Annotated in this window: 49 protein-coding genes (2 of these 49 only partly in view); 8 read left to right on the forward strand and 41 right to left on the reverse strand. The window is 60.9% G+C overall.

What is annotated here, in order from left to right; translation table 11 throughout:
- The 9 genes from ACR9Y2_RS00040 to ACR9Y2_RS00080 all read right to left on the reverse strand — a co-directional run.
- A protein-coding gene (locus ACR9Y2_RS00040) for a protein-glutamate methylesterase/protein-glutamine glutaminase (RefSeq protein WP_435038969.1) crosses the window boundary here: on the reverse strand, positions 1-1,029 show its 5' portion. The gene continues 138 nt to the left of window position 1, outside the view; 1,029 of the gene's 1,167 nt are visible here — the first part of the coding sequence; its start codon is at positions 1,027-1,029; its stop codon lies beyond the left edge, outside the window.
- A gap of 7 nt (positions 1,030-1,036) precedes the next feature.
- Complete coding sequence (locus ACR9Y2_RS00045) at positions 1,037-1,411, reverse strand: response regulator (protein WP_435038970.1); 375 nt, start codon at positions 1,409-1,411, stop codon at positions 1,037-1,039.
- 81 nt (positions 1,412-1,492) lie between these two features.
- Entirely contained in the window at positions 1,493-4,954 is a 3,462-nt protein-coding gene (locus ACR9Y2_RS00050) for an MCP four helix bundle domain-containing protein (RefSeq protein ID WP_435038971.1), read from the reverse strand.
- Positions 4,955-5,306: 352 nt separating this feature from the next.
- Positions 5,307-5,921 carry a CheR family methyltransferase gene (locus ACR9Y2_RS00055; RefSeq protein WP_435038972.1) on the reverse strand — a complete coding sequence of 205 codons (615 nt, stop codon included), beginning with the start codon at positions 5,919-5,921 and terminating at the stop codon, positions 5,307-5,309.
- Positions 5,922-6,117: 196 nt separating this feature from the next.
- Complete coding sequence (locus ACR9Y2_RS00060; RefSeq protein WP_435038973.1) at positions 6,118-8,148, reverse strand: methyl-accepting chemotaxis protein; 2,031 nt, start codon at positions 8,146-8,148, stop codon at positions 6,118-6,120.
- A gap of 126 nt (positions 8,149-8,274) precedes the next feature.
- Complete coding sequence (locus tag ACR9Y2_RS00065) at positions 8,275-8,790, reverse strand: chemotaxis protein CheW (protein WP_435038974.1); 516 nt, start codon at positions 8,788-8,790, stop codon at positions 8,275-8,277.
- A 4-nt stretch (positions 8,791-8,794) separates the two neighbouring features.
- Entirely contained in the window at positions 8,795-11,440 is a 2,646-nt protein-coding gene (locus ACR9Y2_RS00070) for a hybrid sensor histidine kinase/response regulator (protein WP_435038975.1), read from the reverse strand.
- Between the two features lie 13 nt (positions 11,441-11,453).
- Positions 11,454-11,900: a hypothetical protein gene (locus ACR9Y2_RS00075; protein ID WP_435038976.1), complete on the reverse strand. Its 447-nt coding sequence runs from the start codon at positions 11,898-11,900 to the stop codon at positions 11,454-11,456.
- 44 nt (positions 11,901-11,944) lie between these two features.
- On the reverse strand, positions 11,945-12,310 hold the full coding sequence (locus tag ACR9Y2_RS00080) for a response regulator (protein WP_435038977.1): 366 nt from the start codon (positions 12,308-12,310) through the stop codon (positions 11,945-11,947).
- Positions 12,311-12,722: 412 nt separating this feature from the next.
- On the opposite strand from ACR9Y2_RS00080, the gene motA reads away from it, so the two are divergent.
- The 7 genes from motA to ACR9Y2_RS00115 all read left to right on the forward strand — a co-directional run bounded on the left by motA (position 12,723) and on the right by ACR9Y2_RS00115 (position 18,926).
- Positions 12,723-13,595 (forward strand): flagellar motor stator protein MotA, encoded by an 873-nt coding sequence (gene motA, locus ACR9Y2_RS00085; RefSeq protein ID WP_435038978.1) that lies wholly within the window; start codon positions 12,723-12,725, stop codon positions 13,593-13,595.
- A complete protein-coding gene (locus tag ACR9Y2_RS00090; RefSeq protein ID WP_435038979.1) occupies positions 13,592-14,425 on the forward strand; it encodes a flagellar motor protein MotB in 834 nt (277 codons plus the stop codon). Before motA ends, ACR9Y2_RS00090 begins: the two co-directional genes overlap by 4 nt.
- Positions 14,426-14,474: 49 nt before the next feature.
- Positions 14,475-15,335, forward strand: a complete 861-nt coding sequence (locus ACR9Y2_RS00095; protein WP_435038980.1) for an SGNH/GDSL hydrolase family protein — start codon at positions 14,475-14,477, stop codon at positions 15,333-15,335.
- Between the two features lie 161 nt (positions 15,336-15,496).
- A complete protein-coding gene (locus ACR9Y2_RS00100) occupies positions 15,497-16,258 on the forward strand; it encodes a tyrosine-protein phosphatase (protein ID WP_435038981.1) in 762 nt (253 codons plus the stop codon).
- 172 nt (positions 16,259-16,430) lie between these two features.
- The gene (locus ACR9Y2_RS00105) at positions 16,431-16,907 is read left to right on the forward strand and encodes a hypothetical protein (protein ID WP_435038982.1); all 477 of its coding nucleotides are present in this window, start codon (positions 16,431-16,433) and stop codon (positions 16,905-16,907) included.
- Positions 16,908-17,110: 203 nt separating this feature from the next.
- A complete protein-coding gene (locus tag ACR9Y2_RS00110) occupies positions 17,111-17,932 on the forward strand; it encodes a PEP-CTERM sorting domain-containing protein (RefSeq protein ID WP_435038983.1) in 822 nt (273 codons plus the stop codon).
- A 244-nt stretch (positions 17,933-18,176) separates the two neighbouring features.
- On the forward strand, positions 18,177-18,926 hold the full coding sequence (locus tag ACR9Y2_RS00115; RefSeq protein ID WP_435038984.1) for a YdcF family protein: 750 nt from the start codon (positions 18,177-18,179) through the stop codon (positions 18,924-18,926).
- Here ACR9Y2_RS00115 and ACR9Y2_RS00120 read toward each other — a convergent pair.
- The 28 genes from ACR9Y2_RS00120 to ACR9Y2_RS00255 form a co-directional block, all read right to left on the reverse strand.
- Entirely contained in the window at positions 18,905-19,861 is a 957-nt protein-coding gene (locus ACR9Y2_RS00120; RefSeq protein ID WP_435038985.1) for a GDP-L-fucose synthase family protein, read from the reverse strand. The two genes, ACR9Y2_RS00115 and ACR9Y2_RS00120, sit on opposite strands and share 22 nt — an antisense overlap.
- A gap of 11 nt (positions 19,862-19,872) precedes the next feature.
- On the reverse strand, positions 19,873-20,910 hold the full coding sequence (gmd, locus tag ACR9Y2_RS00125) for a GDP-mannose 4,6-dehydratase (protein WP_435038986.1): 1,038 nt from the start codon (positions 20,908-20,910) through the stop codon (positions 19,873-19,875).
- Between the two features lie 44 nt (positions 20,911-20,954).
- Entirely contained in the window at positions 20,955-22,313 is a 1,359-nt protein-coding gene (locus ACR9Y2_RS00130) for an O-antigen ligase family protein (protein ID WP_435038987.1), read from the reverse strand.
- 101 nt (positions 22,314-22,414) lie between these two features.
- Positions 22,415-23,890 (reverse strand): MraY family glycosyltransferase, encoded by a 1,476-nt coding sequence (locus tag ACR9Y2_RS00135; protein WP_435038988.1) that lies wholly within the window; start codon positions 23,888-23,890, stop codon positions 22,415-22,417.
- A gap of 254 nt (positions 23,891-24,144) precedes the next feature.
- Positions 24,145-25,392: a glycosyltransferase family 4 protein gene (locus tag ACR9Y2_RS00140; protein ID WP_435038989.1), complete on the reverse strand. Its 1,248-nt coding sequence runs from the start codon at positions 25,390-25,392 to the stop codon at positions 24,145-24,147.
- A gap of 92 nt (positions 25,393-25,484) precedes the next feature.
- Positions 25,485-26,105, reverse strand: coding sequence for a hypothetical protein (locus tag ACR9Y2_RS00145; protein ID WP_435038990.1), 621 nt, complete (start codon positions 26,103-26,105; stop codon positions 25,485-25,487).
- A 104-nt stretch (positions 26,106-26,209) separates the two neighbouring features.
- Positions 26,210-27,091 carry a glycosyltransferase family 2 protein gene (locus ACR9Y2_RS00150; RefSeq protein ID WP_435038991.1) on the reverse strand — a complete coding sequence of 294 codons (882 nt, stop codon included), beginning with the start codon at positions 27,089-27,091 and terminating at the stop codon, positions 26,210-26,212.
- Position 27,092: 1 nt separating this feature from the next.
- On the reverse strand, positions 27,093-27,515 hold the full coding sequence (locus ACR9Y2_RS00155) for a putative colanic acid biosynthesis acetyltransferase (protein ID WP_435038992.1): 423 nt from the start codon (positions 27,513-27,515) through the stop codon (positions 27,093-27,095).
- A 172-nt stretch (positions 27,516-27,687) separates the two neighbouring features.
- Entirely contained in the window at positions 27,688-28,830 is a 1,143-nt protein-coding gene (locus ACR9Y2_RS00160) for a glycosyltransferase (protein ID WP_435038993.1), read from the reverse strand.
- The gene (locus ACR9Y2_RS00165; RefSeq protein WP_435038994.1) at positions 28,827-30,047 is read right to left on the reverse strand and encodes a glycosyltransferase; all 1,221 of its coding nucleotides are present in this window, start codon (positions 30,045-30,047) and stop codon (positions 28,827-28,829) included. The genes ACR9Y2_RS00160 and ACR9Y2_RS00165 overlap by 4 nt, the downstream gene beginning before the upstream one ends.
- Positions 30,028-31,083, reverse strand: coding sequence for a glycosyltransferase (locus tag ACR9Y2_RS00170; protein ID WP_435038995.1), 1,056 nt, complete (start codon positions 31,081-31,083; stop codon positions 30,028-30,030). The genes ACR9Y2_RS00165 and ACR9Y2_RS00170 overlap by 20 nt, the downstream gene beginning before the upstream one ends.
- A 50-nt stretch (positions 31,084-31,133) precedes the next feature.
- Entirely contained in the window at positions 31,134-32,027 is an 894-nt protein-coding gene (locus ACR9Y2_RS00175) for an FkbM family methyltransferase (protein WP_435038996.1), read from the reverse strand.
- A gap of 66 nt (positions 32,028-32,093) precedes the next feature.
- Entirely contained in the window at positions 32,094-33,467 is a 1,374-nt protein-coding gene (locus ACR9Y2_RS00180; protein ID WP_435038997.1) for a glycosyltransferase family 4 protein, read from the reverse strand.
- Positions 33,361-34,776 carry a hypothetical protein gene (locus ACR9Y2_RS00185; RefSeq protein ID WP_435038998.1) on the reverse strand — a complete coding sequence of 472 codons (1,416 nt, stop codon included), beginning with the start codon at positions 34,774-34,776 and terminating at the stop codon, positions 33,361-33,363. The genes ACR9Y2_RS00180 and ACR9Y2_RS00185 overlap by 107 nt, the downstream gene beginning before the upstream one ends.
- Positions 34,773-35,996, reverse strand: coding sequence for a glycosyltransferase family 4 protein (locus ACR9Y2_RS00190; protein ID WP_435038999.1), 1,224 nt, complete (start codon positions 35,994-35,996; stop codon positions 34,773-34,775). Before ACR9Y2_RS00190 ends, ACR9Y2_RS00185 begins: the two co-directional genes overlap by 4 nt.
- 87 nt (positions 35,997-36,083) lie before the next feature.
- Complete coding sequence (locus ACR9Y2_RS00195; protein WP_435039000.1) at positions 36,084-37,493, reverse strand: lipopolysaccharide biosynthesis protein; 1,410 nt, start codon at positions 37,491-37,493, stop codon at positions 36,084-36,086.
- 2 nt (positions 37,494-37,495) lie between these two features.
- On the reverse strand, positions 37,496-38,554 hold the full coding sequence (locus tag ACR9Y2_RS00200; protein ID WP_435039001.1) for a glycosyltransferase family 2 protein: 1,059 nt from the start codon (positions 38,552-38,554) through the stop codon (positions 37,496-37,498).
- The gene (locus ACR9Y2_RS00205) at positions 38,521-39,561 is read right to left on the reverse strand and encodes an NAD-dependent epimerase/dehydratase family protein (protein WP_435039002.1); all 1,041 of its coding nucleotides are present in this window, start codon (positions 39,559-39,561) and stop codon (positions 38,521-38,523) included. Before ACR9Y2_RS00205 ends, ACR9Y2_RS00200 begins: the two co-directional genes overlap by 34 nt.
- Positions 39,561-40,454 (reverse strand): NAD-dependent epimerase/dehydratase family protein, encoded by an 894-nt coding sequence (locus tag ACR9Y2_RS00210; protein ID WP_435039003.1) that lies wholly within the window; start codon positions 40,452-40,454, stop codon positions 39,561-39,563. The genes ACR9Y2_RS00205 and ACR9Y2_RS00210 overlap by 1 nt, the downstream gene beginning before the upstream one ends.
- Before the next feature lie 6 nt (positions 40,455-40,460).
- Positions 40,461-41,636 carry a CDP-glucose 4,6-dehydratase gene (rfbG, locus tag ACR9Y2_RS00215; RefSeq protein WP_435039004.1) on the reverse strand — a complete coding sequence of 392 codons (1,176 nt, stop codon included), beginning with the start codon at positions 41,634-41,636 and terminating at the stop codon, positions 40,461-40,463.
- A gap of 5 nt (positions 41,637-41,641) precedes the next feature.
- Positions 41,642-42,373, reverse strand: a complete 732-nt coding sequence (locus tag ACR9Y2_RS00220) for a ferredoxin--NADP reductase (RefSeq protein WP_435039005.1) — start codon at positions 42,371-42,373, stop codon at positions 41,642-41,644.
- 8 nt (positions 42,374-42,381) lie between these two features.
- Positions 42,382-43,707, reverse strand: a complete 1,326-nt coding sequence (rfbH, locus tag ACR9Y2_RS00225; RefSeq protein ID WP_435044805.1) for a lipopolysaccharide biosynthesis protein RfbH — start codon at positions 43,705-43,707, stop codon at positions 42,382-42,384.
- Positions 43,701-44,471: a glucose-1-phosphate cytidylyltransferase gene (rfbF, locus tag ACR9Y2_RS00230; protein WP_435039006.1), complete on the reverse strand. Its 771-nt coding sequence runs from the start codon at positions 44,469-44,471 to the stop codon at positions 43,701-43,703. Before rfbF ends, rfbH begins: the two co-directional genes overlap by 7 nt.
- A gap of 96 nt (positions 44,472-44,567) precedes the next feature.
- On the reverse strand, positions 44,568-45,167 hold the full coding sequence (locus ACR9Y2_RS00235; RefSeq protein ID WP_435039007.1) for an FkbM family methyltransferase: 600 nt from the start codon (positions 45,165-45,167) through the stop codon (positions 44,568-44,570).
- Between the two features lie 520 nt (positions 45,168-45,687).
- Positions 45,688-48,114, reverse strand: coding sequence for a polysaccharide biosynthesis tyrosine autokinase (locus ACR9Y2_RS00240; protein WP_435039008.1), 2,427 nt, complete (start codon positions 48,112-48,114; stop codon positions 45,688-45,690).
- A 135-nt stretch (positions 48,115-48,249) separates the two neighbouring features.
- On the reverse strand, positions 48,250-49,185 hold the full coding sequence (locus tag ACR9Y2_RS00245) for a polysaccharide biosynthesis/export family protein (RefSeq protein WP_435039009.1): 936 nt from the start codon (positions 49,183-49,185) through the stop codon (positions 48,250-48,252).
- Complete coding sequence (locus ACR9Y2_RS00250) at positions 49,185-49,442, reverse strand: ribbon-helix-helix protein, CopG family (RefSeq protein ID WP_435039010.1); 258 nt, start codon at positions 49,440-49,442, stop codon at positions 49,185-49,187. Before ACR9Y2_RS00250 ends, ACR9Y2_RS00245 begins: the two co-directional genes overlap by 1 nt.
- Entirely contained in the window at positions 49,443-49,946 is a 504-nt protein-coding gene (locus tag ACR9Y2_RS00255) for a UpxY family transcription antiterminator (RefSeq protein WP_435039011.1), read from the reverse strand.
- 183 nt (positions 49,947-50,129) lie between these two features.
- Between ACR9Y2_RS00255 and ACR9Y2_RS00260 the strand changes: the two genes are divergently transcribed.
- The gene (locus tag ACR9Y2_RS00260; protein WP_435039012.1) at positions 50,130-51,317 is read left to right on the forward strand and encodes a hypothetical protein; all 1,188 of its coding nucleotides are present in this window, start codon (positions 50,130-50,132) and stop codon (positions 51,315-51,317) included.
- Here the strand turns inward: ACR9Y2_RS00260 and ACR9Y2_RS00265 are convergent.
- The 4 genes in view from ACR9Y2_RS00265 to ACR9Y2_RS00280 are tightly spaced (at most 18 nt apart) and all read right to left on the reverse strand, a layout consistent with a single transcriptional unit that may run on beyond the window.
- Positions 51,314-52,735 (reverse strand): ATP-binding protein, encoded by a 1,422-nt coding sequence (locus ACR9Y2_RS00265; protein ID WP_435039013.1) that lies wholly within the window; start codon positions 52,733-52,735, stop codon positions 51,314-51,316. The genes ACR9Y2_RS00260 and ACR9Y2_RS00265 overlap by 4 nt on opposite strands.
- Positions 52,728-53,411, reverse strand: a complete 684-nt coding sequence (locus ACR9Y2_RS00270; RefSeq protein ID WP_435039014.1) for a response regulator transcription factor — start codon at positions 53,409-53,411, stop codon at positions 52,728-52,730. The genes ACR9Y2_RS00265 and ACR9Y2_RS00270 overlap by 8 nt, the downstream gene beginning before the upstream one ends.
- An 18-nt stretch (positions 53,412-53,429) precedes the next feature.
- A complete protein-coding gene (locus ACR9Y2_RS00275; RefSeq protein ID WP_435039015.1) occupies positions 53,430-56,522 on the reverse strand; it encodes an efflux RND transporter permease subunit in 3,093 nt (1,030 codons plus the stop codon).
- A 7-nt stretch (positions 56,523-56,529) separates the two neighbouring features.
- Positions 56,530-57,671 carry the 3' portion of an efflux RND transporter periplasmic adaptor subunit gene (locus tag ACR9Y2_RS00280; RefSeq protein ID WP_435039016.1) on the reverse strand. Its footprint extends 121 nt past the window's final position, so only the last 1,142 of its 1,263 coding nucleotides appear in the window; the start codon falls outside the window, past its right edge; its stop codon occupies positions 56,530-56,532.

A 57,671-nucleotide genomic window follows, 5' to 3' on the forward strand; every position in this document is an offset into this window, starting at 1 on the left:
GATGGCTCCGGCCATGCCCCAGACGACGCTGGTTGATTCGTCCTGGGCCACGATATAGGCGCCTTTGGCTCGCAGGGCGCGCGATCCGTTCAAGCCGTCCTGCCCCATGCCGGTGAGCATCACGGCGAGGACTCCGGAGCCATAGGTCTCGGCCATGGATTCGAACAGCGCATCGACGGAGGGACGGCACGAATTGAGGGGCGGCGCCTGGTCCAACCGGACGATAGGCGCGCTTCGATGGGGTTCGACGCGCAGGTGGTAGTTGCCGGGCGCGATGAGAACCTTGGCCTGGTCGAGGGGTTCACCATCCACGGCCTCGTGCACATCGAGGGGGCAGAGGGTGTCCAGACGCTGCGACAGCAGGTGAGTAAACAGTGGCGGCATGTGCTGCACGATGAGGATGGGGACGCTGAAGTTGGCGGGCAAGGCTGCGAGCACGACAGCGAGAGCCGAGGGTCCGCCGGTGGAGACGCCTATGCCGACGACGCTGGAGTGGCTCGCATGATCGCGGAACGAGGACTCAGGCCTGGTGGCAAGCGGCAAACGGACCGCGGGCGGAGCGGCCAGCAGTTTGGCGGGTTGGGCGGCTGGAGTAAAGAACTGCCGGATTTTGGGGATCAGCTCTTCGCGAAGGCTGGCCAGCGAACGATCGAGACCGCCCGCGTTGGAAGCCTTGGCCACATAGTCGTCGGCGCCCAGGGAAAGGGCTTCGAGGGTGGTGGCTCCGCCGCGTTCGGTGAGGGTACTGAACATGACGACCCGCACGTGCGGATGCTGCCGGCGAATGATGCGCAGTGCATCCAGGCCGTTCATTTCCGGCATTTCAATGTCGAGGGTGACAACGTCGGGATCGGTCTCCTGGATCTTTTCCAAGGCGATGCGGCCGTTGGCGGCGACGCCGACGATGACCATGTCCTGGGCCTCCTCCAGCACATGCGAGACCAGGCGCCGGATGACGACGGAGTCATCGACGACCAGGACCCGGATCTGCTGACCCGGACGGAGCGACTTGCGTAAAAGCGTCGACATCACACACCTACATCTGAATTCCGGCCATGCGCAGTTTGTCGCGGAGCACTTCCGAAGTGAACGGCTTCATGACGTACTCGTTGGCACCGGCCTGAACCGCAGCGGCGACGTGTTCCATCTCGGTTTCGGTAGTGACCATAACGATGGGGAGCGAGTCGTAGCGGTGGTCGGCGCGGAGGCGCAGGAGCAGATCCATGCCGTTCATGCCTGGCATGTTCCAATCCACCAGGGCGAGATTGAAGTCGCTGGGCTGGCGATTGAGGATGTCCAATGCCTGATTGCCGTCACCGGCCTCCTGCACTTCGTAACCGAGTTGTCCGAGAGTTCGCCCGAGGATCATGCGGATCGCCCGGGAATCATCCACGATTAGAGCCTTGCTCACGTTGCCACCTCTCCATCAGAGTTCTGCTGGCTGACGGCGGGGCGCGGCTGGCCAGCACCAGCCGGGCCCCCACGTCTTGAGTTAGAACCGGTATTTACTGACGACACCCTGCAACTGCGCCGCCATACGGCTGAGTTCCGCCGCGGCGCGTTGCGTCTCGGTGGCACCCTTGGTCGTACTCTTGGCAGCTTCGGCCACACCCGAGATATTGCTGGCGATTGCGTTGGTGCCCTTGGCGGCCTCATGCACGCTGCGGCCAATCTCATTGGTTGTGACGGTCTGCTCTTCGACAGCGGAAGCGATGCTGTTCGAAATGTCGTTGATCTGGTTGATGATCGCGCCGATATCGCCAATGGCCTTGACGGCTTCCTTGGTGTCGGCCTGGATCGCCTCGATTTTGCCGCCGATCTCCTCAGTGGCCTTGGCGGTTTGTTTGGCGAGTTCCTTCACCTCATTGGCGACGACTGCGAAGCCCTTGCCGGCTTCCCCGGCGCGGGCGGCCTCGATGGTCGCATTGAGGGCGAGAAGGTTGGTCTGCTGGGCGATGGAGGTGATGACCTTGATCACCTTGCCGATTTCCTGACTAGAGTCGCCCAGTTTGTTGACGGTCTCGTTTGTGGTGTGGGCCGCACTGACGGCGTTGCGGGCCACGCGGGCCGCTTCGTTGGCGTTCTTGGCGATTTCGCGAATGGACGCCTGCATTTGTTCCGCACCGGCGGCGACAGCGGTTACATTGCGGGAGACTTCGTCGCTGGCGCTGGCCACGACGTTGGCCTGGGTGGCGGTTTCTTCGGCATTGCCGGCCATCTGATGGCTGACGGCGGTGAGTTGCTCGGCCGATGAGGCCACGGTCTGGGTATTCTGCGAGAAGCTGCGGATGCTGTCGTGCAGATCCTGCGCCATGCGGCCGATGTCGTCCTTGAGACGAGCGTGGTCGCCGCGATAGTTGCCCTGGACGCGGGCGGTGAGGTCGCTCTGGGCGATCCTGGACAGCACGGCCGAGGACTCCTGCATGGGAGCGATGATGGCATCGAGGGTCTGGTTGACGCCTTCCACGATCTTGCGGAAGTCGCCCTGATGGCGGGAGGCATCGGCGCGGACGCTGAGCTGCCCTTCGACCGCGGCGGTCACCAATTTGGTGCTGTCGTCGGTGACGGCCCGGATGGCATCGACCATCACGGTGAGGCTGTCGTTGATTTTGGCGAACTGGGCCTTTGCTTCAGCGGTGAATTCGTCTGATTCGGCCAGGCGGAGGTTCACGGCCATGTCGCCCTTGGAGATCTGCACCAGGTTGGCAGCGACGCGAGCCACTTCATGGCTGGTGTAGTCCTTGGCCTTGACGATTCCAGTGAGATCCTGGACGACTTCGACGAAGCCGATGTGTTCGCCCTTGGCGTTGGTGATCCTGGACGACTCCTGTTTGCACTTCTGGCCGTTCCAGTCGAAGTAGGTTTCGCCGACGCCCTTGCTGAGCTGGACGAGACCGCAGTTATCTGTCTTGCAGATATTGGCCCTGGCCGAAGAACAAGGCATACCCGGCGCCTCTTCGCGGCTGCGGATGATGTTGTTCTTGACCATCAGGACTTCAAAGGCCCGATTGAGGAAGACCCACTTCATATCCTTGTCGATGACATGGATGGGGGAGGGCACGGCGTCGATGATCGCCTGATACCAGTTGACCTTGTCGACGACGACATCGAGGGTCGCATTCACGCCTTCGACGACTTTGCGGAAATCGCCGCGATGCTTGCCGGCATCGGCGCGAGTGGCGAACTTGCCGTCCTCAGCCGCTTTGACCAGCATGCCGGCGTCGGCGACCATGGCCTTGATGTTGTCGATGCAGTTATTGAGGTTGATCTTGATCTCGTTGAAGTCGCCGTTGTAGTTGTCCGTGATCTTGGGCGGCAGGTCGCCCTTCGAGATTCGATCCACATACTCGGCCGCGACGTTGAGCGGGCCGATCACGGCGTCGAGGGTCTGATTGACGCCTTCCACGATGCGGCGGTAGTCGCCCTGGTGCCGGGAGGCATCAGCACGGGTGGCCAGCCGTCCATCCACGGCGGCGTTCACGAGCATGCCGGCGTCGCTGACCAGCGCCTTGATGTTGTCGATGCACTTGTTGAGGTTGATCTTGATCTCGTTGAAGTCACCGTTGTAGTTGTCGGTGATCTTGGGCGGCAGGTCGCCCTTCGAGATGCGGTCCATGTACTCGGCAGACATGTTCAACGGACCGATGACGGCGTCGAGGGTTTGGTTGACACCTTCCACGATGCGGCGATAGTCGCCCTGGTGGCGGGTCGCGTCGGCGCGTGTCGCCAGGCGGCCTTCGACGGCTGCCCCGACCAGCATGCCGGCGTCGTCGACCAGTGCTTTGATGTTGCCGATGCAGTTGTTGAGGTTGTTCTTGATCTCGTTGAAGTCGCCGTTGTAGCTATCGGTGATCTTTGGCGGCAGGTCGCCTTTCGAGATGCGATCCATGTACTCGGCCGAGACGTTGAGAGGCCCGATGACGGCATCGAGAGTCTGGTTGACACCGGCAACGATCTGTTTGTAACCGCCCTGGAACTGCTCCGCATTGCCGCGGGTGGCGAGTTGACCGGCCACTGCGGCCTTGGCCAGCGCGTCGGCTTCGGCGATGAGCCGGCGGAGGGTGTCGACAACCTGAATGAAGCTCTTGCCGAGCAGATCCTTGTCGGAGCTGGCCTTCACTTCGATATCGACGTTGCCCGCGGCGATCTGCTGGGCGAGGTCGGCGCGGTCCCTGATGACCGCGGCCATCGAGCGAAACGCTCGAGCCAGTGCGCCCAGCTCATCGTTGGTATCGAGGTCGATGTGGACATCGACGTCACCGGCGGCGAGTTTTTCGGCAGCATGCTGCATGGCGACGAGGGGAGTGCCAATGACCCGCGAGAGGATGTAGCCCAGGAAGAGGGCGATCGCGATGCCTCCGAAGATGATGGCTATGATTCGTTTGGTTGCCGCAGCCGCGCTGGCCGTTGCCGCTTTCTGCTCTTCTTCGCCAACGCGCGCGTTGATATCGATGAGCTTCCGCATTAGCTTGCGTGCTTCCGCCTGCGTGGGCAGGGCGGCTCCATAGACGACATCCCAGGCCTTGGCGTCCTGGCCATTGAGGGCAAAGTCGATGATCTTTGCGCGTTGCTTCACGTACTGCGCGTAGGAAGCGATGAAAAGGGGCAGGATCTCCTGCTCTTCTGGGACGAGCACAGTCTTGCCGTAGGCTTCGATGTAGCCTTCGATCCGCTTGGATTCGGCTTCGATGGCGGCGACGTGCTCGCGGCGTTTCGCCTTGTCGTTTGTCCCCAGCATCTGCCAGACCTCAGTGCGTGCCAACAGAAAGGCCGCGTTGGCGTAGCCGAGGTCGCGGATGGGGACCAACCGGTCCGCGTAGATGGTTTGACTGCGGGCTTCGAGATCCCTGAGGCCGGAATATCCGACCCAGCCGATTACTCCGGCAACTGCCGCCACAATCACGAAGCTGATCATGAGCTTCGTGCGAACATGTCTATCGTTCAGCCACTTCATAGCACACCTTCCCTATCCCACCGAGACTCATTCCACGGATGCACCCGCATCCGTTTACTTCCCATCGCGCAACTGCCCACCAGTCGCGCCACACGCTGCTGAACCGGAACGGCGGCAAATTCTGCCGCGGGCGGGTAACGCCACGGGCTCAGCGTTATTGATCGGATCGGAACACGACGCCGCTGCCGGCGATGACAACTCCCGGACGAGGAGCCGCGAAGGGGTGTCCTGCGCGGTAAGCATCCCTGCCTGGGGGCAGAAGAGATCGGGCGGACCCTGAGCAGGGTCCATTGCAGACAGAACTCGACGGACGGAGCCGGGCCGGGCGGGATCCGGGCGGCCAGAGGGAAGGTCATTGGTTGCCTCCACGCTTCTGGAAGACGGGTCCGTCGGGCGACACGCGTTCAAAGAGCGGCGCCAGTTCAACCGGCATTTCCTGGGTTTGTTCCGTGGCGAGGAGTCCGCCGGGCGCGAGGGCGCGGTGGAACATCCTGAGGACCTCGATGCGTTCGGCCGGCTGGAAGTGCAGCAGCACGTTTTTGCAGAGGACCACGGAGTAGCCTTGGCCGATCTCCTGAAGAGAGAGGAGGTCGTGGTGTTGAAAAGTGATGCGGCGGCGGAGCTTTTCAGCGGCGCGCCGTTGTCCGGATTCCGCATCCGGCTCGAAGTACTTCTCGAGGATTCCGTCCGGCAGGCGGGAGAGTTCCGCTGCGGGGTAGAGCCCAGCCTGGACGATCTGGGCAAACTGGCCGGTGGGTTCGACGTCGGTGGCGTCGATGCGAAGGTTGCCGAAGGCGAAGTGGCCCATTTTCTCGGCGAAGAGAATGGAGAGCGTATAAGCTTCCTGGCCGGTAGCGGCGCCGGCATCCCAGATGCGGGGATGGCTGCGGCCGGCGATGATGGGGAGACTTCGCTCCACCACCTGCTCGAGAACCTGCAGATCGCGGAAGAAGAAGGTGAAGGCCATGGTTAGACCTCCACCTTCCGCAGGGATGCAGCGGGCCACCGGCCGGCGGTGAGGACGCCCGCAAAGGGGAGCCAGGCGCCCTGCCGATTCCGCCGGCGATCGTTCCGTACTGCTGTTACTGCTTCGAGCTTCACTGTGTTTACTTCTTTGTTCCGAACAGCGGGCGGGAACCCGCTAACTACTGGCGCCGACTGGATTAGAGCCGGTATTTGCCGACGATGGACTGTAACTGGGCTGCCATGCGGCTGAGTTCGGCGGCTGCGCGCTGCGTCTCGGTGGCACCTTTGGTGGTGCTCTTGGCGGCATTGGCGACGCCGGCGATGTTGCTGGCGATGGACTCAGTTCCGTTGGCGGCGACACCGACACTGCGGCCGATCTCGTTCGTCGTGACGGTCTGCTCTTCCACAGCGGAGGCGATGCTGTTGGAGATGTCGTTGACCTGGTTGATGATCTCGCTGATCACTCCGATGGCCTTCACCGCGTCGCGGGTGCTGGTCTGAATGGCGTCGATCTTGCCGCCGATTTCCTCGGTTGCCTTGGCGGTCTGTTTGGCGAGTTCCTTCACCTCGTTGGCCACGACGGCGAAGCCCTTACCGGCCTCTCCGGCGCGAGCGGCCTCGATGGTGGCATTGAGAGCCAGCAGGTTGGTTTGCTGAGCAATCGAGGTGATTACCTTAATTACCTTGCCGATCTCCTGGCTGGAACCGCCGAGGCGGTTGACAGTGTCGTTGGTGGACTGGGCCACGGTGACGGCGTTCTTGGCGACGCGGGCGGCTTCGTTGGCGTTCTTGGCGATTTCGCGAATGGAGGCCTGCATTTGCTCGGCTCCGGCGGCCACCGCGCTGACGCTGCGGGACACTTCGCCGCTGGCGCCGGCCACGACTTCGGCCTGAGTGGCGGTCTCTTCGGCGTTGCCGGCCATCTGATGGCTGACGGCGGTGAGTTCTTCCGAGGAGGAAGCCACGGTCTGGGTGCTCTGCGAGAAGCTGCGCATGTTCTGGTGCAAGTCATGCGCCATGCGGTTGATGTCGTCCTTGAGGCGAGCGTAGTCGCCACGGTAGGAGCCTTCGACACGCGCGGTGAGGTCGTTCTGGGCGATGCGGGCCAGCACGGCCGACGCTTCGTTCAGGGGTTCGATCACGGCATCCAGGGTCTGGTTGAAGCCTTCCGCCACTTTGCGGAAGTCACCTTTGTGTTTGCTGACATCGGCGCGCCGGCTGAGCTGGCCCTGAACCGCCGCATCCACCAGGGAGAGCGAATCGGCCAGGAGCATGTTGAGCGGCGTCACGATGGCATCGAGGGTCGAGTTGAAGCCAGAGATGATTTTGCGGAAGTCGCCGCGATGGACGCTGGCATCGGCACGGACGTCGAGGCGCAGATTGGCGCCGGCGTCGGCCAGTTTCTCCACGTCCACCATGAGGCGTTTGAGATTGCCGCGAACTTCCTCGATGGTCTCGTTGATGAAGGCCTTTTTGCCTGGGAAGCGTTCGAGCGAAGCCTCGAAGTTGCCTTTGCCGAATTCCGCGATGCAGGCCATCGCCTTCTTCTTGACCGCGATGTGGCCTCCGACCATCTCGTTGACTCCACGAGCCATTTCGAGATAGGCGCCGGAGAACTGTTCCGCTGGGATCACTACATCAATGTCGCCTTTGATGTGTTCCGCAGACATGTGCTTCATTTCGCTGATGAAGCGGAACAGCGGCTGGGAGATTGCTTCAATGATGACGTTCACGCCTTCCATCCGAAGACGGGAGGATTCACTGATCCCGGGCGTGTCGACGTTGAGCCTCGCGGTCAGTTCCGAGCGCTGTTGGGCGGCGGCCACGCGCGCCACTTCCTCGTGAACGAGGTGATCTTCCTCGGCCGAGGGGTCGAAGGTCTGGCAGACGCCTATGACCTCGCCGGTTTCGTTGAACCAGGGTACGGAATGCACCTTCAAATGCAGTGCCCGGCCGCGGACCTGGGCGCACGACAGAGCGGAAACCGCCTGTCGGGTTCGCATCGCCTTAGCGGCGGAACACGTGCCCTCACGGCACGCTGGGATGTCGATGAGATCCCAGACCTTGAGCCCCGCGCATTCTTCCACACGCCGACCAGCCAGCTGGGCCGCCTGCTGGTTGACGATCTGGATGTTGTGATTCTTGTCGGCCATCACCAGCGGCAGCGGGAAGTTGTCAAAAAACACGCGCTTCGCCGCATCTGTCGCCGCTCTGTCGGGCCGATCCATCAATGCGGAACCAGTTTGCCCTCCAAACTGAATTCCGAGACTTCTACTATCGCCTTCCACTCGTTCCATTACTTCACTCCTCCACGTGTACTTCTGCCAACTTCACTTGCCGGTTCGGGTGCCCGGCTAGCCCAAGGCTTCCGCGCCTCTTTTGTGGGCTCCAATGCCGGCCACCGGGCCGGAGGCTATCTCCACCGTCTTTTCGGTGTCGAGAATCAACAACAGCCGGCCTTTGAGTTTGAACACGCCGGTGATGAGTTCCCGGGCCGCGGGGTCCAGGTTATCCGGGGGTTTCTCAAAGGTGGACTCTTCCACTTCAAGGACGTCGCCGATCTCGTCGACCAGGAGACTGACGGCGCCTTCCTGAACGCGAACGACCATGTTCATGGCGGTCTCTTCGTCGGCCCTGGAGGGCAGACCGAGGCGACCGCGCATATCCACCGCGGTGACGATCTGGCCGCGGAGGTTAATTAGACCCTTGACCACGCCAGGGGCTAGCGGCACGCAGGTAAGTTCCTGATGGCGCAGCACTTCCTGGACATTCAGCACATCAATCCCGAAGAACAGGCTGTCGACGAAGAAAGTTGCGAACTGTGTTCTGGTGATCGTCCCGGCGGACGTCGAGGTTGCGGTTTCGTGCATGGTTCTAGCTCCTCATTCCGGATCCGACTTCTTCCATCTCATTGAGGGCGGCGGCGAGCCGGGCGACGGAGCGGACCATTGACTCGCTGTCGAATTTCTTCAGGCAATCCTCGAAGGAGGAGTTTCCGGCCGCGGAGGCAGGCGGCTCACCGGGGGTGAGGGTGAGGAAGGGCAGGGTTTCGAGGCCCGGCTTTTCGCGCACGGCATGAAGCAGGGAGCGGCCACCGGCTGGCGGCAGATCATTGGATGCGACGATCACGTCGACCCTGCGCTGATCGAGGGTACGCAACACATCCTGTTCGTTTTCGGCCTCGACCACGCGATAGCCGGCCGATTCCAGATCGGAGCGCAGGAGCGTCCGGGAGAAGGCGGAGCCATCGGCGAGCAGGACGATGGGCATGTTGGCGGAGGACTTGCTTTCCTCGAACCAATCGGTGCAGGCGGTCTCGAGGACGGCATGCAGGTCGAGGAAATCGGTCACGTTGCCACCGACCACGGCGGAGCCGAGCAGGCCCATGCGGCCGGCGCGATGCTGAATGACGGCCGAATCCTCAACGATGTCGAGGATCTGGTCGACGACCACACCCACGCTGCGGTCCCTGTCGGTGAAGACGATGGCCTGGACTGGATCGCGGGAGAGCGAGTCGTCGGGCATGCCGGGCTCCAGGATGGAGGCCAGGGAGATGAGCGGCAGGATGGAGTCGCGGTACTGGATGACCTTGTGGCCTCCGGTGTTCTCGAGGGAGGAGGCACGGAACTCTTCCAACCTGGCGACGAGCGTGAGCGGGACGGCGATGCGCTCGAGTGAGCCGGCGCGGAAGAGGACGAGGCGTTTGAGCTGGGAATCGGCGGCGGACTGGCTCTTCTGGGAGTCGGCGCGATTCTGTTCGGTGGAGCCGGTGAGGACGCCGGAGCGCTGGCCGATGCCGACGACATCGAGGATGAGGACGACCTTGCCGTCGCCCATGATGGTGGCGCCGGCGTAGGCGGTAAGCCCTTTTAATTGTTTACTGAGCGGCTTGACCACGATTTCCTGGGTATCGCTGATGCCGTCCACGACGAGGCCGAACTGGCGGTCCTCCGCCTGGAGCACCACAATGTTGACGGCTTCAGGATTCTCGGGGGCCTGGAGTTTGAGGACCTCATTGAGATAGGCGATGGGCAGGAGTTGTTCGCGGCGGCGGTAGACCTTCGTGCCGTGGATGCGTTCGATTTGTTTGCCGCCCGCCTCGCCTTCGAGCCGGATGAGTTCGAGCAGGTTGACCTGGGGAATGACGAACCGTTCGCCACCGCTGGTGATGACGAGGCCGGGAATGATAGCCAGGGTGAGCGGGATCTTCAGGCGAACCGTCGTGCCGAAGCCTACGCGGCTGGTGACGTCGACGAGGCCACCGATCTTTTCGATGTTCGAACGGACGACGTCCATGCCGACGCCGCGGCCGGAGACTTTGGTGACCTGTTCCGCGGTGGAGAACCCGGGGTGGAAGATCAGGTTCATCGCTTCGCGATCGGTGATGCGGTCGAGTTGTTCGAGGCGCAGGACTCCGCGTTCGATGGCTTTCTGCTTCAGGCGGTCGAGGTCGATGCCAGCGCCGTCGTCGTTGATCTCGATATTGACGTGGCCGCCCTCATGGTAGGCGCGGAGGAAGACCACGCCGGTGGGCTTTTTGCCGGCGGCTACGCGGACGGCAGGCGACTCCACGCCGTGGTCGCAGCAATTGCGGACGAGGTGGGTGAGAGGATCCTTGATGGCCTCGATGATCGTTTTGTCCAGTTCAGTGGAGGTACCGTCCATCTCCAACCGGATCTGTTTTCCCAGCGAGTAAGCGATGTCACGGACGACGCGCGGGAGTTTGTTCCAGACCACGCCGATGGGTTGCATGCGGGTCTTCATGACGCCTTCCTGCAACTCGGTGGTGATGAGGTTGAGGCGTTGGGAAGTGGAATTGAGCGAAGCGTCGTCGTTCTGGGTGTTGTACTGGAGGACCTGGTTGCGGGCCAGCACGAGTTCGCCCACCAGATTCATGAGTTTATCGAGCAGGACGACATCGACGCGGATGGCGGAGTCGGCCACGGAGGAGGAATGCTCCTGACTATCCTGGGCGGTGATGGGCTCAGGTGGTTCCGGGGTATTGTCCTGGTAGGAAGGTGGTCCGGATTGGGCGGCCTCGGCGACAACGGGAGCGACCTCGGGGGTCTTTACGGGCGGCGGAGCGGGTGCGGCGGGGGCCGGGGGCGCATGGTCGCCGTTCACCGGCGTCTCGGACTGCTGATAGACCCGCTTCAAACGTTCTGAAAGATCGCCATAGAGGTTCTCGCCCTCCTCGCCGTTCTCCTCGATGGAGGTCAGGATGGCCCGGACGGCATCGATCACTTCGAGGACGAGTGAGATGATGTGGCCGTTGGCGTCGAGTTCTCCAGCGCGCAACTTGCTGAGCAGGCTTTCGGCCGCGTGCGTTACGGTCTCGAGGTGTGCGAACCCCAGGAAGCTGCACGTTCCCTTGATTGTGTGGAACGTACGAAAGATGCTGCCAAGCAGCTCCACATCCTTAGGTCTGCGCTCCAGTTCGACGATTTCGTTGTCGAGCCTGGCCAGATTCTCATTGCTCTCAATGAGAAACTCACGAATGACTTCCTGGTCTTCCATCATTGGATCTCTCCCCCTATCCTTGGACCGGTTTGCCGAGCATCAACGTCAAACGCCCCTCAGCGTAGCCGGTGATGCTTGCCGAAACGTCGAATCGCAGCAGTGGTGCTTTCATGGTCAGAGCTGCGTCGGCGGGCAATGAAGCAAGGTCGCTGCACACTTCGGCCAGCACAACGCGGGCTTCGTCGTGAAAGCAGCGTGAACAGATGTTCAGGACTTCCCGGATGGTCTCCATCAGGTCGTTGTCGAGTTTGCCGCTGCGGATGGCGGTAGCGACAGCGAAAGGCGGGAAGACCAGCATCGCACCCGCGGCATTGGCGGCGAACACGAGATCGACGATGCACAGGCAGATGCGTCCTGTGGAGGACTCGCGGTAGACGCCGAAGACTTTTGCGACCTTAGGCCCCAGGTCGAGGGGTGGCGTCTTGGCGACGACTACTTTCCTGCCCAGTATTCCGGACAAAAGAGTCCCAATTGCAGTTACGTCTGGGAGCTTGGGTGGTAGGCTCATTGCTTAAACACCGTATTCAGAGCGAGCTGAAAGTGGTCAGCCGTGAAGGGCTTGCTGATCAGGTAGTCAGCGCCGGCTTCGGCGGCCTCGAGCCTCATTTCGTTCGTACATTCCGTAGTAACGAAGACGAATCGAAGGCCGGGGGTCTGCTGGCGGATGTTACGCAGGAGTTCCAGGCCCGACATGCCTGGCATGTTCCAGTCGCAGAGCATCAGGTCAGGAACGCTGCCCTTGACCATTTCCAGAGCTTCATGACCTGTTGAAGCTTCCAACACATTTTCACTGCCGTAGCCGATTTGACGAAGCGTCCTGCGCACGATCATGCGCATTGCCTTGCTGTCGTCAACAACCAAGATGTTCATCGTCAATCCTCATCCGCCGCTGTTGAAGCGTCCGTGCACCCTACCCTGGAACTACTACTCGCTGGGTACCGGGTAGGTAAGTACCCCGATGTCTTTTATTCGGCGCTCGCCGCAAATCGCATTAGAGTGATTTTCATAAATGTAGTTTTCCTCATATATCCAGATGGAGGAATCTAATTATATGTTTTAGTCTGGATTGTTTGATAGTACCTGAGCCACGGTGGTTTGAGGGGAATCGGGGGCCCTACCGGGCGGTGTAGGCAGCCTTACCTTTACCAAGAAGGTGCCTAATGAAAATCCCCATGGGTGTCGATCACATGGTTTCTGGCTCGATAGCCTGGCGACCTGTGCTGCTCTGAGAGGTCGTCGGCGATTCGAGCCGCCTGACGCATACTATACGCAAAGGTAATCTATGTTTGTCATTATCGGCATCATTGTTGTATTTGGCTGCATCGGAGGAGGTTACTTTCTGGAAAAAGGTAACTTCATGGTGCTGCTCCAGCCGGCTGAACTCCTCATTATTGGAGGCGCGGCGGTGGGCTCGGTCCTGATTGCGAATCCGCTGAGCATCCTAAAGAAGTTGGTGAGCAGTAGCATTCAGGTTTTCAAGGGTTCGCGCTACACGGCGGCGGTGTACCTGGACACGCTGCGATTCCTGAGTGAGTTCTTCGATGCTGCGACGCGGCGGGGCCTGGTGAGCCTGGAAGACGACGTGGTGGATCCGTCGAAGAGCGCCCTGTTCCAGAAGCACCCGACGATTACGAAGAATCCGGAAGCGCTTTACTTCTTCTGTGACACGATGCGCAGTGTGCTGATTGGCGGCATCTCGCCCCACGATATCGACCACATTATGGAAGCCGACCTGGAAATCCTGCAGAAGAAGAGCAGGGCTCCGGCGGCGGCGCTCTCGACCATGGCCGACAGCCTGCCGGGCCTGGGCATTGTCGCGGCGGTGCTGGGTGTAGTGATTACGATGGGCGCGCTGGGCGGACCGCCTGAAGAGATCGGCCACAAGGTGGCGGCGGCGCTGGTGGGGACGTTCCTGGGCATCCTTCTCTGTTACGGACTGGTCGGACCGATTTCGCAGAACATCAAGAAGCAGGTGGAGGACCAAAGCGAGTACTTCTCCTGCCTGCGGATGGCCCTGCTGTGCTATGTCAAGGACATTCCCCCGGCTTTGGCGCTGGAAGCGGCGCGGCGTTCGATTCCGCACAATGTACGTCCGACGTATGAGGCGATGGACAAGGCCTGCCGTGCGGCCAGGGGTGCGGGAGTGGCAGCATGAGCGGTCACGGCAAAGATCAGCCGATCATCATCATCCACAAGCATGCCGAGCATGACGAAGAGCATGGCGGCGCCTGGAAGGTGGCTTACGCCGATTTCGTAACCGCCATGATGGCGCTGTTCATTGTATTGTGGCTGCTGAGTTCCAGCGAGAGCGTGAAGAAGGCGGTGGGCGGCTATTTCCTGGACCCCACGGGGAAGGGCAAGCAGGTTGGCTCCAGCAATGTGGGCGCGGGCGAAGTAGCGCGGTTGAACCGCGACGACATGCACCAGTTGAAGAACAAACTGGAGCAGGCGATGAAGCAGACTCCGGCTTTCGAGAAAATGGAGAAACAGGTGCGCATTACCCAGGGAGCCGAGGGATTACGCATCGACCTGCTGGAGACGCAACGAGGCGTGTTCTTTCTGACCGGTTCCCCAAGTCCTACAAAAGAGGGGATGGAACTGATCCAGATGCTGGCGGAGGAGCTCAAGAAACTGCCGCACAAGGTGGCCATTGAAGGGCACAGCGACTCGGCTCCCTTCGGGGAGGGCGAGTATTCCAATTGGGAGTTGTCGTCTGACCGGGCGAATGCCGCGCGAAGGATTCTGGCCTCGAACGGGATTCCCGAGGAGCGTTTCAGCCAGGTACGCGGATTTGCCGACCGGCGACTGCTGATCAAGGCTGAGCCCACGAATCCGACGAACCGGCGCATCTCCATCATTGTCCGGAATATTGGCCTGGACGAGATGGAGGAGATGGGCCGTGAAGTCCCGGTGGCCGCCGCGCAGGAGCACGGCGCCAAGAAGGAAGGGGAAGCGCCAAAGAAGGAAGCGGGCAGTCATCATTGAGCGCGCGCCCGGCAGGGGCGGCAAGACCTGTAAGATGATCTTGATTCCCATGTCTTTGCGGTCGATGATTCTTGCTTCCCTGCTCGCCGTTTTCCTGCTGCCGGGCGAAACGGCCCTGGCCGCCCAGGCCGCCTCCCCGGGCTATAGCAGGCTGTATGTCTTTGGAGACAGCTATTCGGACTCAGGCGCAGGGTATGTGGACGGGGATGGACCTACGGCGGTGGTGTACCTGGCGCGCCACATGGGATTGCGGCTGCTGCCGGCCCCCAGCCGCGAGAGTACCGAATCGAGCCTGAACTTCGCAGTGAGCGGAGCGCGCACAGACCGAGGCGCGGGGCGGCGCATCGAGTCGGCACTACTGGGCTACGGCATGCGCAATCAGGTGGAGGATTTTGCAGCGGGCGTTCGCGCCCACACGATTGAGTTCAACCCGGGGCGGGCACTCTTCTTCATTGCCGGGGGTTTGAACGACTCCCGACTGGCCACCACCACGACCATTGAGAACTTGAAGGAGGAGATCCGAATCCTCTACTCGGTGGGGGCGCGGCGTTTTGAGATCGCGCTGCTGCCCATGTCGCTGCCGAACTTCAGCCAGGTGGGGCGCCGGCTGAATCCTGACCTGGCACGAATCCCGCAGGAGATCCGGAGCGAGTTGCCTGGAGTTCAGATCACGCTGAGCAACTGGGGCCTGTACATGGATTATGTGATGCGGGACGCGGTGGATTACGGGTTGCAGGACACGACCGCGGCATGCGCCGGCCGTGCCATTTTCCACGAAGACGCGACGCCCTGCCAGCAACCTTCGACGTACTTCTACTACCACGCGGGACACCCATCGACGGCGGTGCACCAGATTGTCGGCGGCCGGTTGTATGAGGAACTACTGAGCACGGGCCCGAGGCCGGAATAGGCCAGAGGTGTACTCCCATCAGGCTGCGGCGGGCACGGGGGCGTAACTCGATCGGGGCGAAGGAATTGGGCAATCATTCCTACCCGTATTACACACGTATATCATGCGCCATACGCGTTAATTCGAAATCCTGAGCACCCCGCGGCTAGACTGAGAGCGTGGTGGATCTTCACTCCCATATTCTGTTCGGCATGGATGACGGCGCGCGCACCATTGACGACAGCCTGGCCATGGCGAAGATGGCTGCCGCCTGCGGAACTACCGACATCGTGGCCTCGCCTCACGCAGACAGCCAGTATGAGTACGATCCGAAACTGGTGGAAGAACGGCTGGAGCAAGTCCAGAAGCTCATTGGCACGAGCCTGAAGATCCATCGGGGGTGCGACTTCCACCTGAGCTACGAGAACATACGGCTGGCGTTGAACAAGCCGAACCGATATTCGATCAACGGGCGCGGGTATTTGCTGGTGGAATTCTCGGACGTCCTGATCATGAGTTCCACGGAGCAGATTTTTTCCGAGCTGATGTCGGCCGGGCTGGTGCCCATCGTCACGCATCCGGAGCGAAATCCTCATCTGGTCAAGGACTTGAAGCGCCTGACCCGCTGGGTGGAGCGTGGGGCATTTTTGCAGGTGACGGCGCAGAGCCTGCTGGGTAAATTCGGTCCAGCGGCGCATCGCTGCTGTGTGAGCCTGCTGGATGCGGGGCTGGTGCACTTTGTCGCCAGCGATGCGCACGATACGCAGAGGCGGCCGCCCCGCCTGGATTTGGCCAGGAACTACCTGAAGCAGCGGTATGGCGCGGAGTACGCCGAGGTGATCCTGGAGATCAACCCGCGCAGTGTACTGGATGGGCGGCCGTTGGATCCAGGACCGCTGCCGACGCCGGAAGCGCCAAAGCGCTGGTACCAGGTGTGGCGCTAGACCGTTGCGCGGAAGTCTTTCATTCGACGGATGCGCTTTGTCTGACGTGGTTTCGTATGACATATGAAAGACACTAAAGTCTTTAGAATCTGCAATTTATCTCTTGCGGAGACATTCCTTGAACCGTAAGATTGAGACTGCTGTTTAATTCTTCAGTAAGGAGGACGTGTCGATGCGCAAGTGGGCAGTAATAGTACTGCTATCCGCCGTTGGAGCAATGGCTTGGGCGGCGGGTCCAGTCGCAACGGCGTCGAGCGGCGAGGACTTCTCGCTCAAGGGCGCGGTGGCTCCAGTCGCTGGTGTGCCTTCCTACCCAGTGATGGCCGGTGACGAGATCCGGTCCGGAGGCGCAGCAACCGTACTGCGTTTCAAGGATGGGAGCAAGGTGACGCTGGCGCCGCATGCGGCGGCCCGTGTCGAGGATAGTGGATCCCAGGTAGCCGTTCGCCTGCTGTCGGGCGGCGGAGCCTATTCATTCAGCCAGGGAAGCTCCGTGCAGTTGTTCGCCGGTAACAGATCGGTACCGACGACCGGCTCCACCGGGTCGTTCTCACTTCCGACAACGGCCAGTCCCGTTGCGGCATCCGCTACCAGGTTTGCAGCGGAGGTTGTATCGACTACGCCACCGGCGATCAGCCGCCGGCGGTAGGGCGATCCCCCTCCCTTGGTTTCCCAGAAATCAAGGGAGGCGCATCAGTTCAGCCTCGGACCCCCAAAAGGCGAGGCAGTTTGAGTCAGAGCAGCAGACGGAACCTCACAGTGAGTAGAGCTGAGGGGACCAGTGTCGACTGCCGGCCGGTAAAACCACAAGCAATTGAGGCTTGGAGAGATCAGATCGGGAGGAGTGAATACATGATTCGTTTCGCTTTGGCGTTTCTGCTTGCACCCATGGCCATGATGGCCGCAACGATTTCCGTGAATGTCTACGCCGCGCTGGGGCCGAGTCCGTATCCCGGCGAATCGCCCTCATACGGCACCGCATATCCGCAGGCCGGCACCTATGCCACAACGGTACAGGACGCGCTGCAGGCAGGTGGCACCGACAGCGGAGACATCAACACATCGCCCACGGCATTCAACAAAGTGACATCGGTGAATGCATCGGAGATTCTGACCAGCGCTGGAGCCTTCAACCTGTGGCGCGGCAACCTGTCGCCGACCGGCAATTTCGCGAACGAGACAGGCACGTTCCTGTTCTTCCCGTTCTCGATCACGGTGACTGGCGGCCAGGTGGCACTCTCCGATGTGACGTTCACGCAAACCTTCAGCAACCCTACGCTGCAGGCGGCGTATGGAGTGAATTACGTTTATTCGGCAGCGGACATCTACTCATTCGAGGAGATGGGTTTTGTGAGTCCCAACACGTACCTGACCGCCGGGCAGAGTGCCACCACCCCGGTGGATGGCATCTTCAATACGGGCGGATTCTTTGCATTCGCGTATAACGCAACCGCCAACGGCGGCGCTACGCCCAGCGAGCAACTTGCCAATACGCAGGCAGCCATCGCCGCCTTCGGCAATTACACGATCACGACCTGCGTTTCGGTGGGCGGCGCCTCCAATTGCGCCGACGTCGCCGTGAATGCGCCTGCGTCGATTCCCGAACCGGGCACGTATGCGCTGATGGGGGCGGGCTTGCTGAGTCTCTTCGCTCTTCGTCGTAAACGCGGCTAGGGGCCAGATGCCGATCGGGAGAGTGAGGCTCTTCCGATCGGCTTCCGGTTGGTACTGGCCAGCAGGTTAAACCGGCAGTGGCGATGTACCGCAGCCGATGTGGATCGATTCTCCCTCAGTGATAAAAGGGTCTGCCTTTCGGGGCAGGCCCTTTTTTGTACCCTGAAACCAGAGTTGTTCCGCCCTGGCGCAGGAATGCGGCTGGGCCCTATGACGCTAGTTGGACTGGCCGGAAGGAATTTGTTTGCCGCTTTGGACACATAAACTGCTGGTGATCCCGTTCCTGCCCCTGGGTTTCTGCGCCTGGACGGTGCTGCTGGGGCTGTTCCTTCGTAAGCGGTGGCTGGTCTGGCTGGGGGTATCCGTCCTGACGGTGAGTTCGCTAGGCGTGGCCGCCGACCGGGTATTGGGCTGGTTGGAGGATGCGTATCCACCCATCTCGACCGCAATGTGCCCGAAGGCGGATGCAATTGTGGTGTTGGGGGGGGTGACGCGGCCGGAAGCGCGGGCGGGCGTACTCGAGTGGAACGAGTCAGTCGACCGCTTTGAGCGCGGGGTGGAATTACTGCGGGCGGGCAAGGCTCCGGTCATTGTGTTCACAGCGGCCCGGATTGCCGGGAGCCCGGGGGTGACGGAGGGAGCGTTGCTGCGGGAGGAGGCGTTGCGCCACGGGGCGACACCAGAGCAGGTGGTGGTCACCAGCGACGAGGTGGAGAATACGGCGGGTGAAGCCCAGGCGATCCATCTGCTGATGGTGCGGCGCGGGTGGCGGCGGGTGATCCTGGTGACCAGTGCATTTCACATGCGGAGATCGATGCGCTTGATGAGGAGCGCCGGAGTGGACTGCGTGCCCTTCCCGACCGACTACCAGGCTCGACGGCTGACCTCGCCAGAGGTGGGCGATTTTCTGCCGCAGGCGGAGTCACTCGCGAAGACGGAACGTGCGCTTCGCGAGTGGGCCGGGATCCTGTTCTACGCGGTTCGGGGCAAGTAGTCGTTCAGGGCCAACAGATCCTGATACCAGGCATACGTCTGGCGAAGCCCTTGCGTGAGGCCGATTCCAGGCGTCCAGCCGAGGGCACGGAGTTTTGAGCAGTCCAACAGTTTGCGCGGCGTGCCGTCCGGGACGGAAGTATCGAAGCGAATGGGCGCCTGGCAGCCCACCACCTGGCGGACCATTTCGGCCAGTGCACCGATTTCGATCTCTTCGCCGCTGCCGACGTTCATGGGTTCCTCGCCGTCGTAGTTCCGCATGAGAAAGAGGCAGGCGCTGGCGAGGTCGTCGACGTGCAGGAATTCACGTTTGGGCGAGCCGGTGCCCCAAACAACGACTTCCTGGGCGCCGGCCAGCCTGGCCTCGTGGAACTTCCGTATGAGGGCAGGCAGGACGTGCGAGGCCTGGAGGTCGAAGTTGTCGCCGGGGCCGTATAGATTCGTGGGCATGAGACTGATGGCGTCGAACCCATGCTGGCGCCGGTAGGCCTGGCACATCTTCAAGCCAGCGATTTTGGCGATGGCGTACCACTGGTTGGTGGGCTCCAGCGATCCGGTGAGCAGATCCTGTTCCTGAATGGGTTGAGGGGCGAGCTTGGGATAGATGCAGCTGGAGCCGAGGAAGAGGAGCTTCTTCACGCCGTGGCGGTAGGCCGCATCGATCACGTTCGTCTGGATCTGCAGGTTTTCGGTCAGGAAATCCGCCGGACGGGTATTGTTGGCCATGATGCCGCCAACACGGGCGGCCGCCAGAAAGACATAGGAGGGCTTGCGTGAGGCGAAGAACCGTTCGACAGCCTCCTGATTAGTGAGGTCGGTCTCCTGCCTGGTAGCAGTCAGCAGATTAGAATACCCGGCGGCCTGGAGGGCCCTGACGAGGGCCGCGCCAACGAGTCCGCGGTGGCCCGCGACGAAGATCGAATCAGTAGAGTTCATTTGAGTCCGGCCTAACCAAGAACCGTGGCGCCCACATGTCCGGCCTGCCGCAGGGTTTCTTCGCGGCGCGCCAATTCGAGGTCATTCGAGGTCATCATACGCACCAAGTCGCGAAAGTTCACTTCCGGCTTCCAGCCAAGGCGGGTACGGGCTTTCGTCGAGTCGCCAAGGAGGTAGTCCACCTCAGCGGGGCGGAAGTAGCGCTGGTCGATTTCGACGACCGATTTCCAATCGAGGTCGAGTTCATCGGCCGCGGCGTCGAGGAATTCGCGGACGGAATAGGCCTCCCCGGTCGACACGACGAAATCGTCTGGCTGGGACTGCTGGAGCATCATCCACATGGCCTTGACGTAGTCGCCGGCAAAACCCCAGTCGCGGCGCGCCTCCAGATTGCCGAGAAACAGCTTGTCCTGCAACCCGAGTTTGATGCGCGCCAGTGCGCGGGTGATCTTGCGGGTGACGAAAGTTTCACCACGCCGTGGGGACTCGTGGTTGAAGAGGATTCCGTTGCAGACGAACATGCCGTAGGATTCGCGGTAGTTCACGCCATACCAGTGGGCCGCCACCTTTGATACGGCATAGGGGCTGCGCGGATGGAAGGCAGTGGTTTCGCTCTGCGGCGGCGCGGCGGCGCCAAACATCTCGGACGAGCCGGCCTGATAGAAACGCACGCGGCGGCCGGTGTTCTCGCTGTAGTCGCGCACGGCCTCGAGCAAGCGGAGCGTGCCCGTGGCCACGACGTCGGCGGAGTATTCAGCCTGATCGAAGCTGACGCGGACGTGCGATTGAGCGGCGAGATTGTAGATCTCGTCCGGCATCGAGGCTTCGAGGACGCGGCGCAAGCCAGTGCCGTCGGTGACGTCCCCGTAGTGCAATTTGAGCCGGGAGCCGCTGTCGTGTGGATCTGAATAGATATGGTCCAGGCGGCCTGTATTGAAGGTCGACGCCCGGCGGATCAGCCCCGAAACGTGGTACCCGGAGGTTAAGAGGAATTCCGTCAGATAGGATCCGTCCTGGCCAGTGATTCCGGTAATCAAAGCTCTCTTCAAGTCGATCTCCTCGATGAGTTAGTGTGTTCGAACGTCCAGCCTTCTCAAGAAGCTGTTCCCGGCCGGGCGCGCAAGCCGGGGCTAGCGGCCAAACCGCACAGCCAACCCGCCACCAGCGCGTTCGCCGGAATGTACATGTTGAAATCCACAAGACTGTGCAGGAGCAGGGTACTCAGGGCGCCGGACAGGCCGACGGCCAACTCCCAGTGGGTGGAACCGGGCTGCAGGACGACCACGCGGACGAGACCGATGCCGACCATCAGCAGAAGGGCTGAGCCGAGGGCCACACCGACGGCACCCAGCTCCGCCATTGCCTGGAGATAGTCGTTGTGGGCGAAGTCGACGGTCTGCATCGGCGCCACCTGCTTGTAGCGGAGAAATGCCGTTTCGTAGGTGCCGAGGCCGCTGCCGGTGACGGGGTAAGCGGCGATCAGGGTGCGGGTATCGCGCCAGATTTCGCGGCGGGTGTCCTTGGAGATTTCGTCGGTTTCCGCAAAAGTCGCAAAGCGTTTGATCAACTCGTCCGTAGGGAGGTAGACGGCGGCGAGGGCAGTTCCGACGCTGACGATGATGACTGGGGCGACCCAGCGCAGGCTCCGTTTGCGGCCGTAGCCGGGCTCTGAACTCGTACCCAGGACGAGCACTCCGGCGAGCAGCAGACCCATTAGCGATGCCATGAAGCCCATGCGGGACAAAGAGAACACGACGCCCACGAGCAGGCAGGCGGCGATGCCCAGCAGTGCGCAGGCCGCGAGGGCAGGGCCGGCGGGCCGTTCATGGCGAGTCTGTCCGCGGCGCCACACCGAAAGGGCCCACAGGGCGGCCAAGGGGAGCGCCATCTCCAGCAAGCCGGCGAAGTGGTTGCGGTTCACATAGGTCCCGACGGAAGAATCCGCGACCCCGGATTCGCCTCGGGCCAGCGACCATTGGGCGAGGCCCAGGATGCTTTCAAGCCATGCGACAGCGATTACCGGGGCGGTCGCGAACCACATGTGATCGCGCCATTGCCAGCCGAGTTCGCGCGCCAGGACGAAGGCGGCGAGGGCAGGTAGCATGTTCAGCAGCCACTCCCAGGTGGCGCGCGGGGCAACGCTCAACGACAACCAACCAGTGATGCCGACCGCCTGCGCCGCTTCGAGACGGGCTGGGCTGACGGCGCCGACGAGCGCAGTAGGCAGAGGCACGAGTTGGAATACCATCCAGCCGGCCAAGGCAGCAGTCAAGACGAGGATTGCGCGGCCGCCGGGCGCCAGATCCTGGGGGGAGACCACCAGGAGGTAAGCCGTCGAGAGTACACCCATGGCGGCGGCACACCAGATCCACTGAACCGGCCAGACTCCGCCCTTTAGAAATACGCCGGCGGCGAGAATCGCCAGCATCCCGATGAGCAGGACTATTCGCAAACTGACTCCCTTACTGTCTTCGCCCGCCAATGCGAAAAGGGCCCTCCGCAGGGGAAAGCCCATCGCCACCACACTGAACTTCTTATGAATTCCGCCGGCATTCAGTCGGCGGCGATTTCGTCGATGCTGCCGACGACGGCCGCATGGGCCTGCAGTTTTCCAGACTCGACCTGGATTCGACGGCCCGGCCATTCGCCAGCTGGGAACTGCCCCAGTGTTGCCCAGAGGACCTCAGCGAAGGGAGCCAGCAGGTGTACCGTTTTGTCTGAGCCGTAGTCGTGCCAGACCTTTACTTCCCCACGTTTGCCGAGCGGAACCGTCACCCACCAGCCGGGCTGATGGCGGACGCTGCTGGTGAACTCCAGTCCGTCGACGCGCAGGCAACTTCCCTGGAAGCCCATCTCCAGGCAGCTCATTTCCAGGGCGGCCCAGTAGTCGCCGGCGGAGCGGGCCGATTCGAGCCGCAGCCTGGCAGAGCGCAGGGCAAGTTCAGCGTTGAGGACGCGCCGGAATGACCCGCGGAAGAGGAGGCGGCTGGCCATATTCAGCTCGACGTACCCGAGGCTCTGGATGCCTACCCAGGCGACCACACAGAAGAGGACCAGGACCAGGCCGGCGAAGGGATTGGTACTGGTGCTGCCGATGAGGGCGCAGCCTGCCCCGACGCCGGCCGCGCCATAGAGGACCAGCACCGCACGACGCGTCGTCATACCCATGTCCAACAATTTGTGGTGAATATGCCCTCGATCTGCGCCGAATATCGGCTGATTTCTCAGAAACCGTCGGACGATTGCCAGACTGGTGTCCAACAGCGGGACGGCGAAGGCCATCAGGGGTGCGGTGATACCGAGGATCGTGGCGGCCTTCTGGCTCCAGAGGATGCCGTAACAGCCGAGCAGGAAGCCGATGGTGTAGCTGCCGCTATCACCCAGAAAGATGGAGGCGGGATTGAAGTTGTAGCGAAGGAAGCCCGCCATGGCGCCGGCAAGTGGAACTGTGGCGAGCACGAGGGCGTAATTGCCCTGCATGAGGCCGGCCGCCAGGGTGGTCAGGGTTGCGAACAAGCCGACGCCTGTCGCCAATCCGTCAACGCCGTCGATGAGGTTGAAGGCGTTGGTACAAAACACGAGCCAGAAGAGCGTCACGGGGATGCTCCACCACCACGTTTCAAGTCCGCGGCCGTGGAGGGCCATTACCCTGACTCCGCCCCAGAACGCGAGGCCAGCGGCTGCAAACTGCAAAGCGAATTTCGGCCACGGCTTCATACCGCGGAGGTCGTCGTAGAGACCCACGGCAAAGATCAGACCCGCCGCAGGCAACAACCGGATCACTTGAGACAGTTCGTTCCAGACGAGGGCGCCTCCATGGAATCGCAAGAGGAGGAGTGCGCAGAAGGCGACCAGATAGCCGAAGGCAATCGCGATGCCGCCGACGCGTGGTATGGCCTGTGTATGGATTTTGCGCCCACCAGTGGGCGAGTCCACCATGCCGTTGCGCCGGAAGACATCCCGCACCACCGGAGTGGTGAGCAGCGCAACGAGAAACGACACGACTGCCAGGAAAAGGATGGAGTACATTTTTTTGAAGGGACACCGCGTGTGGAGTGCCGCGCGGGTCTCCTCCGAGGCGCGGCTGCCGGTCAGTCCCTAAAAAAACTATAACCTAAAAATTCGTAAATGAACCCAGTAAATCGGATGAACCGGCATTGGATTTCACATTAATTCCAGCGTGCGTCTGTCACCTGCGTGACGCTCGTCATGCCTGTGCAGGCAAGGGCCAAATATCATTGCAGCAGCGGCAGGAATTCATGCAATCGTCAACGGACGGCGAGTCATGCGAGCTCTTCCGGTTCGGCCACCGCGCTCATGGATTTTCGCCGTTCGGCCTCTGCCCGAATACCAGCTTTCACAGGTAACCCGAGGTAATCGAGAATACGGGTCACGCCGATGGGCAGATCGTAGTTGCGCTCGAACGCCGAGCGGGCTCGACGTCCGGCGGCCTCCACTTCCTCAGGATTCCTCTGTAGCCATACGAGCAACGAGGCGAGCGACCGCGAATCGCCCGGATCGACCTGCCAGCCCACACGATGCTCCGCGATGATTCTGGCCGGCGTGGCGGCTGCAGGCCCGACAAACAGGAGGGGGCGGCCGGCTGCGAGAATGCCGTAGGTCTTGCTGGGTACGACGGTCCCGCAGGTCTCCGGGATCTGCGTCACGAGGCCGATGTCACCCGCGCCGAAGGCAGTGCGAAGATCATTGCGCGCCGCATAGCCGCTGAACTGCACATTTGAGAACCGCTCCTGAGCCCAGTTCCGCAGGGCGCCCATGCGAGGTCCGCCACCGCTGAAACGGAAACGGTACCGCTGTGTGAATTCAGGATCTTCAGCGGCGAGCGCCTCGACCGCCCGCTGAAAGGTGTCAAAATCGTGAGCCAACCCGGCGTTGCCGGAGTAGAAGACCTTCAGACGTCCGTCGCGAGCAAACTCCATGGGCTGGATCGCGGCGCCATCGGCCCAGTTATCCGCCTCAAAGAGAAGCGACCGGGGGATGCCGCGAGCCACCAGACGGTCCGCCATACATGGGCCCAAGACAAGGATGCCGTCGGCCCGCAAGCGTGGGCCATCGGCGATCCAGCCGACGAGGCAATCGAATGCGCCGCCAGCCCGGAAGAGTCCAAGGGAGGTGGCCACATCCGGGTAGACATCCATCTCCCAGAGATAGTGACGGGATCCACGGAGGCGTTGCGCGGCCCAGCCGATGAGCCCCAACAGCGGAGGCGTTGTCATCGTAACAACGACGTCGGCGCGCGGCCCTGAGAGCAGTCTCCACGCCGCACCGGCATAGAAGCCGGCATAGCTGGCCAGCTTCTGGAGCTTGCCGTGGCCAAAGCGCGAAGTCCCGACGCGGGCGACAAGGACACCCTCGGGCGGCAGGCCCGGCATTCCGCCATCAGGCGTATAGCCGCCCGCGGCGCAGACGACGGAAACGCGGCCATCGACGGCGCGAACCAGATCCGTGAGAATCTGGCTCGTCGCCGCCTCATCAGGCCAGAAGAACTGATTGGCAAATCGAATATTCATGTGAGGCCGCCCGTAGAAGGGCTCGTTTGGGCACACGGAGACCGCCCTGTCCGACAAGGGGGAATGCACACGCTCATCAGTGGACGAAGGGACTACTCGCCAAAGACAACGACAGTCGTTTCCTGGACGAAGAAAGAACCTGGCGCGTAGCCGGGAAAGCGGAATGTTTTGGCACCAGTGAGGCGGCCGAGGTCTTTGTCCATTTCAAGCAGGTCTCCGCCGTGGCGGTCTTTGTCGGTGTTGTCGACGATGGCCACGAGGCCAGGACGACGGCGTTCCAGAAGTTGCCGGTAGCAGGCCAGGCGATGGGCACCATCGACGGTGATGAAGTTGAAATAGGCGGGATCGAAATCACCGATCTTCCGGACGTAATCCAACCCCGTCAAGTGGTAGAGGGAGCCGCGCTGCAGGCGCTTGCGGACGATATCGGCCCAGACCTGATTGTCCTCGACGGCATGGACCTCGCAGCCCTGCTGATCCCACCAGAGGGTGGACATGCCGCTGCCCCATTCGAAGACCCTGGCGCCCGGTTTCACCTTGTCCTTCAAGAATCGAAATGCGCCGCTTGTGATCCAGGGACGCACGACAAGGTGCGACAAGCAGATGCGGCTGATCGCTGTGCTCAGGGCGAAGCCGGCGTCGCCGACATCCCGGATTGAGCGGACACCCAATTGACCTTTTTCATCGAAAACCCGTCTCCGTAGATTGAGCACAGTTTCTCCTTTCCAGCAGGGTTCAGCATTCGCAGGCGAATAGCGAGCCGTGAGCGGACGGCTCCAGGGGACGAACGTCAAAGGGAGGCCGATTGGATCCGAGACTACTTACTACCACCGCGAACCGGGCTCGGGAGGCCAGCCTGCTTCTCACGAGCCTGTGCCCTTCGTTGACCTTCGAGGAGCAGCGAGTCCACCAGGACGCGGTACCACCCGGCCTGAAGGAAGTGATAGATAAAACCAATGGATCCATCCAGAAAGCCGAGCTGAAGAAAATAGCGGAATGACATGTACCCCAACGCCCGCCAGAGCGGCGGCAGGCGGTAGTACAAGCCGTTCTTGGCCTTGCGGCGGAGCGCGGCCTGGCCGCCGGAGTTCACGGTCTCGGCCGCAGTGGTCCAAACGTCCAGACACTCGCGCTGGGCATAGGAGACGTGCTTCCGGCTCCAATCGGCGATGTCTTTCGGGATCAGGTGATCGAGTTCGCCCTGTGCTTTCAGGATGGCGCCCGAATGGACCACCATGTGCTCGTCCATCCAGCGGTTCTCGCAAGTGGCGGCGCCGCGCCTCCAGACCCTGAGCAACCAGACGGGGAAGGTACCTCCAAAGCGGAGGCGTTTACCGAGGAAGAATGTGCGGCGTGCGATCAGGAATCCATTGACGCCGTCGCCACAGGCCTGGATGGAAGATACAAGGCTCTGGCGAAGCTCGGGTGTGACGCGCTCATCGGCATCAATCCTGATCATCCAGGCGGCACGTGCCGTCACGTTTTCGATGGCCCAGTTGGTCTGCCTTGCCTGATTCTCGAAGGGATGGGTGAGCACGACAGCACCGAACGATTCGGCGATTTCGACAGTACGATCGGTACTGCCGGAATCGATGACGAAGACCTCGTCCGCCAGTCCGCGCAGGCTCTCCAGGCAACCCGGCAAATCGGCTTCCTCATTCTTAGTCAGAATGAGAGCCGCGATGGCTGCTCGACTCACCCTATTTCACCTCCGCCCGAAATTCCCGTTTTTTGATAACCCGCGCGGGATTGCCGGCGGCCACAACCCATGCCTCGACGTCCTTGTAGACGGAGGACCGTGCGCCGATTACGGCGCCATCGTCGATGGTGACTCCGGCCGCGATGTAGACATCGGCGGCGACCCAGACGCGTTCGCCGAGTTCAATCGGCGCGGGCAGAAGGGGGAGGGATGGCAAAGTGTAGTCGTGGCCGGCGCCGCATAGATAGCTGTACTGGGAGACCACGGCGAACGCGCCCATGCGGACGCCGCCGACGTTGTAGCAATCGACCCGTGGACCAAGGCAGGCGTGATCGCCCATCTCGAGCAGCCAGGGTGCCCAGACGCGGGCGGACGGGTAGACATGGACTCCGGCGCCCAACCTGGCTCCAAAACATCTGAGCACGAACCGGCGCCATGCGTGCATCACGTTGGGGGTAGGCCGAAAGAGCAGCAGCCAGACCGCGCCCCACAAGGCGCGCAGGCCGCGATTGAGCGGACCGTGCGGACTGGGAAACGGATTCTTCGCACTGTGCCTGCGGTCGAGGCGCGGAACTGCGTTTATCTGGGGCAGAGTGTCACTCCCACAACAAAGCATCCGGACGAGGGCCACGGCCTAGCACCCACTCGTAGACCGACAGCATGCTGGCGGCGACTTTCTCCCAACTGAACTGCCTCCTGACCAGGCTGCGGCCATTTTCACCCATAGCGCGCAACTGCGCTTCAGGCGCCTTGAATAACACGGACAACTGCGCGGCAATGCTCTCAGGCGAAGGCTCGAGGCGAAGCGCGGCTCCGGCTTCGAAGCCGCTAGGCAGGTTGCAGTGGTCCGTCATTAGCACGGGCAAGCCGTGGGCCCAAGCCTCCAGAACGGTCATCGGCAAGCCTTCGCTGATACTGGGCAGGATGAATGCATCGGCCGCTCGCAGGGTGGACAGTTTGAGCTCAGCGAATTGCGGACCGGCAAACTCAACTCCGGCGGAGATGCCCAGCGCATGGGCGAGTGACTGCAGGACCTGGTCATGACCATCCTGACTCCAGCCGGCGATGACCAGCCGCCAGCTGGAGGATTCGCCGAGTCCGCGGGCGAGGGCCCAGCCGCGCAGCAAGGCCTCGATGCCTTTCTTGGGATGCAACCGACCGAGATAGAGGAGAACCCGTGTGCCGGCGGGCATGAGGGCCTGCCAAGGGGCGGACATGACGGGCGCGGTCGAAGGCGGTTCGACGCCATTGGGTATCACACAGATGGGGTTCCGCAGGCCGCAGGCGCGGAATGCTTCGGCTTCCTGCTGGTTCAGGGCGTGCAGGCATGCGGCTTCCCGCAGATTGCGGCTTTCGTAAAGCTTGCGGGCCAGCCATTTCTTCCAATGCGAATTGCGGAGGGCCCAGCCATCCAGCATGCCGTGAGGGGAGACGAGCCGCGGCCGGCGCCATCTCATGGCCAGGACGGAAGGGTACATCCAGAGGCCGTGGGCATGCAGGATGTCGACATCGCTGGCTGCCACCTGGCGGCCGAGATCGGGCGAATAGCCGAACGCCCTGGGGCCACGCACTCCGCAGACCACGGTAGGCAATCCACCGCCGATGGGACGCCCGGCATCCATCAGGCCGAATGCCTTTACCTCCTGTGTGCGCTGGAGGTGCTTACCCAGGAAGTAGACGGCTTCAGAGATGCCGCCTCCGCCAGTGGAAAGAGACGCGGTCAACAGTCCGATCTTCATCGAAGTGCCAGCACGCGAAGCAGGATCCAGTCGACCATACGAGCCTTGCTGCGAGGTTTTCCCATTGCAACGAGAACTGCGCGGCGGAGGGCGCTGCCAAAGCCCTGGGGCGACCAAGCGGCAATGATCTCAGCGCTGGCGCGGCCCATGGCGGTGAGATCCTCACCCGCCGCGGTGATGCGCTGCATCAGGCGGGCGAGTTCCGACGCCTGCGTGGCATCGAAGGTCCAGCCGTTTACTCCCTCTCGAACAAGATCGGGGGCGCAGCCGCATTGCCGGGAGACGAGCACGGGTTTGCCGGCGGCCATCGCCTCATTCACAACCAACCCCCATTGTTCGGTGGTGCTGGCATGGATGAATGCTCCGGCATTCTGATACCAGCGTGGGAGGTCCGAATAGCCAACGGCCCCCGGAAGGAGCACCTGCTCACTCAGGCCGTACGCCTGGATCTGCTGCATCAGTTTCGGCTTCAGCTCGCCATCTCCGGCGATTACCAGCTTCCAAGGGTCGGTGGTCATCCTGGCGTAGGAGTGGTAGGCGTCGATCAGCAGTGGAAGGTTTTTCTTCGTCTCGAAGCGGGCGCATGCCAGGAAATACCGCTGGTTGATACCGCCGACGGGTGTGGACACGGCACTCACCTGGAAGTGATCGTTGTCGACAACATTGTGGCCAGTGACAATCCGATCCTCGGCCATGTTTAGCGTCCTTGCATACTCCGCGTGGCGGATGCCACCCACGAAGGCACTACCACCAAGCCCGAGGAGCCGCGCCTTGACCCACTCTTTCCAACCGCTCCGCTCGGCATCTTCGCGGGTGCTCTCCGAAACAATGACGGCGGCGGCACCGCGTGCGACGCACCAGGCGAGCGCGGCAGCAGATCCCTTCAAGCCCCAGCCCGGTACGCAAACGGCTTCCGGCCGAACATGTTCCAGTACGGCCCAAAGCCTGGCCCACAATTCGCGGGGTGTGAGCGACTGTATGCGCCGGCCGGGAAACAAGACATGGCGCTGGAAGGCCTCATCCACGCCCTCGTCGCACTGGAGCGCCCGGAAGTCGTTGACGTTGGAGTAGCTGACATAGTGCATCTCCAGGCCGCCGCATCGCACCGCGGCGTTCAGCCTGGCGATGTGATAGGGGGTCAATGTGAGGCCAACCCAGCAGACACGAATCGGGCGGCTGCCGGCCGCGTTATCGGGCTCATCCTTGAATCGAGGCAATTACTTTCTCCAGGCAGGCGAGTTCCACCGATGGGTTACAGAGCTCCTTGAGGCGCGCGCGCATCGTTTCCACCATGCGGGTGCCCACTTCTGGGCGTTCCAGCAATTCGGCCGTTCTGTCAGCCAACCAATCCGTATCGTGGCGGTCCAGCAGGTATCCGCACTCGTCGGGAGTGACCATTTCGGCCAAGCCACCGTTGATCACCGAAGCGACCGTTGGCACGCCGGCCGCCAGGGCTTCAATGGGTGTGCGCCCCAGGGCGTCCCAGTCGGTATTGAATAGCAGGACGTCCAGCGACTGATAGAACGGCCCGAGATCCTGTTGCCAGCCGAGCCAGCGCACGCGGTCGCTGATACCGAGATCCACGGCCTGACGCTGAAGTTCAGCGCGCAGCGGACCGTCGCCGGCGATGAGGAAGACGATGTCAGGGAACCGGCCTGAGAGTTTCTGCGCTGTTTCGAGGAATACATCAAACCGTTTCCGGGGAATCAGCCAGCCGGCGTTGCCGACAACCCGGGCTGACAAGGGAATGCCCAGGGACTCCCTGGCCAGCCTGCGCTGGGAGGCAGGTGGCAACTCCTCCACGTCGAAGTGATTGGGCACGACTCCGCTCATCGCCTCAATGCGGGGATAGATGCGGATGGCTTCCTGCCGGATGAATTGAGTAGGGAATGTCACATACTGGAATACCTTGGAGGCGAGCAGGTAGAGGAGATACCAGCTGAGCCGCGGCTTGACGCCGGTGTGATGAAAGTGGACGCCAAGGATCCTCCGGCCTTTGCAGATCAGGCCCAAGGCAAGCATGGCTGAGACGTTTGGTCCATGCATGAAAATGGCGTCCGCCGGCAAGGCTCGAAACTCACGCCACATGGCCGGGATGCTTTTCCAGCCCCAGCGTCCGCGATATTGAAGGCCGGACGCCGGAATACCTTCCGCCGCCAACCGTGACGACAAGGCACCCAGCGGGTTGAGGGAGACAAGGCGCACGTTGTGGCCACGCGCTTTCAGCGCGCTCATGCGGGCGAGGGTACTCATCTCCATGCCCCCAAGGTTTGTGCATTGAAGAATATGAAGAACCCGCACGATCACATCTCCCCTTGACCGTAATCGCCGAGAAAGGCCGCGCTCGACTGGGAGACCAGCACGACATCGGTCTGGTTGCGGCGGTCAATGGGCCCTGTCCGAAAGCTGTATTCGCGACCGCGAAAGGGATGGCGCATCAGTGTGGGATGGAGAACGCGATAACCCAGGCGCGCCACCAATTCCTCGAGTTGGTCCACAGAGTCTCCAACCAGGGCCATCCACTCCGGTGTCACTTCGAGGCTGACTACTATGTTTGGCCGTTCCAGTACCTGGAGCATGCCTCGCAGCACCTTCAGCTCGAAGCCCTCGACATCGATCTTGATGAGGACACGGCGGCGACGCAGCAAGTCTTCCTCGATCAGGTCCGATGTTCGTTCGACCTTCACTTCGATCTGATGCTGACCATGCCCGTGATTCACCAGCGAATAGGTACCGCTGTGGAGTTGATCACCGTGGATGCGCATCACGCTGGCGGTCTCTCCGGCGCCAGCGTTTTTCGTGATGACGTTCTTGCGGTGGTTCAAAGCGGTGTGCAACTGGAGAGTCTGAAAGGTCTCCGGATTGGGCTCGATGGCGAGCACTTTCCCGGAGACACCGACGCGCGAGCTGCCTTTCAACGTATGGATGCCGACATTTGCGCCGATGTCGATGAAGGCATCGCCAGCATCGAGCACCCGCTCAATCAGCACATGGTTGAAAGAATCGTAGTAGCGAGCGGGGTAGTAGTACCAGCGTCCGCCCCAGTCCGCCAAATCCACCGAGATGTGCGCACCCAGGCGCTTGTCGTAGAAGACCCGGTATCGCCTGGAGGCATTGTGCCAACGCCGGTCATCCTGGCGTCCTCCGCCGAGTGCAGTCAGCAGCCTGATCTGCCCCAAGGGAAGCCGGGAAATCATAGGCCGCGCCAAATCGCATGCTACTTCACTCAGGAACATTCATCGCCTCGCAATCCGTATGCTCAATCAGGAATTCGCAAACACTTCCGAACACAGCCTGTCTCCGTACTTTTCGACAGTGAACTGGCCGGCTCGCAACAGGGCTGCCTCGGAGGCGGACGGGAGCAGTGCCGGATCGTCCACAAATCTCGTCAGTCGGTCCGCCAGTGCTCGGGGGTCGCGAATGGGGACCACGAACCCTTCCACGCCATCCCTGACGACGCTGCCCGCATTGTTTGTCGTCACGACCGGCAGACCCGCCCGCAGGGCTTCGTAGCAAACGGTTGCGGAACCTTCGCAGAGGCTGGGAAACGCAAAAACGTCAGCCCAGGCAAACTCTTCACCGACCTGCGTGCGTGGAACTGCACCAGTGAGAGTCACGCGCTCGCCCAGCCGCCGCAGCACCTCCGGCGAGAAGCCAGTGCCGCCTACGGCGCGGAACTCGAAGCCGCTTTTCGGCAGCAGTGTGGCGGCTTCGGCCAGATACTGAACGCCTTTCCGCAAGCCGACTGCACCCACGAACAGGACACGCAGGGGCCGGCCGGCCAGTTGTGCACGCACTCGTCCACGAGGCTCGTCATGTCCTACTCCATAGGGAACGACTACACACTTCTGCCAGGGACCACCCACACTGCGAATGCCATCGCGCACAAACTCGGAGCCGCAGACTATGGTCGAAGCTGCGTCCCATTCCGCCTTTTCCCGGGCCACGAGTTCCTCACCACGAAACGCCTCGTCGCTCTGGGCTTCCCAGCCCGCGAACCGCCGGGACTCCTCACGGAGAACAGCCATCTCGAGCTCCAGGGGCGCGATGGTCTGTTCCACAACCCCCTTCAGGTTGCGGGCACCAGCCTGCTGAAGCGCCTCGAGCGCAGCCGTATTGAAGAGGTAGATTGCCTCTCCATCCAGAGCTTTGTCCCGCAGAAGCAACTCGCAGAAGGTGCGGCCGGCCCAGAGGTGAACGATCGCCATCTCCGCCTTGGAACGGGCAGCCCTGCGCCGGCGGGCATACTCCCAGCCAAAGCCAGTGAATGCTCTCACGCGATCCACCGGCACGCCTACGGGTACGCGACCGCGCAATCTATTCATCCAGCGCGGGAGCCTCTCTTCCGGTAGATATCGAAGCAGGCGAGGCCATCCCCGCACGGAGCAGATGTCGGTGTAGAAGTCTTTTAACCGGTTGCGTTCGGACAACACACGCGCCACGGCGTAGTGCATGCGGCTGCCCAATTGCCCCACTGTGATGCCTTCCCGCCGATGCATCAGCGCGTGCCCCCAGGGATCGTCCGTTCCATCAACCAGCCTCGCCGACACGGATTCCACCAGCAGCAGGGGACGCACCTGGCGCGGCCAGGTAGGATTCGAGCACGCGGCGCCGTTTTGCGCGTTGAGAAACAACATGCCAGCGGCCCACGCGGCAGAGGCTGAGCGCCACGACAATGCCCAGGCCCGTGGTGGGCAGCCACGTGATGGGCCACAGCATGGGATTGTTCATCTCTCCAAAGCCGAGCATCGCTGTGGAAACAGAGAGAAACACCTGCGAGACTCCGGAGAAGCGCATGGTGTAGAAGTAGACGAACTGGAGCATGATGCCGGTGAGAAGGCCGCCGAGAATGACTCCGATGGGTCCGGCGATGTAGTAGAGTTTGCCGACAGCACCTGGAGCGGGCCCTGAGAGCAGGCCCGCATCGTTTCTCCAGGTCGCGGTACCAGCGATTTCGTGGACCTGGCTCCATGCCTCGCCTTCGGGATAGATCTTCTCCGGCCAAACGGAGCGAGGAATCGGACGGGTGAGGAGTTCCAGCAGGAGCCGGCCTTTGTTGAAGGCGATGCTGTCCGGCACGTAGGTCACGACAGCGCACGCCATGCTGAATTCGGTGCCTAGCTGCGGTCCGACCATCTCGTCGCCGCGAAAGGAGGCGAAGATGCGATCGAGTCCTTCCTCGACGCTGACGTCGGCGTTCAGCCTACCTCCGAACATGTCGCCGCGGAACGCAGCCGTGAAGCCGACGAGGGCGATGACGCCTAAGCCGCCCAGGATGACGACCGCCGCGGGCGGATTCCGCCGTTCGGTCCCATAGAAACCGCCCATCAGGAGCACCAGCGCGAGAATCACACCAGATCGCGTTCCACTGTAGATGTCCCATATCAACAAAGCCAGGAAGCCGATGAGGACGGGGCGGAAGAGCATTCGATAACGCTGCCCTTGCCGTGAGAGGCAAAGAACGAGGCACAACCCAACGGGGATGAATCCGGTGAGGGCCATTTCATAGCCCGACAGAGCCCCAAAGTCCGTTCCGGTTCTCGATGTCGCCAGAAACCGGCCAATACCGCCGGAGACCGCAATGATGTTTACATAACCGTAGACACCGAGAGCGAGCATGACAACCCCAAGCGCCAGATAGCGATTGCCGATGTCGGGTCCACTGTTGATAGGAGCCCGCTCAGCCGTACGCCGTCCAAACTTCATCCGGTAACCGACGCAGACACATAGCCCCAACAGCACATGGAGGAGGATTGTGTAGCATACGACGGAGTCGCCATAGATCCTGTTCCAAGCATCGAGATGGGTGAAGGATTCGTACACGCCAAACATCAGGTAGAGCGGCCAGAATGTATTGATCGGGTTCAGGAAGTAGAACGACCGCCAAGTGGACAGGTAGAACCATAAGGGGACCGCGACCACCAATGCCAGCGCCAGTTCGGTCACGCCTGACTCCCGCCTGGCCCGCCGGTTCTCTCAGAATTTGCGTAGGTTGGAACGCCCAACACGCTGAAGTCGATGCGGCTCGACTGTTCCGGAGGATTGGTATCCCTAATGGCGGCCTCGATTGTCTGAACTACGCGCGACTCCCAGTTCTCAAAGGCGAAGTGCTGATCAAACACGCCGCGGATGCGGGTACGCTCGAACTGTCCTGCGCGTCGTTCCAGGTCCAACCTGATGAGCCCGGCGGCCACATCGGCAGCCGACTCGGGGTTCACTGCGCGGCCCAAACCGTGCTCTTTCACCAACAACTGCAGTCCGGTGAAATTACTGGTAAGCACGGGGAGTCCGCAGGCCAGGTACTCCGTGAGCCGGCCGGGCGCCTGGAAGAAGTTTCCCAGATCGTTGTTCACATGCAGTAGGATGCCGATGTCACCATTCACAGTGAACTGGAGCATCTTCACGTAGTCCTGCGCTCCGAGGAAGATGATTCTGTCCAGAACTCCGCAGCGGTTGGCCACGGCTTCGATCGTCCGCGTCCGAGTGCTAGTCATGGCCAACTTAAAATGCGGGGGCAGCAGGCTGAGAGCCTCAATCAGAATGTCGGTTGCGCGCAGTGCCGAATGTCCTCCGTGCAGCACGAGAAGGGTCTCGTCCGGTGCGACGCCGTGCAGAGACCTTGTCGCCTCGGAACGGGCAGGAATGGGCCAGACCGAGGGCAGATTGGGGGGCGCCACCATGATGCGGTTGGTTAGTTTGTAGAACGTCTTACAGAGGTAGGCGCGATGATACTCACCATTCAGGTGGCAAGCCGCTTTCCGCGCCAGTGTGCCTTCGAGCGCAAAGCGGATGGGATAGCTGTTTGGATCGAAGAAGTCGTGTGTGTGGTAGATGAGACGCTGGGTGCGACCGCTTCCCAGGTAGCAAAGAGCGGCTCTCGGCGCGATGGCTTGCCCCATGACATAGACGAGATCGTAGGAGCCTAACCGGCCGCGCAACAGCCACCGCAGCAGTTCCGCTTCCCGGCGCAGGCCGTGTCCTGGCGACACATCAATGCGCTTCGCCGGATAGGGCAGGCAGCGATTATAAACGGACGTGGTCGCGCTGGGCGCCACGATGGTGACATCCCAACCGGCGCGAACGAGGCCCGGCAGCGACAACTCCGGGATTGGATTGCGTTCCAGATCCGCGAGTCCTAGATAGAGAAGCCGCTTGTGCTCCGACATCTTAGCTTTCTTTCTCCGTGCAAAATCTGCCTCTTCGGCATCTCGTAATTTCGAGCTGAATCATAGACGACTGCGCTATTGCCGGCATCAGAGCGGCTTGGCGGGGTGCGTCTGCCGGACCGGATGACCAAGCCCCTTGGCCACCATGTGCTGGATGTCCCGCAGCAAGGCTCGGACTTCAAAGCATTGGACCAGATAGCTGCGAATGCTGAATCGCATTCTGCTGGCAGCAATCGCCGCCACGATCAAGGCGAGGCAGGTCTCCCAGGCAAGGATCGCCATTCCAGGCCCCACCAACCCAAAGTTGCGTGCGCAAACTCCGACCATGGTGATGGAAACGCCCGCCGTCACCAGCAGAGGTACGATGGCGAGATGGATCTGGTTGCTCGCCAGTAACAGTACGGAGAATGAGGCTCCGATGACATAGGGAATCAACGACAGCAACAGGAAGGTCATCAAGCGGGGCTCAAAATGCGCCGTAGGTCCGACCCAGATCCGGTAGAGCCTCTCGCCCGCCACAGTTAGCACCGTGATACCCGCTAGTACAATCGCCAACCCGATTTGTGAATTCCGAATCATGATGCGCATGATCAGGCCTTCATTCCGCTGGCCGAGCAGCGCAGGCACTTCCACTGCAATTGCATTGGACAACTGACCCACCACTGACTTCATTCCGTTGGCGACGATGCGCAACGTTTGAAAGGCGCCCACCGCCGTTGACCCCAGCATCGTTCCCAGGACGAGGAGAACACCCTGGTTCTGAAGTGCGTTGACCAGCGGCATGCCTGCGTGTCCGAGGCCGGGGAGGATGTACGGGCGCACCTTGCGGAGGGAAACTCCCTCCAGGGCGAGCGTGAATTGCGGCATGATGCGCCTGCTGTCCCTGAAGACGATGCACAACCAACTCACCTGGGCTAACAACTGAGCGGCCAGGTAGTTGTGCGGTGTGCCGCCCAGAGTTAATGCCGCGGCCCCAGCGGCCAGGTTCATCGCAGACCCCAGGCTGCTCATCATCCCCCACCTGGGATTGGCTCCCGCGCTGCGATAGATGCCGGAGAGCAGAAACCCCTGCTGTAACACGAAGATCTGCACGCATGACCAACCTATGAGGGCTGCGGCCGCAGGGTGCGGCAGGGCCTTCACCCCGAAGGCGCGCCAGTCCACCAGCCAGGCAACGCCCCAACCGATACCCACGAAGCCGAGCGCGGCGCAGATCAGGACGAGCCAGGAGCTGCGATAGAGGTGAATCGCCTCTTCCTCGTGGCCGCCGGCGGTGAGAAACGCCATGCGATTGACCACGGCACCGGCCAGCCCGAAATCCGGCGCGAGCATAACATAGGCAGGAATCGCGGTCAGGATCAGCCATTCGCCGTAGACATTCATACCCCAGGTCCGCACCATCAGAGGCACCAGAACGAGTGGGCCGACGGATGCGATGACGCGAGCCAGGACGCCTGCCAGGACATTACCGGCGATATCTCGAATGATTCGAGCCATGATCAGCTTCGCGCGAACCGGTCTTCGACATCGAGCAGCAAGCGCCGGTTCAGGACGTGTTCCATCAGGCGTACGACCCGGCGTGTCATGGCGGGGAGGGTTTGCCCCGCAGCCGCAAGCATGAGCCACCACGCGGCACGGAGGGAGATTGCTCCGTACTTGCGTTCCACGAAGAGGCGGAACAGCTGCCAGCGCTGGCCATCGCCCAGGGCGAGCGAATCGATGAACAGCCGTGGCGTGCTAAACGTGAACGAGTCGATGGACGAACGGAGACAACTGAGCGCCCGCCGGCTGACGGGCAACTCGAGCAGGGTACGGATACCGATGCATGCATCCAGCTTTGACCAGCGTTCACCTTCGCCGAGGATACCGGACTGCGCGATGGCCCCGGCATGGATCGCCACGCGGTTCGAGCGATTGTCGGCATCAGAGAGGAGCGGGCAAATGAAAGGCGCCCAACTGTAGCTGTACAGGTAGCCGAAACGGAGCCGTGAGAGAAAGTAGGTGCGCTGAAACACGTTTGATGAGAGCGCGATAAAGAAAAGGTTGGGCTCGGCTTCCATCGCCTCGAGCAACCCCGGATAGGTTCCGGGTTTGCGGTGCGCGGGTCCGCCCACAACGGGGAACCACAAATACACCAGATCGCCGCCGGCCCGGATTGCCGCCAACATCTCATCGACGGCATTGGGCAGGACGGCGTCGTCATCACATAACGGCCAGATGTAATCGCCCCGCCCCATCTCGAAGATGCGTAGACTGTTGCCGGCCAGGCCCAGGTTGCCGGCATTGCGGACCACCTGAAGGTGCTCGAAGATTCCCGGACCGAAGGCAGCCTCCAGGGATTCGGCGACTGGCATCGGCGAGCAGTTGTCGAGCACGATCAGTTCGACATCGCTCCGCCGGATCTGCGGTAGCAGACGCTTGATATTCTCCACTACGCAGTCGTTCCTGCGGTAGGTGGGGATCACGATGGAGAGAGTGGGTGCACCGCCTTCACCAGAGGTCCCGGCGGCACTTGCGGACAGTGTTAGCTCACTGGGGCTGTTTCTGACTTGATCCACGCCAGCATCCTTTCCACACCATCGGTGACATTTACCTGAGCCGTCCACCCGGTGGCCGCCTCGATGCTTCTGGTATCGGCAACGAAGTACCGCTGGTCGCTGGCGCGAGCGGGCAAGTGTTCCACGCTGAGCTGGACGCCAGCAGCATCGGCGCTGCGGGACAGCAGCTCCAGAATGGAAAGGCTCTGTGCCGTGCCGCCGCCAATATTGAAGACGCGGCCAGCCACGCTGTCTGCCCTGGCGGCTGCGATGACATAGAGACGGCGCATATCGTCGGCGTGCAGGAGGTCTCGCACCTGTTTGCCATTGCCCGAAACTGTCAGCGGCCTTGAATCGCCGCCCGCCTGGCGCAGCACTTCACGGCAGAACCAGCCTACCCACCCCTGGTCGTAGCTGGCGAACTGGCGTCCGCCGTACATGGAGGAATGCCGAAAGGTGACCGTCCGGACGCCATACATTTTGCAGTAGTCCTGCATGTACTGATCGGCTGCGCCTTTGGAGCAGCCATAGGGAGAAGCGAAGGCCAAAGGGAGCGATTCGTCGAAGCCGTGCGGGTAGTCCGCGGGCTCATAGCGGGTCTCACCCTCATGCAACTCTACCCACTCGAGATCTCCGTAGACTTTGTTGGTCGACGAGTAGAGCACAACCGATTCCGAGCCAGTGTTCCGCACTGCCTCCAATACGTTCAAGGAACCCAGGGCATTGACCTCGAAATCGTAACGCGGATCGCGGAGGCTGGTTGTCATCGCCACCTGACCCGCCAGGTGCGCGATGTACGCCGGCCGTTCTTCGCGAACCAACCGCGCCACCGCCTCGCTATCGCGAATGTCGTCTGTCACCATCCGCCATCCGGAGCCATGGCGTTCGCGAAGCCATTCGCGGTTCTGCGACGAACCCACCCGGCTGAGATTGTCGAGTACAACCACCTCGTGGCCCTGTCCCAGAACTTCGTCGGCGATGTTACTGCCGAGAAAGCCGCAACCACCCGTAATCAGCCATTTCGCCATCAATTCGTCCTCCGTCGCTCTATTTCGATCGTGCGAATGAGCCCCGCGTCCAACCCAACACTGGGCGCCCAACCCAGCACCTGCAATGGGCCGATGTCGGCCTGCGAGTGCATTACTTCACCCGCGCGATAGGGCAGCGCACCGAAGCGTAGCTCCGTGGCGCCGCCGCATGCCGCGTGGATCCGGCGCACGACTGCAGCAAGTTCCCGTGCCTCGCCGGAACCGATGGTGTACTCCGCATAGGGGTGCTTCAAACGCCACAGATTGCTCAAAAGAAGCAGGTAGGCATCCACCGCGTCCTCCACAAACACAAAATCACGTCGCTGCTCACCTTTGGTTAGATCTACGTACGGCTCGTTCCTCAGGAAGGCCTGGATGAGGAACGGGATGAAACCACCGGGATCGTCGTTCGGCCCGTAGATGTGCTCCAGGCGGAGGTTCAGGAAGTGCGGCCCAGGCCCTTCGGCGAATCGCCTGCCGTACTCCAGGAACTGCTTCTTCGATAGCACGTAGTAGTTGAGCCCTTCGGGCAGCACGGTATCCGTATTGATGAATGCGGTGGAATGGCGGCTGGCGAGTTCCAGCAGAGTGAGGGGGTAGACCAGATTCGATTCGACGATGCGCTGGACGGATTCGCCTTTCCGCCCATAACACGTCGCTGAGTGGATTACTATATCGATCTGACGGCGATCAAAGACCTCATTAAGCGAGACCTGGTCGACGTCGACAGCTTCGATCCGGTCCAAAAGATCGGCGATGCGCCACGTACTGGAAGTCGACCGCTTTGCTGCTACGACTGTACAACCGTGCCTGAGTAGGGCTCTCAGCAGGTAGCTACCGAGAAAGCCGGTGGCGCCGCTGAGCAGGACAGTTGGCTTGGCCGGAATGGTCATGACGCTTCAGTCCGCTGCCATTACGCCGCTCGCCGCGGTCCGCAAGCCCCCACCGCTGTTCCGGTACTCGTTCAAGTCGTCGATCAGCAGTAGGCGGGCTCCGCGCCCTTCGCTGCAGGCTCGATACCACCGAACTGTACGAGCCACAGTCTCCTCGAAGTCCCAGCGTGGTGACCAGTCGAGGAGATGGAAGGCTTTGTCCCAAACCAGGTTCAACTTGCCTGCTTCGTGCGGAGCACTTTCTTCGGCTGTTGACTCCCACTCGCCGGGCCAGTGCCGGAGGACTTCGTTTACCAGCGCAGAGACGGGTCGGTTTGAGCTAAGCGCCGGCCCGAAGTTGAAGGGGGAGCCAAGGTATTCCAGCGCAGCATGGTCTGCCTGTAACAGTGCGCCGGCCAGCCTCCAGGCCAACAATAAGTACCCGCCCAGAGGCTCTAGAACGTGCTGCCAGGGACGCGTCGCATGTGGATTCCTCACGCGGAGGATGTCGCCGCGTTCGATGTGACGCATGGCATCCGGCACGATTCGATCCAAAGCCCAGTCGCCGCCGCCGATGACATTTCCTGCGCGCGCCGATGCAACTGCTACTCTCGGTTCCAGTCCAGGCCAGCTCGTGCGCAGGAACGACTGGCGGTAGGAGGCGATCGCCAGTTCGGCCGCAGCTTTGCTCGAACTGTATGGATCGTAACCGCCAAGAGGGTCTTCCTCGCGGTACCCATGCAACCATTCGCGGTTTGCGTAGCACTTGTCGGTTGTCACCATCACCGCCGCGCAGGTGCGTCCCGGCTTCGCCTGATATGCCTCGTTCAGCCGACGCAACCCTTCCAGCACATGCACGGTGCCCATGACGTTCGTCTCGTAGGTCCCCACCGGCTCCGCGTAGGACAATCGCACCAGCGGCTGTGCAGCGAGGTGGAAAACATAGTCCGGCTGGCTGTCCAGCATCAGGTCGATTACCCCGGAATGATTCCGGATGTCGAGAATATGGTGCTGGGTGCGAGTCGCGAGTCCCACCTGGTCAAACAAGGCGGGCTCAGTATTTGGAGGGAGTGCAGCTCCGACGACGTTTGCGCCCAGCTCCAGCAGCCACTCCGACAACCAGGCTCCTTTGAAGCCCGTGTGGCCGGTCACCAGGACGGTCTTGCCGCGGTAGGCACTTTCCCACGAGGACGTCTGGTTCATGTTCGCTACTCCCATGCGTCGATCACCACTTGAGCTGTCTCCGCTCCGAGTTGATCAATCAGAGTCCGCTGAAAACTCCTAATCATCGCCATCGGACCACTGAGGTAGTAGACGGTTCCGTCCGTCCCACCTGTCTCACGAACAATCTGATCCACACTCAAGCGCCCGCCCCGCAAGTCTCCGAAGGCTCCATGTTCGGCCCATAGCTCCGTCCGGAACCCTGGCAGTTCGGATGCGCAGCGCCGAGCCAGGGCCTGATAGATCAGGAGGCCGGGTGTGCGGGCACCGTAGTACAGAGTCACCTGTTTCAGAGGCAACGCGCGAACGTGCAGCGCGTCGTCCATAAAGGCGCAGAAGGGGGTGATCCCTGTACCGCCTGCGATCAGCACAGCCCGCTCGCAGCCGTTGCGGCCTTCAATGCTGAATTCGCCATAGGGGCCTTTGCCCCAGACACTTCGGCCAACCCGGACCTCGCCCAGGATTCGCCGCGTGTAGCGCCCTTGGCGGCTGATGGTCAACTCGAGCGTCCGGCGGTCGGCGACTGCGTTGGCCACTGAGAACACCCGGCTCTCCGGCCAGTAGCCGGAAGGGTCGTATTCATCCAGGGTGAGATGGATAAACTGACCCGGCGTGAAGCGCGGCAGGCGCTTCTCGGAGATGAGCCGAAAGCTCGCCACATCAGCATCGTGCTGTTCGACACGGTCCACCACCGCTTTGAAGTGCACTGGTTGTGCCATCGCAATGCCTACCCTGCTACCCTCTGCAACACGTCTACGACATGAGCGATCTTGGCAGGCGTCAAGCCGGGGTAGACGCCGAGGAAGAAGGTGTTGCCGGTGATGACATCCGTATTGGCCAGCGAGCCAGCCACACGGTGCTGGATTGCTTCATAGGCCGGATGACGCAGCAGGTTTCCGCAGAAGAGACTGCGCGTTTCGATCCGTTCTCCTTCGAGAGCCGCCACCACCGTACTGCGGTTCAGGCCGCTACCGGGCCTCACGGTGATGACGTAGCCGAACCAGGAAGGGTCAGCGCCTTCGGGGCAAGTATGCAGGATCAGATTCTCTTGCAGATTTGCCAGGCCAGACGCGAACAGTGCATGGTTCGCTTTTCTTTGCTCGATGAAGCGCGGCAGCTTCCGCAATTGCGCCGTGCCGACGGCGGCCTGCATATCGGTGATCTTCAGGTTGTAGCCGATATGGCTGTACACATACTTGTGGTCGTAGCCGAATGGCAGGCTTCCAAATTGCTGGCTGAAGCGCTTGCCGCAGGTATTGTTCTCCCCGCCCGAGCAGTAACAGTCCCGGCCCCAGTCGCGGAAGCTTCTCGCAATGCGCGCGAGTCCGTCATCGTTTGTCGCAACCGCGCCGCCTTCGCCCATAGTGATGTGGTGGGCAGGATAGAAGCTAAAAGTAGCCAGGTCGCCGAAGGTGCCCGTCAGTTGGCCATCGTAGCGGCTACCCAGCGCGTCGCAATTGTCCTCCACCAACCATAGTCCGCGGTGCTCGCATAGGTCCTTCAGGGCTCTCAGCTCAAACGGAACGCCCATGGTGTGGGCTAACATCACGGCCCTTGTGCGGGGCCCAATGGCGGCCTCGATCTTCTCCAGCGAGGGAACATAGGTGCCTAGTTCTACATCCACGAAAACCGGTACGGCCTGGTTCTGGATGATAGGATTCACGGTTGTTGGAAAGCCGGCCGCTACCGTGATGACCTCGTCGCCGGGAACAATCCGGCGATCCTTGAGGGCTGGGCTGGTCAGGGTTGAGAAGGCCACGAGATTCGCAGAGGAGCCGGAGTTTACAGTCAGAACATTCTCAACACCCAAGAACTCCGCCAATCCGCTCTCAAACGATTCAGTGAAGCGGCCCGCCGTCAACCAGAAATCGAGTGAGGAATCGACCAGGGTGCGCAATTCATCCGCGTCGAAAACGCGGCCTGCGTAGTGAACAGTCGAGCTTCCGGGGGCAAAACCCGGCTTTGCCGATTCGCTCGCCTCGTGGTATTCGCTAACGAGTTCCAGAATCTGCCGGCGGATGCCCGCCTTGTCACGTGCTTGTACGTTCACCAGATTTTCCAAGGTGCCTCACCTCTCTGCCACAGCTCTTCCAGCAGTGTTTTGTCTCGCAAAGTATCCATGGGTTGCCAGAATCCGTGATGGTCGAAGGCCATGAGCTGCCGCCTCGCCGCTAATTCGGCTAGCGGCTGAGCCTCCCAACTGATACGGTCGCCCTCAATCAGATCTATGCATTTCGGCGACAGCACAAAGAACCCGCCATTGATCACGCCGCCATCACCTGGCGGCTTCTCCAGGAAGCCGTCCACGCCATTCCCATTCAGCTTCAGTGCGCCATACCGGCCCGGCGGCCGCACTGCGGTGACCGTCGCCCACTTACCGTGCTGCCGGTGAAACTCAATTTCGGCATGGATGTCCACATCCGCCACCCCATCGCCATAGGTAAAGCAAAACGACTCTTCGTCTTTGACGTAGTCGCGGACCCGTTTCAGCCGGCCGCCCGTGAGGGTTTCATCGCCTGTGTCGACCAGCGTGACTTTCCAGGGCTCTGCTGAGCGGCGGTGTACCTGCATACTGTTGTGCGCCATATCGAAGGTGACATCCGACATGTGCAGGAAGTAGTTTGCGAAGTACTCCTTGATGAGGTAGCCCTTGTATCCACAGCACACGACGAAATCGTGAATGCCGTGCGCCGAATAGATCTTGAGGATGTGCCACAAAATAGGCCGTCCTCCAATTTCCACCATGGGCTTCGGCCTCAGGTGCGTCTCCTCTGAGATTCGTGTGCCCAATCCTCCCGCCAATATGATCGCCTTCATTGATTCGAAACGCCCTCGCTCAATCCCTAAACCTTCGCGTGAATATGCCTACTGACTTGATGCCTAGGGAGCTTGCGCCCCGGTTGCGTGCGCCATTCAGCTGCCTGCTGGCTTCGCCAGGATCTCGTCCGTCTGTTCGATGCTTCTTGAATCCAACGGCTCAAGCTGGTAACCCCAGGTGCGCAGCAGACCGCAGCATCGTCTGTGCACTGCGGCCCCATGTGTCGCCAGGAACAGGACCGGTTTCGCCCGCAGGATCAATGCCCTTGCTCCCTCCAGAAAGTCCGCTTCGGCACCTTCGATGTCGCACTTGATCAAGTTCGGAGGGGGAATTCGCCCGGCCGACGAAAGATCATCCAGCGAAACGACTTCGACCCTGATGGCGGTGCCCTCGTCACCTCCCAGATGCCCTGTCATCGGGTTCTCGCCCAATTGGAATTGCGCGCTGCCTGCAACAGCACCGGCTGCGTTCTCCCACACCTTGACATTCGAGATGCCATTCAATCGCAGGTGCCTGCGTAGCAGACCCAGATTGCGCGGCAACGGTTCGAACGCATCCACCCGCCCGGCTGGTCCAACCAGACGCGACGACAGCAGCGTGTAGAATCCAACATTGGCGCCGAGGTCGAGCACCTTCATACCGGGGCGGAGCATGTCGGCAAACCTCCTCTGCTTTTCAGCCTCATAGGAACCCAACCAACATCCGTGCGTAGCAGCGCCGGCCACCCACCTCATCCCCCTCAGCGGCCCTTGAAGTACCCTCACCGTCGCGTTGTCCGGCACCAGTTCCAATGGAGCTCGCAACGCCCTGCCCCATCGGCTTCCGTTCAACCAGGCTGAGAAGTTCAGCATCGAAAGATCCCAGTAAGACGGCTCCTCAACAGAGCCACAAGCCAGCGAGCACCTCTTGGTGGAATTCGATGACGCTCTAGTTGGCGGACGGTTCGATGCATCCTGGCTACTATCGCGTGCGCTTAAGGCTGAACGGGTAACCGCGCCGGCCTGACAAGGTGCTCGCACCTGGACGAACGAGGAATTGGCGGAGGATAATCATAGCCCCCAGTGGTGGTACACCATCCCGGCGCGGAAGAAGCGGTCGATCGGGGACCGGATCTACAGCTCAGTTGCCGGCGAGCCGTCGTGCCTTGAACCGTACGCTTGGACTTCGGCGCCAGGCCATGATCGAGACAGCACGTTCAAGGCGATTTGTGGCGCGCTATGCGCTTTCGCCCTCTGTGGTTGGCCCGTAGTAACGTTTGTAGTACTTGCCGTAATTGCCATCGTAGTAGCCGTAGTAGCCGCCTGGCGACTGCTTTGGATTCCAGTCATTCAGCACTGTGCCTACAACATGGGTGCCGTCATCGCGCAGCCTGCCGCGAGCCGCCATTGCGGCATCCCGCGTAGTTCGGTTGGCGCGGACTACCAACACGACTCCACTAGCCAGACGCCCGATTACGCGAGCATCTGGAATCTGGAGCATTGGCGGAGTGTCGATAAAGATCATGTCGAACTCATCCTGCAGATGCCGCAGAAGCTCGGGCAGTTGCTGAGAGTAGAGCAGGTTCGTCGCGCCCGCAACGCCGGGCCCACTGGGCAGCACATACAGACCATCGACCTTCGTCTCCACCACCATCCCGCTGAGCATGGTCGCGAGATCACTGGTCATCATGACGGATCTGTTACCACCGCCTCCATTCCCGGGCGTGTCGCCATTTCTCACTTCCGTCGCGATCTCACCATGCGACTGGCCGGTGCGCGGCGCGGCAGGTGCACCGTTCGTCCTGCCGTTCTCGCGTGAATCTCCGGCCCGGTATGGCCGACCGTAGCGCGAAGCGGAGCCGTTCTCGTTGTTCCCTCGAAGGATCGTGGTCAGACCTCTCTCGTTCCCCAATCCAAAGATCGAATGGACTCTCGGCTTCCGGGTATCCGCATCGATCAGCAGAACTCGCTGCCCAGTCTCGGCGAGGGCAATGGCCAGATTGGTGACCACGGTAGTCTTCCCCTCACCAGGCGAAGGACTGGTCACCACCAGCAGCTTCGGCCGCCGACCTTCCTGTCCCGTAAAGAGAATACTGGTGAGCGTCGCTCGAAAGCTCTCAGCCAGCAGACTGGGCTTTCGTTGGTAGGTGACAAGTTCCAGCCGCTGTTCCTCTTCCACGCCCAGCTCGTCGGAACTGCCGTCCTTCTTATCGCCGCGGCCGAAGTACTTCATCCGTTTGCCGGACATCGACGATTCGGCCGGGATCATGCCGAGTTCGGGCACGTTGAGGTAATAGGCGATGTCCGCGGGCTCAGTGAGTGTCCGATTGGCCCGGTCCGTCGTCACAACGAAAGCTATGCCGAGACACAGGCCTCCAAGCAGTCCGAGCGCCGCGTTTGTTGCGAAGCTGGGCTTGTAGGGGCGAGTGGGTATCTTGGCAGGATCCACCACTCTCACATTGCTCGCTTTGAGGGCGCTCGAGATGGCGCTCTCTTTGACTCTCTGCAGCATCGAGTCGTAGAGCTGTCGGTTCGTGTCCGCTTCGCGCTTCAGGATGTTGTAAGTGATCGCCTTGTCGCCCTGATCGGTCACCAAACCAGCCTGTTGCCGGTAGTCAGCCTCCAGTAGTTTCTCCCGGCGCAGCGCTTCGTCGTACTCATTCTTGATTCGCTTCAGGATGTCGCCACGCTGCCGCTCCAGTCTCCGGGTAACGGTAGTCACCTGGGCCTCCACGCGCTTCACCTTCGGATTGTCAGCGGTGAACGTCTCCTCAAACTCGGCCTTCTGCCGCCGCAGATCGGTTAGCTTCGTTTCGTAATCCTGAAGAGTTTTGTCATCGAGTACATCCGGCAGGGTATCTGACGGCGCCGTGGTCGCCATCTCCCAGCGGCTTTGCTTCTGGACCCGATCCGTCTGCGCTTTCGTAAGCGCTTCCTGCACCTGCTTCAGTTTGTCCGTCGTGACATTCGTCTTCTCGTCGGTGAACAGCAGGCCGTTGCGGCGCGCATACTCCTGCAGGGCGTCCTCGCTGCGTTCCAGCTTGACGCGCATCTCATCGATCTGTTTGGACAGGAACTCGCCGGTCCGCTGCGACATCTTCCAGCGGGCATCCATGTTCTGCTCGATATACTCCTGAGTCAGGCGATTCGCGAAATCGGTCGCCAGCTTGGCGTCCGTCGAATCAACCAGGATCTCAACAATTCTCGTCTGCCCACTTGCGCGCACCTTCATGTCTCGCTGCGCCATTCTCAGTGCCGCGGTTTGCGCGTCGGCCCCAGTTGGTTCCGGCAGGTTCAGCGCCCGGCGCCAAGCAGAGATCCGACTCTTCCCACGGCCTAACTCGGACACATCCTTCGCCTTGAGCGAGGCCACGACCCGATCCAGAAGGCTTTCGCTTTGCAGGATCTTGATCTGAGTTTGAATGTCCGTCATCAGGTTCGAAGTCCCGCCATCCGCCACCTGCTGGACGGTCTTCATGTTCATGAAGTCCTGGTTGAGCTCCAGAATCTCCAAAGTAGTTTTTGCCTGATAGACAGGAGTTTGGGGCAAGGTCACGAGCAAGGCCAGAAGCAAACCCAAGCCCGAGATCAGGATCAGCGTTCCTTTCCGCCGGCGCAGGATGCGCCAGTATTCGATCAGCCCTCCGTGGTCAGGCTCTTCCATCTCCGCGGGGTAGCCTGGATGTTGAAAAGAACGATCAGCTGGCGCGAAGCCAGAGGCGTCAATTACCTGTTGTCTCGCGGGAAGGTGCATGCCACCCCGTCCTGTCGTGAAGTCTCGGTTTTGATCTTCCATCTTTTACCGCCGGTAGATCGCCAGTCCTGTGCCGATACCGATTGCAGCCTCAGCTGAACGTGCCATCACCTTTCGGGTACCGCTGATCGGCACGAACAGGATGTCGTCCTGCTCCATCAGCACGTCTTTCTCTTTCCCCTGCAGGATTTTGCCGAGATCCAGTGCGATTTCCAACCGCTGGTCAGGATTGTCTGTTTTTCGCAGGATCTTTGCCCCGCCCCGTTTTGCGAAGCTGTCGCAGCCCTCCGCCATGGAGAGCGCTTCAAGCACGGTGGTCTTTTCTTTTTCACCTAATACAAATCCCCCGCTTTTTTTCACCGCACCCATGACATAGACCATTTGTCCCTTGGGTACTGTCACAACATCCTGAGGCTTTACTGGAATATTCTTCTCCGGCGAGCGCGCTTCCATGATCTCCTTCACGCCGACCTCGGCCACCCAGTACTGGCCGGTTTCATCAAGCTTCGCGCCCGGCAGTGGGATGGGGCCCCACTCCTTCCTCCGCGCTATCCTGACGGAGTAGCCTGCCTCCGGTTGCAGCCCCCCCGCCAGACTCAACACCTCCAGAAGGCTCTTCTGCCCTTGCAACTGATGGACGCCCGGGTTGCGGACGGATCCAAGTACGCTCACTGGCTGGCTGCGCATCTCGTGCAGAGTAACCGAGACATCAGGCTGCTTAATGTAAGCTTTCAAACGGTGCGATATCGCCTCTTCCAGTTGCTCAACGGTCATGCCCTTGGCCTGGATACGACCTACCATTGGGAGGTTGATGTTGCCGCGCATGTCGATTTGAAATGCTTCCTTCGACATTTCTTCCATATCCAGTACGCGGACGAGGATCTGATCGCCTGCGCCCAGCACATAGGTCGATCGCTCGTCCATCTCCTGCTGGGCAGACAGGAGAATGGCTGAGAGCAGCAGCAGCAGTATTGCTTTCATCAGGTACCTTCCACCATTTGCGCCAGCCGATCCAGCCGTGCCTGCAGACTCGTCACTTTCTGGTCGAGTTGTTCTATTCGCGACTCCATCGGCGCATGTCCGTTGTGCGGCATGTCTACCAGCCGGTGCATCGCCTCACGGGCCAGGTCGCTTATACTACGCGCCCCCGTGGCCTCACACACTTCACGCAGCCGCCGGAATTCATCGTCGGACAGCCGGATGCTCACCATCTTGCTTCGCTTGTTGAACAGGGTCATCTACGTCAGGGCCTCAACACTTTCCGGGTCTATTTCAACCTCCACACTCCTTTGCAACATGTGAACCGACACTCTCAGCCGGTATTGGTTCCGGATCTCTACCAGCCGCCCCTCCACTCCTTTCATCGGGCCGCTCCGGATCCTAACCGGAGCTCCTTCCTTCAAGTAGGGGCATGGCGACGCTGGCAGCTTGCTCCTGACCAATTGGCGTACCGCCTCGATTTCAGCTTCAGGGATCCGAGCAGGCGAACCATCGAAGGTAACGACGTGAACAACACCGGGCGCACTGAGAACGGGAACGAGCTGAGTGTCATCGAACCGACAGAAGACGTATCCTTCGAACAATGGAACATCCACCACCTTCACGCGGTCGCTCCAGCGCCGCCGTACTTGGTAAAGGGGTAGGAATTCCTCCAGTCCGGTCGCGTTCAGGTATCTGGATACGACTTGCTCTTGACGGGATCGGGTGCGAATGGCAAACCAGGAAGTAGGCACAATGGGCATGCGGAAGATTCAGGCAGGCTTCGCCCCCCTCAGTCCCAATCTCAAATTGAGACAGGCTCGGAGCGCAATTGGGAACTCAACGGGGGTTCGGTATATCGCCGCTCTAGTCGTTGAGAGGTGATATCCACCGAAAGCTATAGAACGGTACTTGTTCTCTGATGCAAGAAACTTAATAATGGACTAGTGTCAGGCGACTGTCAATCAAAAAATCGCCGTCAATTCGGTCAAACTTCCATGAATCAATCCATCACTTCACGGCTATTTTCAGTTCGCCTTATAGTGCCCCTGGTGCTGGTTGTTACAGCATTCGTAACGCTTCTGGAGAGCACAAGCAAACTCCCGCTCATTTCGGCACTATGCGCGGCTGGATTCTGCCGTGAGGACCAGGCGAGTTCCGACTTGTCATACACTGCCCTGGATCCCGCAAACCCCTACAAATGGGCCGCCTACGCTGAATCACTGGATAGTGCCGGCGACACTCAGGGCGCCACAACGGCCTTCGAGAGATCACTCGCACTGGGTCCTTCGATAGCTCCAGTCCACATGCGCGCCTTCACCTTCCATCTCACCCACGAACACTCCGCTGAAGTCCTGACCTTGGGTCATCGCATTCTAGAGCTCACGCCAGCCTACAATGAGTTGATATTTTCCTATTTTGCGGATAGGCCGATGGCGGAAATCCTGCGAAAGGGGATCCCACACCAGACAGCAGTGGACTACCTGGCCTGGGCCGCGGGCAATCGCACAACAGTGGAACTGTTGGAAATCTGGACGTGGATGAGGGAGAACCGGCTCACTGACGTAAAGAGCGCCTGCGGGATCAGTACAGCGCTTTGCCGGCGTGGAGAATACGAGGCCGCAGCCCGCCTCTGGTCCGCATGGTTGCCTAGTGAACGGCGCGAAGGCTACCTCCACAGCAACTTCCTCAGCAATCCCCACTTCGGCCCGCCCTACAAGACACCGCTGGATTGGACGTTGGATTCCCCATCCGGCATGGAAAGCCTGCGCAAAGACGGGCTTTCGGTTGCCTTTCCCGGCACTGAAAACATGGCGTACAACAATGTCAGGCAATTGTCATTCGTCAGTCCGGGCTCATATATCTTCACAGCAGTAGTGGAAGGAATCGGAATTACGACAAATGAAGGCCCTTTCTTCCACCTGTTTGATGCCGATCATCCAGGGAAGTTCGGAGTCGCCACTGAGCAAATCCGGGGCAACCAACCGCGCCACGAAGTGGAGGTGCAATTTGTGGTGCGTCCGGAGATAAGAGCCCTCGTGACACAGTTGGAACGACGAATTTCGGATAAGTTCGATAACAAGATCGCGGGCACGCTCAGGGTCTATCAGGTATCGCTGCGAAGGGTCGACTAGCGGCTCGATACTGGCAACGAAGCACAAAATACAGTCCCGGTAGAACTTGAAGATTCCAGGCGCAACTCGCCATGGTGCATCTCGGCAATCCAGCGGGCGATAGACAAGCCCAATCCGGCGCCGCTTGAGGTTCCAGATGCCCGACTGCGAGCCGTATCAGCGCGATAGAAACGATCGAAAATCAACGGCTGTGCGTCAGCTGGAATACCTGTCCCTGTGTCGGTGACAAGAATGTCGTAGTACTCGCCACGGTGCTGGAGCATGATGGTCACACGCCCACCCGGGGCGGAGTACTTTACAGCGTTATCAAGCAGGATCATGACCATCTGCTTCAACAGGGATTCATCTGCGCAGCACAGCGACTCCTGCATCTGTGTGGTGTCCACATTCACAGAGAACTTCTCGCCCAAGACACGGGCCGCCCTGGCTGTGTCCACCAAGAGCTCGTCCAGATAGAACTTGCTGGGCCGTAGTGGCACCGCTCCCGAATCGGCGCGTGCAAGCAGGAACATATCCTCAACTACACGTTTTAGACGGCGCAGCTGCCCGTCGATGATCTGGAGTGCCTCGCGGTACTCGCCTTCGGTCCGGGCCGGCTTCTCCAGAGTTACTTCCGTCGCGGTGTGAGCCACCGATACAGGCGTCCGCAGCTCATGGGAGGCATCGGCCATGAAGCGCCGCTGCTGCTCAAACGAGGTACCCAGACGCGCTAGCAGCCGATTGAACGTCTGGGCCAGCAGGCCCAGTTCGTCGTCGGGGTTGAGAATGGGCACACGTCGATCGAGATTCCGCGACGTTATGGATTCTACCGTTTGCGAGATGACGACAACCGGGGCCAGGCTTTTGCGGGCAAGCCAGTAACCACCCAGTGCGGAGAGAAAGACTGCTATGGGCACACCGAGAAGAAAGGCTTGCCGCAGGGTGGCCACCTCCCTCTCTGTCTCCAGTTGGGATTCGCCTGAGATGATCGTATACTGCCCATGCACTGGCAACGGCAGCCTGAGCGCTGAATATCGCCACCCGGATTCGGACCAATGCGCCGGATTCGACTGGAGCGGGAGGCGGGCAGATTGCTCAATCGCGGCAGGCGAAACCGTGCGGGTCTCGGAGTCCGGCTTCTGCCCGACCACGCGCCCGGCTTGCAGGATCGTAACCGCCTGATCGGGGAAGGTGAGCTGGTGAATGGTTATCAGGACCGACCGGAATGAGGCCTCGCCGGGGGCCTTCCCCTCATGCTCCTCGATTTCGTGCTTCAGTGATGCGGCCAACACACGGCCGGCCAATTCCAGACGCGAGTCCAACCGTTGAAAGCGGCTCTCGACGAGCTGAGAAAAGACCACGAAACCCGACACTACCAGGATCACACTGAATACCGCGACGTACCAGAGTGTGAGCCGGGCACGGATGGAATTAATCATCTTCGTCGAACCCGCCAATCCGGTAACCCTCACCGCGGCGGGTGTGGATGAGCCTGGATTCTCCAGAAGTGTCAATCTTGCGCCGCAGCCGCTGAATGTAGACTTCGATTAGGTTTGAGAAAGGGTCGTATGATTCATCCCAGACATGCTCCGAGATCTCGGGCCGGGTGACAACTTCGCCCTGCCGTTTGCTCAGGTACTCGAGCAGCGCGTACTCTTTGGCCGTAAAATCGATGCTGCGATCGCCACGCCGGACCGACCGGTTGCGGGTGTCTATGGTGAGATCAGCAACGCGGATCACAGGATCCTGCAGGGCCGGCCCTCTGCGCAGCAGGGCGCGTATGCGGGCCGACAGTTCCCCGAAGTCGAAAGGTTTGATGAGGTAGTCGTCGGCGCCGCTGTCGAGACCTTCGATCCGGCTCAAAATCTGGTCCTGCGCGGTGAGCATCAGCACAGGAGCACGGGCGCCCATGCGGCGCATTTCGCGGCAGATCTCGAAACCACTCCGGGAAGGGAGCATGACGTCGAGGATCACCATGTCATAGGTATTGACGGACAGCTTCTCCATCGCCGCATCCCCATCAAACGCAATATCGACGGCATATGTCTGTTCGCGCAGGCCCTTCGCGAGCATGCGCGCCGCGTCCTGTTCATCCTCAACTAGAAGGAGCCGCATTGGAGCTAACTCTCCTCGTCATGATATTTCGACAGGCTCGATGGCATCCGGCGCTCCTTCCGATCGAGAGCTTGAGGAGAACCAGGGAAAAACCACAGGCAGCACGAGCAGGGTCAGCATTGTGGCCGTGAACAATCCTCCAATGACGACCGTCGCCAGCGGCCGTTGCACTTCGGCGCCCGCGGATTGAGAGAGGGCCATGGGCATAAAGCCCAGGCTGGCTACCATGGCCGTCATCATGACCGGTCGTAGGCGGGTGAGCGCACCTTCGCGAACGGCACGCTCCAATGGCAGTCCAGCGTCCAACATCTGATTGATGCAACTCACCATGACAATGCCATTCAGGACGGCCACGCCAAACAGGGCAATGAAGCCGACCATGGCGGAGAGATTGAGGTTCAGGCCGCGGATCCATAACGCTGCGATGCCCCCCACCAGTGCGAAGGGGACGGCGCTGAAGATGAGGAGCGCCTGGCGAATCGACGAAAAGGTGGCGAAGAGCAGGCCAAAGATGATCGCGATGGAGAGGGGCAGGACGATCATTAGCCGCCGCACAGCACGGTCCTGATTCTCGAACTGTCCGCCCCACTCAATGGAGTAGCCGGCTGGGAGCTTGAGGGTTTGGCGGATGCGCAGCTGTGCATCGCTGACAAAGCTGCCCAAATCTCGACCTCGAACATTGCACTGGACTACGATGCGCCGCTGGGCTCCCTCGCGGTTGATTACTTCGGGACCTTGTTCAACGGAGATGCGCGCAATCTGATTGAGCCGGACACGCTCGCCGGCCGTGGACTGCAGTTGCAGGTTGCCCAGCGCCTGGAGATCGTTGCGGTATGCCTGCGGCAACCGAACAACGATCGGAACCTGTCGCTCGCCCTCAATCATTTCAGAGACCGTTGTGCCGCCAGTGGTGGAGTCCAGCAAATCACGAACGTTGCGAACGTCGAGCCCGTAGCGGGATAGTTTGTCGCGGTCGACAGCAACGCGGAGTTCGGGCACACCAGTGAGGATCTCAGCCTGTGAGTCTGCTGAGCCTGGTATCGCACTGATTACCTTGAGGGCACGATCGGCCAGTTGCTCCAACGTGGCCAGATCGTTCCCAAAGATCTTCACGGCGACATCGGCCTTGATACCGGAGACTACCTCGTCCAGACGCATGGCCATCGGCTGCGTGAAGTTGCATACCAGGCCGGGGATGCGTTCCATGCGCTTAGACATTTGGTCGACCAGCGTCTCCTTGTCGAGGCCTTTCCGCCATTGTGCGTGCGGCTTGAGCAGGACGTAGACATCGGCTTCATAGACGCCCATCGCTTCGGTGGCCAAGTCGGGACGGCCCAGCTTGCTGACTACCCCGCTGACTTCGGGGAACTCCATGACGGCCTTCTCCACTCGGCTACTGATGGAAACTGATTCCGGCAGGCTGACGCCGGGCAACTTGCGTGTCTGAATCAGAATCGAACCTTCGTCCAATTTGGGCATGAACTCGGTGCCGATGTACTTGACCGAGCCGATGGCGACGGCCATGAGCAGAACACAGAACGCTACGATCGCTGTTCGATGGTGCATCGAGTAATCCAACACCCGCGAATAGTGGTGAAGGATGATATCGAACCAGCGGGCATGGCTCTCTTTGTCGGTGGCGCGCAGGCCGAAAGTGCTAGCCACAGGCACCACGGTGAGCGACAGGATGAGTGCGCCCAACAGAGCAGAGCAGACGGTGATCGCCATGGGCCGGAACATACGCCCTTCCAGGCCTTCCAGAGTGAGGATGGGCAAGTAGACTGCGACAATAATGGCCACACCGAAGACGATGGGCCGGCTCACTTCGACTGCAGCCTCGCGAACGGTGCGGCGCACCGGCTGTCCTCCGGATTCGCCGATGCGCCGCACGGAGTTTTCGACCATGACGACAGCGCCGTCGACGATCATGCCGAAGTCAATGGCCCCCAGGCTCATCAGATTGGCGGAAACGCCGAAAGCAGCCATCCCGATGAATCCGAAGAGCATGGAAACTGGAATCACGCAAGCAACCAGCAGGGCGGCGCGGAGATTGCCAAGGAAGAGGAGCAGTACGGCGATAACAAGGATGCCGGCTTCGAGCAGGTTGCGCTCCACTGTGTGGATGGTGCCGTAGATCACCTCGCTCTGGTCGTAGAAGGGCACAACCTTCACCCCGTCAGGCAAGTGAAGCTTGGCTAACTTCTGTTTGGATCTCTCGATCACATCCAGGCCATTGGCACCCTTGAGGGCAATGATCATGCCGGAGACTGTTTCGCCGTTTCCATCGCGCAGAACGGCACCCTGCCGCGGCATGGCACCGGGTACAATGTCGGCCACGTCGTTGAGCAGGACTGGGACACCCGCGCGCGCCAGAAGTACGGTCTTCCCCAACTCGCCCAACGATGTGGCGCGTCCGAGACCATAGACGGTGTATTGCTGGTCCATGTGCTGGATGAACCCGCCACCGAAGTTCTCGTTGTTGTCCTGAACGCGCAGGAAGACATCCCTGAGCGTTAATCCGTAGCGCTGAAGGGCGTCCGGATTCACTTCAATCACATACTGTTTTGTGTCTCCACCCCAACTGTTGACTTCATTGACCCCAGGGATGGTGCGGAGCTGGAAGCGAATGCTCCAGTCGTGGAGGGTCTTGCGATCCATTAGGGACAGACTGTTACCGTCGACCGTGTATTGCAGCACTTCACCAAACGCCGTTGCGACGGGTCCGAGCGTAGGCTCCAGCCCCTGGGGCAGGCGCGAACGGGCTTCCTGCACGCGTTCATTTACCAGCTGCCGGGCGAAGTACGTGCTGACTTCATCTTCGAAGATAACCGTCGTCATGGACAGTCCGAGCTTGGAAGTGGATCGTATTTCAAGGGTTTTTGGGAGTCCCATGAGCGCCGTCTCAGTCGGGAAGGTGACCCGGCTCTCCACTTCCAATGGCGGCATGGCCGGACATTCGGTGATGACGACGACCTGGTTGTTGGTAAGGTCAGGGAAGGCGTCGATGGGCAGGCGGAGCATCACGGCGAGGCCCACCACGATGACTGCGACCAGCAAGGCAGCAACCAGGAGCCGGTTGTTCAATGCGGCGTCGATAATGCGGTTGAGCATGACTCCGCTACTCCCCCTGCAGAGAACTTTTCAGCAGTTCGCTCTTCAGGGCGAAGGCACCGCGAGTGACTACGCGTTCACCCTCAGTGATTCCGCCCGTGACCTCAACCATGCCGTTCGTAGTAGCCCCGATCTTGAGGGTGCGCACTTGGAAGCTATCACCACCGGTTTGCACAAACGCGACCTTTTGTCCGTTAAGATCCTCGACAGCCGATTCAGGAATGTAGAGGGCCGAGCGGCTCTCGCCTTGCTCGAGCTCCACTTGAGCGAACATCTCCGGTTTCAGGTTGCCCTGGGCATTGGGAAAGTGGATGCGGACTTTGAGAGTGCGGGTGGCCGGATCGAGCTCCTCCCCCAACTGCAATACATTTCCGGCAAAGGTGCGGTCGGGATAGGCACGCACGCTGATGCGGGCCCGCATGCCGGGACGGACGGCCCCTAGATCTGCTTCGTTCACTCCGGCGATCACCCACAGACTGTTGAGATTCGAGATGGTGAAGGCTTCTTGGCCCACCGAGAGGACACTGCCGCTGCTGACCAGGCGGCGCAGGATGACACCGGCATTCGGTGCCTTGATAGGGACGGCATCCGGATCGTCATTTGCGTCACCTTCATGCTTGATGCCGTGCGGATCTATCTCCAGAAATTCGGTCATGTGCTGCGTTTCTTTCTCGAGATCTGCGCGAGCCCTGACGATGGCGGCCTCGGAGTTGCGCAGGTCGTTGGCGGCCTGATCAGCCTGTTCCTGCGAGATGGCCTCGACTTTGAGGAGTCGTTGCGCCCGGTCGGAGACGCGACGAGCCATTTCTTTGTGGGCGATAGCCCGTTCGAGTTCCGCCTGCGCCTGGATATAGGCGGCGCGGGTTTCGTGGACGGTGTGGCTGTGCATCAGGGCCAGCACCTGACCCTGCTTGACATGATCGCCGATGTTGGCGAGAACCTGTGTCACTTTCCCTTCGGCCAGGGCGCCCACGTGCCACGTCTCGTTCTCGTTGACAGTAATCTGTCCGTTGGCCCGGATCGTGTCCTTCTCCACACTGCTGGCGGCGAGAACCATACCGAGGTTGGCTTCCTTTTGGGCCTGGAGATTGAGATGAATCACACCTGCGGTGGTCTTGCTGCCGGAGGTTTCGGCGGCTGCCGGCGGAG

This window comes from Paludibaculum fermentans, assembly GCF_051172195.1.
In the GTDB taxonomy this organism is placed as follows: Bacteria; Acidobacteriota; Terriglobia; order Bryobacterales; family Bryobacteraceae; genus Paludibaculum; species Paludibaculum fermentans_A.

Coding starts and splice junctions, on each gene's coding strand:
- ACR9Y2_RS00050 (WP_435038971.1), bottom strand. CDS start 4,954: ATGAAGTGGCTGAACGATAGACATGTTCGCACGAAGCTCATGATCAGC.
- ACR9Y2_RS00110 (WP_435038983.1), top strand. CDS start 17,111: ATGATTCGTTTCGCTTTGGCGTTTCTGCTTGCACCCATGGCCATGATG.
- ACR9Y2_RS00060 (WP_435038973.1), bottom strand. CDS start 8,148: ATGGATCGGCCCGACAGAGCGGCGACAGATGCGGCGAAGCGCGTGTTT.
- motA (WP_435038978.1), top strand. CDS start 12,723: ATGTTTGTCATTATCGGCATCATTGTTGTATTTGGCTGCATCGGAGGA.
- ACR9Y2_RS00265 (WP_435039013.1), bottom strand. CDS start 52,735: ATGATTAATTCCATCCGTGCCCGGCTCACACTCTGGTACGTCGCGGTA.
- ACR9Y2_RS00095 (WP_435038980.1), top strand. CDS start 14,475: ATGTCTTTGCGGTCGATGATTCTTGCTTCCCTGCTCGCCGTTTTCCTG.
- ACR9Y2_RS00195 (WP_435039000.1), bottom strand. CDS start 37,493: ATGGCTCGAATCATTCGAGATATCGCCGGTAATGTCCTGGCAGGCGTC.
- ACR9Y2_RS00140 (WP_435038989.1), bottom strand. CDS start 25,392: ATGAATATTCGATTTGCCAATCAGTTCTTCTGGCCTGATGAGGCGGCG.
- ACR9Y2_RS00245 (WP_435039009.1), bottom strand. CDS start 49,185: ATGAAAGCAATACTGCTGCTGCTGCTCTCAGCCATTCTCCTGTCTGCC.
- rfbG (WP_435039004.1), bottom strand. CDS start 41,636: ATGAACCAGACGTCCTCGTGGGAAAGTGCCTACCGCGGCAAGACCGTC.
- ACR9Y2_RS00180 (WP_435038997.1), bottom strand. CDS start 33,467: ATGTTGTTTCTCAACGCGCAAAACGGCGCCGCGTGCTCGAATCCTACC.
- ACR9Y2_RS00210 (WP_435039003.1), bottom strand. CDS start 40,454: ATGACCATTCCGGCCAAGCCAACTGTCCTGCTCAGCGGCGCCACCGGC.
- ACR9Y2_RS00175 (WP_435038996.1), bottom strand. CDS start 32,027: ATGATTTCCCGGCTTCCCTTGGGGCAGATCAGGCTGCTGACTGCACTC.
- ACR9Y2_RS00190 (WP_435038999.1), bottom strand. CDS start 35,996: ATGTCGGAGCACAAGCGGCTTCTCTATCTAGGACTCGCGGATCTGGAA.
- ACR9Y2_RS00090 (WP_435038979.1), top strand. CDS start 13,592: ATGAGCGGTCACGGCAAAGATCAGCCGATCATCATCATCCACAAGCAT.
- ACR9Y2_RS00135 (WP_435038988.1), bottom strand. CDS start 23,890: ATGTACTCCATCCTTTTCCTGGCAGTCGTGTCGTTTCTCGTTGCGCTG.
- ACR9Y2_RS00275 (WP_435039015.1), bottom strand. CDS start 56,522: ATGCTCAACCGCATTATCGACGCCGCATTGAACAACCGGCTCCTGGTT.
- ACR9Y2_RS00055 (WP_435038972.1), bottom strand. CDS start 5,921: ATGGCCTTCACCTTCTTCTTCCGCGATCTGCAGGTTCTCGAGCAGGTG.
- rfbF (WP_435039006.1), bottom strand. CDS start 44,471: ATGAAGGCGATCATATTGGCGGGAGGATTGGGCACACGAATCTCAGAG.
- ACR9Y2_RS00070 (WP_435038975.1), bottom strand. CDS start 11,440: ATGATGGAAGACCAGGAAGTCATTCGTGAGTTTCTCATTGAGAGCAAT.
- ACR9Y2_RS00160 (WP_435038993.1), bottom strand. CDS start 28,830: ATGAAGATCGGACTGTTGACCGCGTCTCTTTCCACTGGCGGAGGCGGC.
- ACR9Y2_RS00205 (WP_435039002.1), bottom strand. CDS start 39,561: ATGGCGAAATGGCTGATTACGGGTGGTTGCGGCTTTCTCGGCAGTAAC.
- ACR9Y2_RS00270 (WP_435039014.1), bottom strand. CDS start 53,411: ATGCGGCTCCTTCTAGTTGAGGATGAACAGGACGCGGCGCGCATGCTC.
- ACR9Y2_RS00240 (WP_435039008.1), bottom strand. CDS start 48,114: ATGGAAGAGCCTGACCACGGAGGGCTGATCGAATACTGGCGCATCCTG.
- ACR9Y2_RS00120 (WP_435038985.1), bottom strand. CDS start 19,861: ATGAACTCTACTGATTCGATCTTCGTCGCGGGCCACCGCGGACTCGTT.
- ACR9Y2_RS00170 (WP_435038995.1), bottom strand. CDS start 31,083: ATGAGTACCCTCGCCCGCATGAGCGCGCTGAAAGCGCGTGGCCACAAC.
- ACR9Y2_RS00255 (WP_435039011.1), bottom strand. CDS start 49,946: ATGCCCATTGTGCCTACTTCCTGGTTTGCCATTCGCACCCGATCCCGT.
- ACR9Y2_RS00250 (WP_435039010.1), bottom strand. CDS start 49,442: ATGACCCTGTTCAACAAGCGAAGCAAGATGGTGAGCATCCGGCTGTCC.
- ACR9Y2_RS00080 (WP_435038977.1), bottom strand. CDS start 12,310: ATGAACATCTTGGTTGTTGACGACAGCAAGGCAATGCGCATGATCGTG.
- ACR9Y2_RS00220 (WP_435039005.1), bottom strand. CDS start 42,373: ATGGCACAACCAGTGCACTTCAAAGCGGTGGTGGACCGTGTCGAACAG.
- ACR9Y2_RS00105 (WP_435038982.1), top strand. CDS start 16,431: ATGCGCAAGTGGGCAGTAATAGTACTGCTATCCGCCGTTGGAGCAATG.
- ACR9Y2_RS00065 (WP_435038974.1), bottom strand. CDS start 8,790: ATGCACGAAACCGCAACCTCGACGTCCGCCGGGACGATCACCAGAACA.